This is a genomic window from Streptomyces abikoensis (assembly GCF_014648775.1).
Taxonomy (GTDB): Bacteria; Actinomycetota; Actinomycetes; order Streptomycetales; family Streptomycetaceae; genus Streptomyces; species Streptomyces abikoensis.
Window position 1 is genome coordinate 401,519 of sequence record NZ_BMRT01000003.1, and the last position, 56,937, is coordinate 458,455.

General features: G+C 72.1%; 50 protein-coding genes and 1 tRNA gene (2 of these 51 only partly in view). 25 read left to right on the forward strand and 26 right to left on the reverse strand.

Features of this window, described 5'->3' with window-relative positions:
• Nucleotides 1-769, reverse strand: the 5' portion of a protein-coding gene (gene nrtL / locus IE096_RS12070; RefSeq protein ID WP_189451424.1) for an ArgS-related anticodon-binding protein NrtL. 56 nt of this gene lie to the left of the window's left edge; the window shows 769 of its 825 coding nt (coding positions 1-769); its start codon is at nt 767-769; its stop codon lies off the left edge, out of view.
• Nucleotides 770-813: 44 nt separating this feature from the next.
• Nucleotides 814-1,296, reverse strand: coding sequence for a response regulator (locus IE096_RS12075; RefSeq protein WP_189451766.1), 483 nt, complete (start codon nt 1,294-1,296; stop codon nt 814-816).
• A 128-nt stretch (nt 1,297-1,424) separates the two neighbouring features.
• Here IE096_RS12075 and IE096_RS12080 point away from each other — a divergent pair.
• The 3 genes from IE096_RS12080 (at nt 1,425) to IE096_RS12090 (ending at nt 2,183) form a co-directional block, all read left to right on the forward strand.
• A tRNA-Arg gene (locus tag IE096_RS12080) sits at nt 1,425-1,496 on the forward strand.
• Nucleotides 1,497-1,578: 82 nt separating this feature from the next.
• Nucleotides 1,579-1,926, forward strand: a complete 348-nt coding sequence (locus tag IE096_RS12085; RefSeq protein ID WP_229820118.1) for a DUF6247 family protein — start codon at nt 1,579-1,581, stop codon at nt 1,924-1,926.
• Entirely contained in the window at nt 1,923-2,183 is a 261-nt protein-coding gene (locus IE096_RS12090) for a hypothetical protein (protein WP_189451425.1), read from the forward strand. The genes IE096_RS12085 and IE096_RS12090 overlap by 4 nt, the downstream gene beginning before the upstream one ends.
• Nucleotides 2,184-2,229: 46 nt before the next feature.
• Here the strand turns inward: IE096_RS12090 and IE096_RS12095 are convergent, their stop codons facing one another.
• Together IE096_RS12095 and IE096_RS12100 are read right to left on the reverse strand one after the other, a co-directional pair.
• Complete coding sequence (locus IE096_RS12095) at nt 2,230-3,087, reverse strand: polysaccharide deacetylase family protein (protein WP_229820119.1); 858 nt, start codon at nt 3,085-3,087, stop codon at nt 2,230-2,232.
• 150 nt (nt 3,088-3,237) lie between these two features.
• Entirely contained in the window at nt 3,238-4,359 is a 1,122-nt protein-coding gene (locus IE096_RS12100; protein WP_373298090.1) for a ferritin-like domain-containing protein, read from the reverse strand.
• 211 nt (nt 4,360-4,570) lie between these two features.
• Here IE096_RS12100 and IE096_RS12105 point away from each other — a divergent pair, with 211 nt between their 5' ends.
• From IE096_RS12105 to IE096_RS12125, 5 genes are all read left to right on the forward strand, one after another.
• Entirely contained in the window at nt 4,571-5,509 is a 939-nt protein-coding gene (locus IE096_RS12105) for an AurF N-oxygenase family protein (protein WP_189451427.1), read from the forward strand.
• Nucleotides 5,510-5,712: 203 nt separating this feature from the next.
• Nucleotides 5,713-6,435, forward strand: a complete 723-nt coding sequence (locus IE096_RS12110; protein WP_189451428.1) for a TetR/AcrR family transcriptional regulator — start codon at nt 5,713-5,715, stop codon at nt 6,433-6,435.
• A 58-nt stretch (nt 6,436-6,493) separates the two neighbouring features.
• Entirely contained in the window at nt 6,494-7,249 is a 756-nt protein-coding gene (locus tag IE096_RS12115) for an AAA family ATPase (protein WP_189451429.1), read from the forward strand.
• Nucleotides 7,250-7,296: 47 nt separating this feature from the next.
• Nucleotides 7,297-7,566 carry a DUF8847 domain-containing protein gene (locus IE096_RS12120; RefSeq protein WP_189451430.1) on the forward strand — a complete coding sequence of 90 codons (270 nt, stop codon included), beginning with the start codon at nt 7,297-7,299 and terminating at the stop codon, nt 7,564-7,566.
• 154 nt (nt 7,567-7,720) lie between these two features.
• Entirely contained in the window at nt 7,721-8,842 is a 1,122-nt protein-coding gene (locus tag IE096_RS12125) for a C40 family peptidase (RefSeq protein ID WP_229820120.1), read from the forward strand.
• Here IE096_RS12125 and IE096_RS12130 read toward each other — a convergent pair.
• The 5 genes from IE096_RS12130 to IE096_RS12150 all read right to left on the reverse strand — a co-directional run bounded on the left by IE096_RS12130 (nt 8,800) and on the right by IE096_RS12150 (nt 14,521).
• Complete coding sequence (locus IE096_RS12130; protein ID WP_189451432.1) at nt 8,800-10,065, reverse strand: styrene monooxygenase/indole monooxygenase family protein; 1,266 nt, start codon at nt 10,063-10,065, stop codon at nt 8,800-8,802. The two genes, IE096_RS12125 and IE096_RS12130, sit on opposite strands and share 43 nt — an antisense overlap.
• On the reverse strand, nt 10,047-10,751 hold the full coding sequence (locus tag IE096_RS12135) for a GTP-binding protein (RefSeq protein ID WP_189451433.1): 705 nt from the start codon (nt 10,749-10,751) through the stop codon (nt 10,047-10,049). Before IE096_RS12135 ends, IE096_RS12130 begins: the two co-directional genes overlap by 19 nt.
• A complete protein-coding gene (locus tag IE096_RS12140) occupies nt 10,732-11,166 on the reverse strand; it encodes a DUF742 domain-containing protein (RefSeq protein WP_189451434.1) in 435 nt (144 codons plus the stop codon). Before IE096_RS12140 ends, IE096_RS12135 begins: the two co-directional genes overlap by 20 nt.
• Nucleotides 11,163-11,591: a roadblock/LC7 domain-containing protein gene (locus IE096_RS12145; RefSeq protein ID WP_373298114.1), complete on the reverse strand. Its 429-nt coding sequence runs from the start codon at nt 11,589-11,591 to the stop codon at nt 11,163-11,165. Before IE096_RS12145 ends, IE096_RS12140 begins: the two co-directional genes overlap by 4 nt.
• Before the next feature lie 86 nt (nt 11,592-11,677).
• Nucleotides 11,678-14,521 (reverse strand): sensor histidine kinase, encoded by a 2,844-nt coding sequence (locus IE096_RS12150; RefSeq protein ID WP_189451436.1) that lies wholly within the window; start codon nt 14,519-14,521, stop codon nt 11,678-11,680.
• 155 nt (nt 14,522-14,676) lie between these two features.
• On the opposite strand from IE096_RS12150, the gene IE096_RS12155 reads away from it, so the two are divergent.
• The gene (locus tag IE096_RS12155; protein ID WP_189451437.1) at nt 14,677-15,450 is read left to right on the forward strand and encodes a protein phosphatase 2C domain-containing protein; all 774 of its coding nucleotides are present in this window, start codon (nt 14,677-14,679) and stop codon (nt 15,448-15,450) included.
• 218 nt (nt 15,451-15,668) lie between these two features.
• On the opposite strand, the gene IE096_RS12160 is transcribed toward IE096_RS12155, so the two are convergent.
• Nucleotides 15,669-16,193: a MarR family winged helix-turn-helix transcriptional regulator gene (locus IE096_RS12160; protein ID WP_189451438.1), complete on the reverse strand. Its 525-nt coding sequence runs from the start codon at nt 16,191-16,193 to the stop codon at nt 15,669-15,671.
• A 223-nt stretch (nt 16,194-16,416) separates the two neighbouring features.
• On the opposite strand from IE096_RS12160, the gene IE096_RS12165 reads away from it, so the two are divergent.
• Entirely contained in the window at nt 16,417-17,295 is an 879-nt protein-coding gene (locus tag IE096_RS12165; protein WP_189451439.1) for a lysozyme, read from the forward strand.
• A gap of 131 nt (nt 17,296-17,426) precedes the next feature.
• Here the strand turns inward: IE096_RS12165 and IE096_RS12170 are convergent, their stop codons facing one another.
• Nucleotides 17,427-20,243 carry a M4 family metallopeptidase gene (locus IE096_RS12170; protein ID WP_444544781.1) on the reverse strand — a complete coding sequence of 939 codons (2,817 nt, stop codon included), beginning with the start codon at nt 20,241-20,243 and terminating at the stop codon, nt 17,427-17,429.
• A gap of 395 nt (nt 20,244-20,638) precedes the next feature.
• Between IE096_RS12170 and IE096_RS32150 the strand changes: the two genes are divergently transcribed.
• Nucleotides 20,639-20,899 (forward strand): DUF6255 family natural product biosynthesis protein, encoded by a 261-nt coding sequence (locus IE096_RS32150; protein ID WP_373298091.1) that lies wholly within the window; start codon nt 20,639-20,641, stop codon nt 20,897-20,899.
• 101 nt (nt 20,900-21,000) lie between these two features.
• Here IE096_RS32150 and IE096_RS12175 read toward each other — a convergent pair whose 3' ends face one another.
• Entirely contained in the window at nt 21,001-21,903 is a 903-nt protein-coding gene (locus tag IE096_RS12175) for an MBL fold metallo-hydrolase (RefSeq protein WP_189451441.1), read from the reverse strand.
• Between the two features lie 79 nt (nt 21,904-21,982).
• Here IE096_RS12175 and IE096_RS12180 point away from each other — a divergent pair, with 79 nt between their 5' ends.
• Nucleotides 21,983-22,411, forward strand: coding sequence for a MarR family winged helix-turn-helix transcriptional regulator (locus IE096_RS12180; RefSeq protein WP_189451442.1), 429 nt, complete (start codon nt 21,983-21,985; stop codon nt 22,409-22,411).
• 47 nt (nt 22,412-22,458) lie between these two features.
• On the opposite strand, the gene lon is transcribed toward IE096_RS12180, so the two are convergent.
• Both lon and IE096_RS12190 read right to left on the reverse strand, forming a co-directional pair.
• Entirely contained in the window at nt 22,459-24,870 is a 2,412-nt protein-coding gene (gene lon, locus IE096_RS12185; RefSeq protein WP_189451443.1) for an endopeptidase La, read from the reverse strand.
• Nucleotides 24,871-25,014: 144 nt separating this feature from the next.
• Entirely contained in the window at nt 25,015-25,833 is an 819-nt protein-coding gene (locus IE096_RS12190) for a rhomboid-like protein (protein WP_189451444.1), read from the reverse strand.
• A gap of 175 nt (nt 25,834-26,008) precedes the next feature.
• Here IE096_RS12190 and IE096_RS12195 point away from each other — a divergent pair, with 175 nt between their 5' ends.
• From IE096_RS12195 to IE096_RS12215, 5 genes are all read left to right on the forward strand, one after another.
• Complete coding sequence (locus tag IE096_RS12195; protein ID WP_189451445.1) at nt 26,009-26,689, forward strand: spermidine synthase family protein; 681 nt, start codon at nt 26,009-26,011, stop codon at nt 26,687-26,689.
• 90 nt (nt 26,690-26,779) lie between these two features.
• Entirely contained in the window at nt 26,780-27,517 is a 738-nt protein-coding gene (locus tag IE096_RS12200; RefSeq protein WP_126916018.1) for a response regulator transcription factor, read from the forward strand.
• 49 nt (nt 27,518-27,566) lie between these two features.
• Complete coding sequence (locus tag IE096_RS12205) at nt 27,567-28,667, forward strand: sensor histidine kinase (protein WP_189451446.1); 1,101 nt, start codon at nt 27,567-27,569, stop codon at nt 28,665-28,667.
• 242 nt (nt 28,668-28,909) lie between these two features.
• Nucleotides 28,910-32,752 carry a multifunctional oxoglutarate decarboxylase/oxoglutarate dehydrogenase thiamine pyrophosphate-binding subunit/dihydrolipoyllysine-residue succinyltransferase subunit gene (locus IE096_RS12210; protein WP_189451447.1) on the forward strand — a complete coding sequence of 1,281 codons (3,843 nt, stop codon included), beginning with the start codon at nt 28,910-28,912 and terminating at the stop codon, nt 32,750-32,752.
• Between the two features lie 166 nt (nt 32,753-32,918).
• Nucleotides 32,919-33,098, forward strand: coding sequence for a DUF6104 family protein (locus IE096_RS12215; protein WP_126916014.1), 180 nt, complete (start codon nt 32,919-32,921; stop codon nt 33,096-33,098).
• A gap of 53 nt (nt 33,099-33,151) precedes the next feature.
• Here the strand turns inward: IE096_RS12215 and IE096_RS12220 are convergent, their stop codons facing one another.
• The gene (locus IE096_RS12220; RefSeq protein ID WP_189451448.1) at nt 33,152-33,973 is read right to left on the reverse strand and encodes a hypothetical protein; all 822 of its coding nucleotides are present in this window, start codon (nt 33,971-33,973) and stop codon (nt 33,152-33,154) included.
• A gap of 135 nt (nt 33,974-34,108) precedes the next feature.
• On the opposite strand from IE096_RS12220, the gene IE096_RS12225 reads away from it, so the two are divergent.
• Together IE096_RS12225 and IE096_RS12230 are read left to right on the forward strand one after the other, a co-directional pair.
• Entirely contained in the window at nt 34,109-34,963 is an 855-nt protein-coding gene (locus IE096_RS12225) for a DUF4097 family beta strand repeat-containing protein (protein ID WP_189451449.1), read from the forward strand.
• Nucleotides 34,963-35,961 (forward strand): PadR family transcriptional regulator, encoded by a 999-nt coding sequence (locus IE096_RS12230; RefSeq protein WP_189451450.1) that lies wholly within the window; start codon nt 34,963-34,965, stop codon nt 35,959-35,961. Before IE096_RS12225 ends, IE096_RS12230 begins: the two co-directional genes overlap by 1 nt.
• A 128-nt stretch (nt 35,962-36,089) precedes the next feature.
• On the opposite strand, the gene IE096_RS12235 is transcribed toward IE096_RS12230, so the two are convergent.
• The 4 genes from IE096_RS12235 to IE096_RS12250 all read right to left on the reverse strand — a co-directional run bounded on the left by IE096_RS12235 (nt 36,090) and on the right by IE096_RS12250 (nt 44,218).
• Nucleotides 36,090-38,732, reverse strand: coding sequence for an ABC transporter substrate-binding protein (locus IE096_RS12235; protein WP_229820122.1), 2,643 nt, complete (start codon nt 38,730-38,732; stop codon nt 36,090-36,092).
• 271 nt (nt 38,733-39,003) lie between these two features.
• On the reverse strand, nt 39,004-41,664 hold the full coding sequence (locus tag IE096_RS12240; protein ID WP_189451452.1) for a type 1 periplasmic-binding domain-containing protein: 2,661 nt from the start codon (nt 41,662-41,664) through the stop codon (nt 39,004-39,006).
• 135 nt (nt 41,665-41,799) lie between these two features.
• Entirely contained in the window at nt 41,800-43,248 is a 1,449-nt protein-coding gene (locus IE096_RS12245; protein WP_189451453.1) for a cellulase family glycosylhydrolase, read from the reverse strand.
• A 7-nt stretch (nt 43,249-43,255) separates the two neighbouring features.
• A complete protein-coding gene (locus IE096_RS12250) occupies nt 43,256-44,218 on the reverse strand; it encodes a zinc-binding dehydrogenase (protein WP_189451454.1) in 963 nt (320 codons plus the stop codon).
• A gap of 178 nt (nt 44,219-44,396) precedes the next feature.
• Here IE096_RS12250 and IE096_RS12255 point away from each other — a divergent pair, with 178 nt between their 5' ends.
• Entirely contained in the window at nt 44,397-45,740 is a 1,344-nt protein-coding gene (locus IE096_RS12255; RefSeq protein WP_189451455.1) for a TolB-like translocation protein, read from the forward strand.
• A gap of 70 nt (nt 45,741-45,810) precedes the next feature.
• Here the strand turns inward: IE096_RS12255 and IE096_RS12260 are convergent, their stop codons facing one another.
• Entirely contained in the window at nt 45,811-47,025 is a 1,215-nt protein-coding gene (locus tag IE096_RS12260; RefSeq protein ID WP_189451456.1) for an NAD(P)-dependent malic enzyme, read from the reverse strand.
• Nucleotides 47,026-47,614: 589 nt separating this feature from the next.
• On the opposite strand from IE096_RS12260, the gene IE096_RS12265 reads away from it, so the two are divergent.
• From IE096_RS12265 to IE096_RS12280, 4 genes are all read left to right on the forward strand, one after another.
• Entirely contained in the window at nt 47,615-48,583 is a 969-nt protein-coding gene (locus IE096_RS12265) for an ABC transporter substrate-binding protein (protein WP_189451457.1), read from the forward strand.
• 374 nt (nt 48,584-48,957) lie between these two features.
• The gene (locus IE096_RS12270) at nt 48,958-49,842 is read left to right on the forward strand and encodes an amino acid ABC transporter permease (RefSeq protein ID WP_189451769.1); all 885 of its coding nucleotides are present in this window, start codon (nt 48,958-48,960) and stop codon (nt 49,840-49,842) included.
• A complete protein-coding gene (locus IE096_RS12275) occupies nt 49,839-50,600 on the forward strand; it encodes an amino acid ABC transporter ATP-binding protein (RefSeq protein ID WP_189451458.1) in 762 nt (253 codons plus the stop codon). The genes IE096_RS12270 and IE096_RS12275 overlap by 4 nt, the downstream gene beginning before the upstream one ends.
• Nucleotides 50,601-50,769: 169 nt before the next feature.
• Nucleotides 50,770-51,411 (forward strand): CGNR zinc finger domain-containing protein, encoded by a 642-nt coding sequence (locus IE096_RS12280; protein WP_189451459.1) that lies wholly within the window; start codon nt 50,770-50,772, stop codon nt 51,409-51,411.
• Here IE096_RS12280 and sodX read toward each other — a convergent pair.
• Entirely contained in the window at nt 51,303-51,767 is a 465-nt protein-coding gene (sodX, locus tag IE096_RS12285) for a nickel-type superoxide dismutase maturation protease (protein WP_189451460.1), read from the reverse strand. The two genes, IE096_RS12280 and sodX, sit on opposite strands and share 109 nt — an antisense overlap.
• Nucleotides 51,768-51,910: 143 nt before the next feature.
• Here sodX and sodN point away from each other — a divergent pair, with 143 nt between their 5' ends.
• The gene (sodN, locus tag IE096_RS12290) at nt 51,911-52,306 is read left to right on the forward strand and encodes a superoxide dismutase, Ni (protein ID WP_126916000.1); all 396 of its coding nucleotides are present in this window, start codon (nt 51,911-51,913) and stop codon (nt 52,304-52,306) included.
• Between the two features lie 71 nt (nt 52,307-52,377).
• Here sodN and IE096_RS12295 read toward each other — a convergent pair whose 3' ends face one another.
• The 5 genes in view from IE096_RS12295 to IE096_RS12315 are tightly spaced (at most 28 nt apart) and all read right to left on the reverse strand, a layout consistent with a single transcriptional unit that may run on beyond the window.
• Nucleotides 52,378-53,142 carry a TylF/MycF family methyltransferase gene (locus tag IE096_RS12295; RefSeq protein ID WP_229820123.1) on the reverse strand — a complete coding sequence of 255 codons (765 nt, stop codon included), beginning with the start codon at nt 53,140-53,142 and terminating at the stop codon, nt 52,378-52,380.
• Between the two features lie 26 nt (nt 53,143-53,168).
• Nucleotides 53,169-54,326, reverse strand: a complete 1,158-nt coding sequence (locus IE096_RS12300; RefSeq protein WP_189451462.1) for a class I SAM-dependent methyltransferase — start codon at nt 54,324-54,326, stop codon at nt 53,169-53,171.
• Between the two features lie 28 nt (nt 54,327-54,354).
• Nucleotides 54,355-55,473 (reverse strand): nucleotide disphospho-sugar-binding domain-containing protein, encoded by a 1,119-nt coding sequence (locus IE096_RS12305; RefSeq protein WP_189451463.1) that lies wholly within the window; start codon nt 55,471-55,473, stop codon nt 54,355-54,357.
• Between the two features lies 1 nt (nt 55,474).
• Nucleotides 55,475-56,596, reverse strand: a complete 1,122-nt coding sequence (locus IE096_RS12310; RefSeq protein WP_189451464.1) for a class I SAM-dependent methyltransferase — start codon at nt 56,594-56,596, stop codon at nt 55,475-55,477.
• A 20-nt stretch (nt 56,597-56,616) separates the two neighbouring features.
• A protein-coding gene (locus IE096_RS12315; RefSeq protein ID WP_189451465.1) for a class I SAM-dependent methyltransferase crosses the window boundary here: on the reverse strand, nt 56,617-56,937 show its end. 516 nt of this gene lie beyond the right edge of the window; only the last 321 of its 837 coding nucleotides appear in the window; its start codon lies beyond the right edge, outside the window — the gene reads right to left on this strand; it ends in the stop codon at nt 56,617-56,619.

Sequence of the window (56,937 nt, forward strand, 5' to 3'; positions counted from 1 at the left end):
TGCCCGTGGCCTCGGCGAGGGCCAGGCGGGCGCGGTGAACGGCCAAGGGTTTCTCGTCGCCGCGAGGCAGGACGGCACAGCCGGTCTGCCATCTCAGGAAGGCGTCGGCGGTCCGCTCCAGGTGCCGGGCGAGCCGCTCGGGGGCGCGGGCTGCGCTGACGCGCGCGTGGTCGGCGAGGGCGCCGAGGAGGGGGCCGGCCGCACTGCTGTCGACGGCCCCGGGAAGCGAGTCGAACCCGAGGTCACGGGCGTTCCGGGAGAGCGCCCGCGCCCGGGCGTGGGCGTACCGGACGCGGAACAGCGGATTGCTGTCCTTCTGCACGAGCAGCAGGGACCGGTCGAGGCCGGGCGGGGAGACCGCGCTCCACCGAGCGGCGTCACCACCGAGCCGAGCGACGTCTTCCACCGAAGGCGACAGCGGCAACGATTCCTGCTCATACTCCGCCGCGAACACCTCCCGGACGATCTCCTCACCCGAGGCGCCGTCTCCGTCGAGGGTGATGTTGAGGAAGCCGGGCCCGGCGATGTCGACGCGAGCGATGCCGGGCCGGGCGGCAAGCCGGCGCCGCAACACCTCAGCGATCTCCAGGGCGGGTCGGTCGCCGCCCTTGGCGAGCTGCAGGGCCACATTGGTGGCGTAGTCACCACAGCCGGGACGGGGGGGCACCCGCACGCTGACCCGCTCCGGCACGGGCACGCGCAGCTCGTCGTCCTCGACGGCGCGGCGCACGGTGTGCAACACGGTGCGGGACAGATCGGCGGGGGTCACAGGGCAAGCCTAGGGGAGAAGGTGCCGCGGTCCGCGAACCGGTTTCACCCTGCGGGACGCACGACGGACTCGGCGCCCCCCGGCGCCCCCTCCGCCTCCACCTCCGGCCACCCCACCAGCCTCCGCACGAGCCGCACCATCTCGGCCGGCTCGAACGGCTTGGCCAGGAACGCGTCCGCCCCGGCGGACCAGCCGCTCTCGATCTCATAGGGGGTGCAGGCGCTGATGATCGCGATCGGAATGTCCCGCGTCCGCGCGTCGGCCCGCAGCCGGGCGGCCGTGTTGAGCCCGTCGAGCCGGGGCATCACGACATCCAGGGTCACCGCATCGGGCCGCACCCGGTGCACGATCTCCAGACACTCGGCACCATCGGCCGCGGTCACGACCTCAAAGCCCTCCAGCTCGAGGTTGACCCTGATCAACTGCCGGATGACCTTGTTGTCGTCCACAACAAGGACCCGGCCGGACAAGCCAGGCACAACCCGAGAGTAGGCGCGCCCCCGCCCCCGCGTCCGGGTTTTCCCCACTTCCACCCCTCCCGAGCGACCACCCGGCCTCCTCCCGCCGCCCTTTTCGATCAAGGTTGCAGGACACCCTCCAGAAGCTGGTAGTGTTCTACCCGTCGCCGCGAGCGAAACCGCGAACCGGCCGACACGCCCCCGTAGCTCAGGGGATAGAGCAACGGCCTCCGGAGCCGTGTGCGCAGGTTCGAATCCTGCCGGGGGCACTTCGCTTGAAGTGCCGAGGGGCCTCGCGAATGACAGATATGTCAATCGCGAGGCCTTTTCTCATACGTCCCGGAGGACGCGGTGAGCACACAGCACGACGGCCCGCATGAGCCGCTCATCCCCATGCCCGCCCTCACGCCCGACGCCTTGCGGGCCGCCGTGGCCAGGATCGCACCCAGCAGGCTCCCCGCGCTCACCCAGCATCTTTTCGAAGCGACCACCAACGCCCAGCAGTCACAGAGCCTGGCTCCGCTGCGCGCCTTCGTCCACTCCTGGGCCGTGTTCGTCGCGATCCAGCGACACCCGGAGCGCGCGGACCGCCTCCGCGAACTGGAACGCATCGTGGACGCGGGCGAGCAAGACCCCGCAGAGGCGATTGCCGAGATTCATCAGATCCAGGAGGCGGCGCGCGCGGAGGCCGGCCTGTGAGCGACTGGACATGGGAGTACAACCCCAGCGAAGAGCATGTGGCTCGCGGGTTCCCACCTGGTGTACTGGCGGAGGTGGAGCGACTGGCCGTCGAACTCGCGGCGCTCGGCCCCGATGCGGCGACGGTCGGCAGGCCGATCGACCGGGAGGGCGGGCTCCGGGAGTTCGACATCCTGAACGGGCGCGGCTTCATCAGCTTTCTGGCGGTGCCGCGCCACCAGTGCGTCTACGTCTGCAACATCACCTGGTACGGCTGAGCGCCGCCATCGGAGAGGGCAAGGACCACGACTCCGATGGCGGCGCTCACACCTTAGGGAACCCGAATCCGTAGCCCTCGTCCTTCAGCCAGTCGATGCAGCGGGCCAGGGCCTCGACGCTCTGGGTGCGGTCTCCGCCGCCGTCGTGGAAGAGGATGATGGGGCCGTTGGGGAGTTCGCGTTTGATGTTTTCCATGATGCGGTCGACGCCCGGGCGTTGCCAGTCCCGGGTGTCGACGTCCCAGCCGAGGGGGCGCATGCCGTTGTCGGCGGCCAGGTGGCGGCTGTAGGGGGTGAAGGCCCCGCCGGGGGCGCGGTAGTAGCGGATCGTTCCGGCAGGGCCTCCGCCGGCCGCTTCCTCGATCATCTTCTTGGCGTCGAGGATCTGCTGCTTCTGGTAGTCCTCCGAGCGCTTGTCCATGGCGGTGTTGTGGTCGACGGAGTGGTCGCAGAGGCGGTGGCCTTCGGCGACGACCTGTTTGACGAGGTCCGGGCGGGCCTTGGCCTGGGGGCCGATCATGCAGAAGGTGGCCTTGATGCCGGACTTCTTCAGCAGTTCCAGGACCTTCGGGGTCCACCTGGGGTCGGGGCCGTCGTCGATGGTGAGGGCCACGGTCTTCCCGCCGGTCTCCGTCTCGTGGACGATCTCCGGGGAGACCGGGCCGGTCGGGGCGGCGGAGGTGGGTGTGCCGGGTGCGCCCGGTGCGCTGGGAGTCGGCGGGGACGGGGTGCCGCCCTTGCCGTCCGGGACCGGTGTCGGGCCCTGGGCGATCGTTTCCTCACCCCGGGAGTTTCCCGAACCCTCGGTGGCCACGGCCACGGTGCCCGATATCACCCCCGCGATGGCGATCATCCCTCCCGCCGCGATCACCAAATGCCGCCTATGGGCCGTCAATCGCGTCATGACTTCCCCCACCCCCTCGCGCACTGACCAATGTCCTGCCCGCGTAGGACGGCGATGTACCGCAAAGCGTTCCGCGACACGGCATCGCTCACAGAATTCAGACAGGACAGCCACGTCTCCTCTGTAAAGTTCCCGGTTGCCCCACCACTGTTACGCTTCCGCGATCGTCCGGGAGACCTCCTCCGTACGGGCCGCCTCCTCCGCCGCGAAGCGGTGGGCGTCGAGTTGTTCGGCGATCTCCTCGTCCTGGGCCATGAGTTGATCGAGGCTGGCGTCGCCCATCTCGAAGACCCCCATGTCGGCATAGGCGCGCTGGAGCCTCTCGCCCCACAGGCCGATGTCCTTCACACACGGCACAATGCGGCTGAAGAGCAACTTCCGGAAGATCTGGAGGAATTCGGAGCGCTCGCTCAGCTCCGCCGCGTCCCCCGCGGGTACGCCGAAGTCCGCGAGGACCTCCTCGCCGCGCAGCCGGTCGCGCATCAGGTAGCAGCCCTCGATGACGAATTCCTCGCGGTCCCGCAATTCGGCGTCGGAAAGCTGTTTGTAGTACTCGCGCAGTGCCATGCGACCGAAGGCCACATGGCGGGCCTCGTCCTGCATGACGTAGGCGAGGATCTGTTTCGGCAGTGGTTTCTCGGTCGAATCGCGCAGCATTCCGAAGGCCGCGAGGGCGAGCCCCTCGATCAGGACCTGCATCCCGAGCGAGGGCATGTCCCAGCGGGAGTCCCGCAGGGTGTCCTCCAGCAGTGAGCGGAGGCTGGGGTTGACCGGATAGACCATGCCGATCTTCTCGTGGAGGAACCGGCTGTAGATCTCCACGTGCCGGGCCTCGTCCATCGCCTGGGTGGCGGCGTAGAACTTCGCGTCCAGGTCGGGGACGGCCTCCACGATGCGGGTCGCGCACACGAGCGCCCCCTGTTCGCCGTGGAGGAACTGGCTGAAGTTCCAGGAGGCGTAATGGCGGCGCAGATCACGCCTGTTGTGCTCGCTCATCTTGTCCCAGTAGGGCGTGCCGAAGACGACGAGGTTCTCGTCGGGCACGCCGAGCGGGTCGTAGGGGTCCACCTCCAGGTCCCAGTCGACGCGCTTGGCGCCGTCCCACTGCTTGTCCTTGCCCTTCTGGTAGAGGGCCAGGAGCCGTTCGCGGCCCTCGTCGTAGTCCCAGCTGAAGCGTGCCGCCCCGGCCGCGGGGACCTCCCACACGGGCGGGCCGGGGTCGTGGCGGTAGAGGTCGCGCGTCATCGTGGACGCCTCCTGTCCCTCGCTCATCAGCGCTCTCGGGCAGGTCACATGACTGTTCATATGACGGTGACGACTGGCTCTTCTGCAGGCTCACACGGGGTTACCGCAGGGTCAATGAGTCGTTCGAGGGATCGGCGGGAACGATCCCTTGACGGGCTTGCTGACAAGTAGTCTCATAAGGGCGTACCGCCGGTAGTCCGACAGTCCGAAGACTCAGAGACCCGAGGTGGCTTCCGTCATGGCGACCGTCCCCGATACCAGTGGTGTCCCCGGCGCCCGCGACGCGCTCGGCCCGCTCAAGGACCGTGAGCGGGTCGCCCAGCGGCTGCTCGAGTCCTCCGCCCGGCACTCCTTCGACCCCGACACCGACCTCGACTGGGCCGCGCCCCTGGAGCCCGGCAAGTGGTACTGCCCGCCGGAGCTGGTCTCCCTCTACGGCACTCCGCTGTGGCGGCGGATGCCGGAGGAGCAGCGGATGGACCTCTCCCGGCACGAGATAGCCTCGCTCGCCTCCCTCGGCATCTGGTTCGAGATCATCCTGATGCAGCTGCTGGTCCGGCACATCTACGACAAGCCCGTGACCAGCTCCCACGTCAACTACGCGCTGACCGAGATCGCCGACGAGTGCCGGCACTCGAGAATGTTCGCCCGGATGATCGACAAGGTCGGCGCCCCGACCTACCCCGTCGCCCGCCGCCACCACAACCTCGCCCGGATCCTGAAGACCGTCTCCACCACGCCGGGCTCCTTCGCCTGCACCCTGCTGGGTGAGGAGATCCTCGACCACATGCAGCGGCTGACCTTCCCCGACGAGCGCGTCCAGACGCTCGTCCGCGGCGTCACCCGCATCCACGTCGTGGAGGAGGCGCGCCACGTGCGCTACGCGCGGGAGGAACTGCGGCGGCAGATGGCCTCGTGCCCGCGCTGGGAGGCGGAGCTGACGCGGGTGAGCACGGGCGAGGCGGCCCGCGTCTTCACGGCCGCGTTCATCAACCCGCAGGTCTACACGAACGTGGGGCTGGACCGCCGCGAGGCCGTCGCCCAGGTCCGCGCCAGCGGCCACCGCCGCGAGGTGATGCGGGCCGGCGCCGGGCGCCTCACGGACTTCCTGGACGAGATCGGTCTACTGCGCGGTGCGGGACGGCGGTTGTGGCGCAGCTCCGGGCTGCTGGCCTGAGCCCCCGGCCAACCATTGGCCACCGACCGCGCCGACCGACATACGCCTCACGGCCACGCGGCGGAGCCGCACATCGAAACAGCCTGGACGAGATCGGTCTACTGCGCGGCGCGGGACGGCGGTTGTGGCGCAGCTCCGGGCTGCTGGCCTGAGCGGTCCTCGCCACCGGACCGCCCCGGGTCCGGACCGTTACGCTGCGATCCATGACCGGCAGCGGAACCACCTCCTACCGCAGGCTCGGCGTCGCCGAGCGCCGAGCCCAGCTGATCGCCACCGCCCTCCGTCTGTTCGCCCACCGCGTGCCCGAGGACGTCTCGCTGGACGACGTCGCGGCCGCCGCCAAGGTCTCCCGCCCGCTGGTCTACCGCTACTTCCCCGGCGGCAAGCAGCAGTTGTACGAGGCGGCCCTGCGCAGCGCGGCGGACGAGCTCGAAGTGTGCTTCGCCGAGCCCGAGACCGGTCCGCTCACGGGCCGGCTCGCCGCGGTCCTCGACCGCTACCTCGCCTTCGTCGACGAGCACGACGCGGGCTTCGCCGCCCTGCTCCAGGGCGGCAGCGTCGCGGAGACCTCGCGGACGGGCGCCATCGTGGACGAGGTGCGCCGGGCCGCCGTCGCGCAGATCCTCAAGCACCTGTCCGTGGCCGAGCCGGGGGTGCGGCTGCGCACCATGGTGCGGACGTGGATCACGGCCGTGGAGGCCGCCTCGCTGATCTGGCTGGACGAGGGGAAGCAGCCCCCGCTGGGCGAGCTGCGCGACTGGCTGGTCGACCACTTCGTGGCCCTGCTCCTGACGACGGGCGCGGGTGATCCCCAGGTCGCCGCGGTGGCCCGCGCGGCGCTGGCCCGGGAGCCGGCCGACGGGCCGGTGGGCGACCTCGCCCGCCGGGTGCTCCCCCTGCTGGAGGACGCGGGCCACCTGCTCTGACCTGCGCCGACGACCGGGATCCGGGCCGTTGTCAGACCCCGCCCCTACGCTCGTACGCATGCTCGTGAACCGCGCTTACGTACCGCCCGAGCTCGTCGGTGACGACGAGGCGGACGCCTGGCCCTGGTCGGTGCCCTGTGTGAAGGAGCTGCTGGCCGACGGGATCGTCTTCGACGCGCCCGTCACCTTCCTCGTCGGGGAGAACGGCTCCGGGAAGTCGACGGTCGTCGAGGCGATAGCCGAGGGCTTCGGACTGGACGCGCGCGGGGGCCGGGCCGGGCGGAAGTACGGCAACGACCGCCCGAAGACGGTCCTCGGCGAGCGCGTCCGCCTCGACCTCACCTCGCGCGGCGCCCGCATGGTGAGCGGCCCGCGTACGCGGAAGAAGGGGTACTTCCTCCGGGCCGAGACGGCCTTCGGCCTGATGGAGACCGTCTGGGGGCTGCCCGGCTACTGGGAGGAGAACACCTCCGAGATGAGCCACGGCGAGGGTTTCCTCACGGTCTTCGAGGCGATGTTCCGGCAGCCGGGCCTGTATGTGATGGACGAGCCGGAGGCCGCGCTGTCCTTCGCGTCCTGTCTGCGGCTGGTCTCCCTGATGCACCGGCTGGGGCAGTCGGGTGCCCAGGTGGTCTGCGCCACCCACTCGCCGATCCTGGCCTCGACCCCCGGCGCCCGGATCCTGGAGGTGGGCGAGCACGGCATCCAGCCCGTGGAGTGGCGGGATCTGCTGCTGGTCGACCACTGGGGACGCTATCTGAGCGACCCGGAGGCCTACCTCCGGCACCTCATACCGGCCGACGAACGCGGCTGACCACGGCCGACGAGCGCGGCTGACGGGGCCTGACGGAGACTGGGGGCGTGAGAAGCGAGAAGACGCCCTTCGAGGGCGGGCCGCTGGACGGCCGTGTGCTGGACGTCCTGCTCGGGCTGAACGGGCTGCCGCCCAAGAAGTACGAGGTGCCGGTCCCGGCCGAGGAGCCCGGCGCGGCCCCCACCGTGTACGTCTACCGGCGGGAGCCGGCGGCGGTGACGCGGCGCCTCGGGCTGCCCAAGGGCTGGAAGTACGTCCACGACCCGGAGGGGAAGCCGGGCACGGAGCTGAAGTGGCCCTGGTCCCGGACGGGCTGATCCAGGCGCTCCACGTCAACGTACGGGTGACCCCGATGACGCCCATTGGGGGGTTTCGTCCACGTCTTTCCTACTAGTCATACCGTGCATGGCAGGATCACTTCCGGGCGTGATCACACCCGTCCCCGGACACGCCCGTCCCGGAGGTGAGCCTGTGTCAGGACGGTTCGTCCGTGTCGTCCGCGCGTCGGCGCTGGCCGTGAGCACCGTGCTCGCCGTGGCCGCCGCCCCCGCGCCGACGGCGGTCGCGGCCCCCGCCGAACCGCCCGGACAGCCGGTCAGCGCCCTGCTCACCCGGCTCCGGGCGCTCTACCGGCAGGCCGAGGAGGCCACGGAGGCCTACGACGCCACCGACGAGGCGCTGAAGAAGCAGCGCGCGCGGACCGACCGGCTCAACGAGGCGCTCGCCGACGCCCGGATCGCGCTCACCGCCGGCCGTGCCGAGGCGGGCCGCATCGCCCGCGAGCAGTACCGGGGCAGCCGGGGCCTCTCCCCCTATGTGCAGTTCCTGCTCAGCGACAGCCCCCGGCAGGCCATGGACCGCGGCCACGAGATCAGACGCGCCGCCGACCACCGGGCCAATGCCGTGGAACGGCTCACGGACGGCGAGCGGCGCGCCGCCACCCTCGCCCGCGAGGCCCGCGAGGCGCTCGACAAGCAGCTGACCCTGGCCGCCGAGCGGAAGCGGCAGCGCGACGCGGTCCAGGAGCGGCTCGGCGAGGTCGAGCGGCTGCTCGCCTCGCTCGACGGCGAGCAGCTGGCCGCGCTCCGCCGGGCGGAGGCCGACGGCGTCGGCGACGCCCAGCGCAGACTGCTCGCCTCCGGGGTGCTCAACGGCTCCCCCGGCGGCGCCCAAGCGCCGTCCGAGGAGGGCATCAAGGCCCTCGACTACGCCTTCCAGCAGGTCGGCAAGCCCTATGTGTGGGGCGCGGAGGGTCCGGACGCCTTCGACTGCTCCGGGCTCACCTCCCAGGCCTGGGCCCACGCCGGGGACGTCATCCCCCGCACCAGCCAGGAGCAGTGGAAGACGCTGCCCAAGGTGCCGCTGAACGAGCTGCGCCCCGGCGACCTCGTCCTCTACTTCGAGGGCGCCACGCACGTCGCCCTCTACGTCGGCCACGGCCAGGTGGTCCAGGCGCCGCGCCCCGGCGACGTCGTCAAGATCTCCCCCATCGCCGCGAACCCGCTGCTGGGGGCCGTGCGCCCGGACGCCGGCGAACCGCCCGTGGTGGACTACGTCCCGCCCGCCGCCGGCACCTTCGCCTCCGACATATAGGCCCCGGCCGAGGCCGCGTCGTAGAAGTAGTCGTCGAAGTCCGAGGGGTCGTCGAAGCCGTTGGCGATGCGGTCGGCGACCGGCTGGCTCCCCGCCGCCGCGTCGATCAGGGCGCGGATGTGCGGGGAGCGCGGGCCGAGCATGGTGTTGGTCCAGCGGGTGACGTGCCGTGCCGAGGCCCAGTACCGCTCGAAGGCCGTCCGCATCCAGTCCGCGTCGAACGGCTCGTCACCGCGCTCCACGATCGAGGCGAGGTACGAGGCGGCGCACTTCGCGGCCGAATTGGCGCCCTGCACGGTGAGCGGGTCGTTGACGACGACCGCGTCGCCGACGCCCAGCACCAGCCCGCCGGACGGCAGCCGGCCGACCGGGTCGCGAACGGCCGGGACGTACCGGCCGGCCAACGTGGCGCCCGGATCGGTGAGTTCCACGGCGGTGGCCCGCCCGTACTCCCAGGGCACGAACCACTCCAGCAGCTCCAGCGTCCGCGTCAGGTGCTCCCCCGGGCCCTCGACGTCCTGGAAGACGTCGACGGGCCCGCCCGGCAGGCCCTCCCAGAAGAGGATGTCGGCCCGCCCGGAGGTGGTGAGCGTCGGGATGACCCACAGCTCACCGACACCCGGGACGATGGTGCAGCGCGCCGCGTCGTACTCCGGGTGCTCGGCGCGCGGGCCCAGGCCGTGGACGTAGGAGAGCGCGAGCGCGCGCTGCGGTGTGGTGTACGGGGAGCGCGCCGGGTCGCGGCGGAAGAGCGAGACCAGCTCCCCCTTGCCCGCCGCGACCAGCACCAGATCGTGCCGGGCGGCGAGGAAGTCCAGGTCGGAGACGGCCGCCGCGTGGACGACGAGCCGGCCGCCGCGCTCGGCGAAGGCGTCCAGCCAGCCGGCCATCTTCACCCGCTGGTCGACGGACTGGGCGTAGCCGTCCAGCCGGCCGATCCAGTCGACGGGCCGCTGGACGCCGGGCACGCCGGGGACCGTCCCGGCGACCGAGAAGCCCAGGCCCAGGGCGCGCGGGGCCAGGCCCTCCCAGAAGTTGAGGCCCAGCTCGCGCTCGTAGCGCAGCGCCGTGCGGAACATCATCTGGGTGGACATGACCCGGCCGGAGCGGATCTCGTCCGGTGTGCGGTTCGACATGACGGTCACGTCGTACCCCTTGGCCTGCAGTCCCAGGGCCAGCTGGAGCCCGGACTGGCCGGCTCCGACTATGAGGATCCGTCGCAACGCCCGCCTCGGCTCGGCTCGGGTGCGGCGCTCGGCGCGGCACGGTGAACGGCCCGGGAGACGGCTCCCGGGGTGGTCTCCAGGGCCCGGCCCACCAGGGTCAGCAGCGTCTCCACGACGGTGATCCGGTGCCGGGCGTCCATGGTGATCACGGGGACGTCCGGCTCCAGGGACAGGGCCTCGCGCACCGCCTCGGGCGAGTGGCGCGCGGTGCCCTCGAAGTGGTTGACGGCGACGACGTAGGGCAGCCGGCAGCTCTCGAAGTAGTCGAGCGCCGGGAAGCAGTCGGCCAGCCGCCGGGTGTCGACGAGCACGACCGCGCCGATGGCGCCGCGCACCACGTCGTCCCACATGAACCAGAAGCGCTGCTGGCCGGGGGTGCCGAACAGGTACAGCACGAGGTCCGTGTCGAGGGTGATGCGGCCGAAGTCCATGGCGACGGTGGTCGTCGCCTTGGCGGGGACGGCGGTGTGGTCGTCCACTTCCTCCCCGGCGGTCGTCATGACCGCTTCCGTGCGCAGCGGGGTGATCTCGGAGACGGAGCCGACGAAGGTGGTCTTCCCGACCCCGAAGCCCCCCGCGATCACGATCTTCGTGGCGGCGGGGGCGCGGGACAGGTCGGTCTGCCAGCCGGGGCCCGGTCCCGGGTCGCGGGGGGCCGTCGCGTCAGAGTCTGCGTAGTCCACTCAGCACCCTTTCGAGCAGCGCGCGGTCGGGTCGTCCGGTGAGGTGACCGGTGCCGTAGACGCGGATCCTTCCCTGGTCGGCCAGGTCGCCGAGGAGGACGCGGACCACGCCCAGCGGCATCCTCAGCAGCGCGGAGACCTCGGCGACCGAGCGCAGCCGCCGGCACAGCCCCAGGACGGCGCGCACTTCCGGCAGCAGCCAGGAGGCGAGCGCTCCACCGGGCGCGGCCGCCACGGCACCGGGGTCGCCCCGGCCCTCGTCGGCGTCGGCCAGGGCGGCGACGAAGGTCTCCATGAGCAGCACATGGCCGCAGCGGCCGCGCCCGCCGGTGAGCGAGTACGGGCGTACGCGCGCGGTGGGCCGCTCCGGTACGGGCCCGGCGGGGGCGCGCAGCGCGGGTGCGGCGGTGCTCATCCGGCGGCCTCCACCGACTGCCGCAGCTCCCTGCGGAGTTCGGGGGTCAGGACGTGTCCGGCCCGGCCCACGAAGAGGGCCATGTGGTAGGCGACCACGCCCATGTCGCAGTCGGGCGCGGTGTGGACGCCCAGCAGCGAGCCGTCGCTGATGGTCATGACGAACAACCCGCCCCCGGCCATCGCGACCATCGTCTGTTTGACGGGCCCGCCGTCCATCAGCGCCGCCGCGCCCGAGGTCAGGCTGCCGAGCCCGGCGACGATGGTGGCGAGGTCGGCGGTGGAGCCGCGCGGCCCCTCGGCCGCCCCGCGCGCGCCCGGGTGGTCGGGGGCGGAGGAGAGCAGCAGCAGTCCGTCGGAGGAGACCACCGCGACGGAGCGCACGCCCGGTACCTCCTCCACCAGATCGGTGAGCAGCCAGTGCAGGCTCCGGGCCTCCTCGCTGAGTCCGTAGGCGGTGACGCCCGTGGTGCGGGTGGGGGTTACGGGCGTCGCCCCCTGGGAAAATGCAGTCAACCGCGTGCCTCCTCGACAGTGCCGCCCTCGTCCGGCGCCCCCGCTCGGTTCCGATCAGTACCACGATCACGCGCGCCGTGATCACCACCCGTCAACCCCGTCATATGCGTCAACTCCGCCTCCACGTCCCGCCGTCCGTCGCGCGCGCCCTGCTGGAAGCCGGCGAGCTTGCGGCGCAGCGCCTCCGCGTCGACGCCGTGGCGGACGCTGAGGGGTACGGGCTTGCGGGCGACGACCCGGGGGGTGCGCTTGGGCAGGCCGTTGCCGGTCATGCCGGGTACGTCCGTGGCGCCGTAGCCCACCGGGGGCGGTGCCATCGCCGGGCCGGCCGGTGCGGCGCCGGCCGCGGTCGAGGGACCCGCGGAACCGTGGGCGGGCTGCTGCCACCGGGGCTCCGGAATCGGCGCGGGGGAAACCGGCGCGGGGGCCGGGGCCGTCGGCGGGGCCTGGGTGGCGGGCGGGGGCGTGGCGCTCCGGGAGTGCCGTCCGGCCGAGTGCGGGGCCGTCGAATGCGGGGCGGCCGCGTGCGGGGCGGCCGAGTGCGGCGGCGCCGCGTGGGACGCGGCCGGATACGGCGCGGCCGGGCGCGGTTCGTCCGGTGGGGGCGTGGGCCTGCGCACGGTGGTGAGCTGGATGGTGTGCTCGTCCTGCTGGGCCCAGGGGCCCGAGCGCCGGGGCCCGGGCACCGCGGGCGACGGCCCCTGGGGGTGGGACCGGCCGTGCAGCGTATGGGAGTTGACCTCGGCGACCACGCCGGGCAGGTCGGTGTGGGGCATCGTCCGTACGGCGCCCGGGAGCCGGTTCCCGGCGGGGTCGGTCGCGGCCGGGGGCTCGGTGGGCAGCAGATGGCCGGGCAGGACGACGACGGCGGTGATGCCGCCGGGCCGCTGTTCGCGCAGCTTGACGCGGACGCCGTGCCGGGCGGCGAGCCGGGCGACGACGTACAGGCCGAGGCCCATGACGGGGTCGCCGCGCTCCCCGAATCCGGTGCCGCGCGGGTCCGGATCGGCTTCGGCGAGGAGGGAGTTGAGCTCGTCGAGCCGCTCGGGGGGCATGCCGATGCCCTCGTCCTGGATGGAGAGCATGACCTCGCCGTTCTCCAGCAGCCAGCCGGAGACCTGGACCTGGACGTCCGGGGGCGAGAACGTCGTGGCGTTCTCCAGCAGTTCGGCGACGAGGTGGCTGACGTCGTCGGCGGCGAACCCGGCGAGCTGGGCGCGGGCGGGCAGGGAGTGGATCCGGACGCGCTCGTACCGCTCGATCTCGCTGACGGCCGCCCGCAGGATGTCCAGCAGGGGCACGGGGCCGGAGTGGGTGCTGTGGTGGTCGGCACCGGCGAGGGTCAGGAGGTTCTCGTTGTGGCGGCGCATCCGGGTGGCGAGGTGGTCGAGCTTGAAGAGCACCTCCAGCCGGTCCGGGTCGGCCTCGTGGGCCTCCATGGACTCGATGACGGTCAGCTGCCGCTCGACCAGGCCGAGGGTGCGGCGGGAGAGGCTGACGAAGGTGGCGTGGACCCGGCCGGAGAGCCCGCTCATCCGGTCGTCGATCTCCTGGCAGCGGGCGCGCAGCGCGTCGCGCTCGTCGGCGAGGTCCTGGCGGGCCACGTCGAGGCGGTTGCGCTCGCCCTCCAGCAGGGCGACGCGCTCGCGCAGCCGGACGATCGTGCCGTGCAGGACGTTGACGGAGCGGGCTACCTCGGCGAACTCGTCGTCGCGGCCCCGGAAGGCGACCGGCTGCCGGTCCACCGGGTCCGCGCAGACGCGGCGCGCCCCGAGGCGGAGCGCGGCGAGCGGGCGGGTCACCGAGCGGGCGGACTGCGTGCCGGTGCCGAGGATCAGCAGGAAGCCCAGCGCGGCGAGCGCGGCGCGCACCTCCAGCGCGGTGGTGTCGTGCTCCCGCAGCCCGGCGAGGCGGGCCATCTCCTCGGTGCCGAGGCCGGATTCCAGATCCCGCATCTGGTCGACGCGGGCGGTCAGCTGTCCGCGTACCGTGCCGGGCCGCTCGGGCTCGGCGGCGACGGCCTGGGGCCGGGCGGCCAGCCGGCCCAGCCGGGCCTCGGCGGCGGCGGTCTGGGGGCCGCTGACGGTACGGGCGTACTCGGCGCGCAGCGAGGCGGGGGCCAGCTGGTGGAAGTCGGCGAGCGCGGCCTCCTCCCGCAGACGCCGCTGCTGGGCGGCGGCCAGGAGCGGCGCCTGACCGCCGCCGCGCGCCGCCAGGGCGGCGAGGAACAGGCCGCGGGTGGCGGCTGCCTCCTGGACGGCCCGGCCGAGCGCGGGCAGCGCGACGGCCTCGCCGGGCTGGGCGCGGGCGGGGAGCCGCTGGACGAGCCCGGTCTCCACGGCGTGGAGGGCCTGGACGGTGGCCGTGTACGCGGTGAAGACGGCGAGGGCGTCGTCGGGCCCGGCCAGGGCGTGGCGGCGCAACTCGGGCAGGGCGGCGAGGCGGTGCCGCAGGGAGTCGGGCGCGCTCGCGCGGAACTCCTCGATCTGCCGGTCCACCCCGGCCCGTTGCTCCTCGGACGCCGCGCCCGCCCCGCCCGAGTCGGCGCGGCCCCCGGCCACGTACTCGGTCATGGCGTCGCGCTCGTCGGCGAGGGCGTGGGCGAGGGCGACGGCGCCGCTCGCGGTGGTGGCCTGCCCGGCGAGCCGGCGGGAGTCGGTGAGGTCGCGTATGGCGTCGGCGATGCCGAAGGCGCCAGCGCCGAGGGCGCCGAGCGAGACGACGGCGACGGAGGCGACGAGCCTGTTGCGTACGCGGGCGGTGCGCTCCGGCACTCCTGTGGTCTGCTGCTGTTCGCGCGTGCCGCCGCGAAGCCGCTTCTTGCGCACCGGTGCTCGCATTCTGTTCTGGTCTTCCGCTCCACCCGCTGGTGGCCCCTGCCGGGTGTCACCCACCGCTTCCCCCCGGCAAGTGCCCCACCACATCAACCGCCGAGCACGCCGGAAGGATGCGCGTCAACGGGCAAGGAAATTCGGGCATCCGGCACACTGGTCGCATGCGCATCGAACTCTCCACCCGGTCGGGGAATCCGGGCCGCCCGAACGAGGATTTCGTGTCCGTCGCGCTGCCCGCCGGCGGGCGCGGCGGGGCGCTGGTGCTGCTGGACGGGGTGACGCCGCCGCCGGCCGGGAAGTCGGGGTGCGCGCACGGGGTTCCGTGGTTCACGGCACGACTGGGCGGGGCGCTGCTGGAACTGGCTTCGTCACGGCGTGAGATGACGCTCGCGGATTGCCTGTCGGCCGCCATCTCCCGTACGGCCGAGGCCCATCGGGACCGCTGCGACCTGACGCACCGGCTGACTCCGCAGGCGACGGTGGTGGTGGCGCGCTGGGACGCGGAGGTGGTGGAGCACCTGGTGCTGTCCGATTCGGCGCTGCTGATCGAGGGCGTGGACGGCACGGTGTCGGCCGTCCTGGACGACCGCATCGCCCGGCTGGCCGCCGCCGGGCGGGTGACGGACGCGCAGCGCAACGCCGAGGGCGGTTTCTTCACGGCCGCCGCCGATCCGGCGGTGAGCGCCCGCGCGGTCACGGGTACGACGGCGCGTGGGGACGTCCGCGCGCTGGCGGCGCTCACGGACGGCGCGGCGCGCTGGGTGGAGGTCTTCCGGCAGGGGCGCTGGGCGGACTGTTTCGCGCTCCTGGCGAAGGAGGGCCCGCAGGCGCTGATCGACCGCGTCCGGGAGGCGGAGCTCGCCGACCCGCACGGCCACGCGTTCCGCCGAGGCAAACCCCACGACGACGCGGCGGCGCTCTACGCGGAGCTGTGACGCGTGCCGCGCGCCGACGGGGAGCCGGGGCGCAGCCCCGGGAAACGGTGAGAGGGCGGGTCCGGGGCACCCCCGATCCGCCGCGACGGCGATCGGCTGTCACGGCGGAGTCCGGCGGTGCCTGACGGCGCGTACCGCCGGTTCGGCACCGCCGAGCGCGTCGTCGGGGGCCGGGCACCGTCGCGGCGGGACGGGTTACCCCGACCGGCCGTCAGGCGCTACGCCTCGGCGCGCTCGTTCAGCTGGTGGAGCAGGCGGGCCAGCTCGGCGACCTCCAGGCGGTTCCAGTCCGCGAACTTGCGGATGTACTGCGCACGACGGGCGTCCCGCACACGGGTGAATCGTTCCCGCCCCTCCCCCGTGATGCGGATCAGCGCGGCGCGGCCGTCGGCGGGGTCCGGGTCGCGGGCGATGAGGCCGAGGTCGCCGAGGGCGCGCAGCTGACGGCTCATGGTGGCCTTGCCGACGCCGAAGTACGCGGCGAGCTCCGTGGCGCGCTGCGGGCCGCCCTCCTCCAGCCGCACGAGCAGCCCGTACGCGGCGGGCTCCAGGTCGGGGTGGACCTCGCGGGCCATCTCGCCGGACGACGCGCGGGCGCGTCGCAGGAAGACCGCGAGCTCACGCTCCAGGGCGAGGAAGGCGGGGTCGACGGCGGGACCGCACGGGTCCGCGCCGGCGTCGGCGCCCCTACCGGGGACCGCCTCCTCCGGGAGCGGGGCACTGGTCTCGGGGGTCTCCTGCACGTGAGGCCCTTTCCTGCTTTCAGCCGCTGAGAATTCATTTCGGCCGCGTCGTGTCGCCGCAGCTCCGTCAGTATTTCGCAGGATTAGTCCAAGGGCAGCACCCCGGGTCCCCATCACGGTGTGCGACACCGCCTCTCGCCCCATTAATGACATGGTCATACCAATTTGATAGCCGTTGAACTCTCCCCCACTCTCCCGCCACCCTGGCTTTCGGAGGCACCACATGCCCGCACATCACTCAGGGCCGGGCCGCCCGGTCGCCCACAGACCCGCGGCCCGCCCAGCCCCCTTGGCCCCCCTCGTCCCCCTGATCTCACTCCTCTCCCTGCTCCTCACTCTCCTCGCCCTGCCCGGTACCGCCGCCGCGGCCACGGGCGGCTCCCGGCAGCGCCCCTTCCACCCCGAGCGCGACTGGATGGGCTCGACCGTCCCCGCCCACGAGGGCAGACCCCCGGCCGGCGGCGGCGAGGCGCTCGCCTCGGTCGAGGGTGTGGACGTCAGCAGCCACAACGGCAACGTTCCCTGGTCGACGCTCTGGAACAAGGGCGCGCGCTTCGCCTACGTCAAGGCCACCGAAGGCACCAGCTACCGCAATCCGTCCTTCTCCCAGCAGTACAACGGCGCCTACGACGTCGGCATGATCCGCGGCGGGTACCACTTCGCCCTGCCGTCCAACTCCGGCGGCGCCGACCAGGCCGACTACTTCGTCGACCACGGCGGCGGCTGGTCGGACGACGGCAGGACGCTGCCGGGCGTGCTCGACATGGAGTACAACCCCTACGGCAGCACCTGCTACGGCATGAGCGCCGACGCGCTGCTCGACTGGATCGCCGACTTCCTCGCCGTCTACCGCCACCGCACCGGGCGCGACGCGGTCATCTACACCACCACCGCCTGGTGGAAGAAATGCACCGGCAACTACGGCCGCTTCGGCTCGGACCACCCGCTGTGGGTGCCGCGCTACGGCTCCTCGACCGGGGAGCTCCCGAACGGCTGGGACTTCCACACCTTCTGGCAGTACACCGAGACCGGCTCGACCGTCGGCGACCACAACCTCTTCAACGGCTCGTACAGCAGGCTCAAGGCGCTGGCCTACGGCTGACGCGCCCGCGCGTGTGCCCTGCGCGTGGGTCCCGAAAAGCACAGGGACCGGGCCCCGGCGCGGTCGGCGCCGGGGCCCGGTCGTATCGGTGCTTGCAGACGTACAGCGGTGCTTACGGGCGCACGGCGGCGCTAGCCGCAGTTGCCCGCCGGGCGGGTGCGGGTGACCAGGTCGGTGTAGCCGGTGGTGCCGTCGATCCACACCACCTGCTTGCCGCCGGCCGCCGCCGCGGAGAGCTGCTCACCGCGGTTGCAGGAGACGCGGGCGCGGTCGGTGCCGTTCGCCCCGCCGAACTGCCACAGCTTCGACATCGTCTCGTTGTGGTACTTGGGGTCGGGCAGCGACGCCGTCACGGTCAGCGCGTCCTCGGAGGCGGTGAGAGCGGACGCGAAGAGGGCGCCCTCGCCCTTCTCCTTGCTGAGGTCCACGGTCCCGGTGCCGTCGAGGTTCGACCGGCGCACGGCCACCTGGCCGTCGTCGACGACCTCGTCCGCCAGCCAGAAGACGTACTTACTGTTGATCGCGGTCTCGCCGACGCTCTCGGGCCGGCCGAGCTGGTTCATCAGCTTCCGCTCGCCGCTCTTGAGGTCCAGCACCTCGACGCCCATGCGGTAGTCGTCGCCGTCGGCGTAGGCCTTGGCGTAGGCGAGCCGGCCGCCGGAGAGCGAGGGGGACGCCGAACCGGTGTCGGCCTTGCCGCCGTCGGCCCAGGTCGGCTCCTTGTCACCCGTACGGAGGAAGCCCACGTGCCGGGCGCCGAAGGCGTTCATCTTCTCGAAGGCCACGACCCCGCCCTCGACCCGGACGTCCTGGACGTTGTCGGAGGTGCTGTACAGCTTCTTCGTCGGCCCGCCCGCGAGCGGCCGCGCCAGCACGTCCACCCCTGCCGGGCCGTACGCCGCCCACGCCACGGTCTTGCCGTCGGTCGCCGGGTTGACGTGGAAACGCCCGTCATTGGGGCTGATCAGCTTGGCCGTGCCCGAGCCGTCCGTGCGGCCGGCCCACACCGAGAAGGCCTCGGTGCCGTCGTCGTTCGACTTGGACGTGGCCCACCAGCCGCCGCCCGCGCCGACCTTGGTGCTGTAGACGTTGAGCCTGCCCAGCAGCTGGTCGGAGTCGACACCCATGGCCTCCTCCCAGTTCGGGACGATGCCGTGGGCGTTGAAGGAGCGCTTGACGACGCCCAGGTCCTTGTCGGAGACCTTGAGCGCCTTGGCGGCGGCGATCACCGCGTCGCGGCCCTCGGTGAACCCGTCGAGCGGGGTCATGTACTCGGTGAGCGCCTTGTAGGCGATCTTGTCGGCGAGGGTGCGGCCCAGGTCCTCGCGGATGTCCCAGAGGGCGCCCGAGAAGATGGTGGAGTTGAGGTGCACGCCGCCGTTGTCGGTGGCGAAGGAGACGCCCAGGAAGTTCTTGGACGTCGTCGCCCCGTCGTTGAGGTCGCGGAAGGCGCACTGGCGCGGGGTCTTGGTCCGGCAGAGGTTGCCGCCCATCAGGCCCGCGTCCGGGTCGTCCATGGCCATGCCGGCCGCGTCGACGGCGATGGCGTTGCCGAAGTAGTCGGCGATGGCCTCGTTCAGGGCGCCGGACTGGCCCGCGTAGACGAGGTTGGCGCTGTTCTCGACGACGCCGTGCGTCATCTCGTGGCCGACCACGTCGAGGTCGGCGGAGAGCGTCTTGAACTCCTCGTCGCCCCCGCCGTACACCATCTTGGAGCCGTCCCAGAAGGCGTTGACGAACGGCATCCCGAAGTTCGTCACACCGACGAGGGAGTTGATCGCCATGCCCCGGCCGTCGAGGCTGTCCCGGCCGTGGACCTTCTTGTAGTAGTCGTAGACCTTGCCCGCGGCCCAGTGGGCGTCGACCGCGCCCGCGTCGGTGGCGTCCTTGCCGAACTGCGGGGTCTTCGAGCCGAACTCCTTGACCCCGTCGGGCCAGCGGCCGTTCACCTCGGAGACGTCCTTGCCGCGCGCGTCCCAGGTGGAGATCACGTTCTTGCTGGTGTCCCACATGCGGGAGTGGTCGTTCATGACGAACTCGCCGCGGGCCGTGTCGAAGAACAGGCCGAGCTCGACGGTGGTGCCGTCGTACTTCACGCCGGAACCGGCGACGCCGGGGTGCTTGGCCGGCCCGCCGGGGGCCTTGGCCTCGCCGTCGCCCGCCTTCGCTTCCCCTGCGCTCGCGGTTGCGGCCTTCGGCGCTCCGAAGGTCTTGATCCCGCTGTACTGGAGGACCGGGTAGCCGGACTTGGCGTCGACGTACACCTCGTGCAGCACGGGCTGCCCGGTGGCGGGGTCGGCGCCCCGGACGGTGACGTGGTGGGTCAGCACGCCGGCGCCCTTGGGCAGGACGACGAGGCCGCGCGCGGTGCCCTTGAGCGACGGCTTCGCCTTCGTGCCGAGCCGCTTGCCACCGACCTGCGCGAGTGTGGCGCCGACCGCGCGCTGGACAGCGAGTTCCTCACTCACCGAGGGCGTGGTGCCGGTGGTGAGCGCTGTGAAGTACTTGCCGGAGGTACCGGTGACGACGCGCTTGCCGTCCTTCTTCTCCATCCGGACGACGTACTGGCCGCCGAGGACGTCGACGCCCCTGTGCTTCTGCTGAAGCCGGACGGTCTCGGCGGCGCCGTTCGTGACGGCCTGGACGGGCTTCAGATCCCGGACCGGGTCGGCGATGCGGTAGCGGCTCTTCTTGTCGGCGAGGTGCCCACGGGCCGCGTCGGCCGCGCTCCCGCTCGCCTTCACGCCCTCACGGATGCCGTCGACCAGGGAAGGAGTGGAGGTTCCCTTCCCCGGAATGACATCCGCCGGATCGCCGCCGGCCGGCGCGGCGAACGCCTGCGCGGGCAGGGCGGACACGACAAGGGCGGCAGCGCCCACCAGCGCCGCCGCCCCTGCTATGCCGCTCTTCGCGACCTGTCTTCCTGAACGTGCTCTGGACTTACGCAAGGTTCCCCCTCCGTACGTACGGAACGCCGGAACATCTGTGGTCGGGGCATATGCAACAGGCGGGGAGGGGGCTGATCAATGGTTCGCGCGTTGAGGGGGGTTACTTTCGGCCTAGGTGGGTTGGGTGGGGCGGGGAGGGAACCGAGGGGGGCCTATCCGCCTCCGGGGTCGGGGCCGGGCGTTGACGCCCCGGCGCTCTGCGACAGCGGAAATCTCAACGGCGGCGGCACCAGAACTGTGATTCGCGCTGCCAAAAAGAGCGGTCGGCGGCATCACCTCATCGAACGAGTGACTCGAACGCCGATCCGCACCGTCAAGTCACCGGGGGCCATAGGCTTTTCGCGAGGAAATGCGGCGGATCACCTGGGCGTGAATGTGATGACGGAGGGATGTCGATGAGGGCCTTCGGACGGCTCGTGAACCACTGCACGCACGACGGAAGCTGGGCTTCCGCCAGCGGGGAGCAGCGTTGTACGGCCTGCGGGATGAGGCGTTTCACGAACTACGGGGGTGTACGACCGCCGGGACTTCCGGAAGCGGTGACACCCTCCAGGAAGCGACGGCCCGACGCGGACCGCTCAGCCGCGATAGCCATCACGATCCGTTTCCAGTCGCGCAGGCGATTCCGCGAAATGGCGCTGCGCGCCGTTTCCTGAGAGCTCGGTCCCGCGCGAATTCGTCGGTGGCGAGCGCGAGAAGAGCCGCCCGCGTGGTCCCCCACCCCCGTCGGGGGACCACCGGCGGCGGGTCTTGCGTCTTACGCGTCGACCGGCTCCCACGTCGCCGGGCGACCGGCACCGTCCCGGCGGGCTCGCCCGAAGGGGACGTCCGCGAAGTGGATGCCGAAGCCGATCGTGTCGGGTGCGGACAGTTCCTCGGCCAGGCGGCGGCGGTAGGCCGCCGACCGCTCGGCGTCGTGGTCGACGACGGCGGACCATTCCGGGTGGGCGACCTGGACCGGCGTGTGCATGGCGTCGCCGAAGGCGATCAGACGGCGGCCGTCGCCGCCGGAGACGACGTACGAGGCGTGGCCCGCCGTGTGGCCCTGCGAGAGGGCGACGCGGACGCCCGGGAAGATCTCCTCGCCGTCGGTGACGGTGCGGATCCGGGGCTCCAGGATCGCGGTCATCTCCTGGGAGATGCCGTGTCCCTCCAGGAGGTGGCGGTGCTTCCACTCCTCCTCGCTCACGAGGTGGTCGGCGTGGGCGAACGGGAGCCGGTCGGTGCCCGGGGCCGGCTGCCAGAGCCAGCCGATGTGGTCGACGTGCATATGGGTGACGGCGACCGCTTCTATGTCAGCCGGGGACCGGCCGATGCGGGCGAGGCTGTCGAGCAGGGTGCCGCCGGAGATCGCCCCGATGGGGCCGTCCTCCCCGGCCGGGAAGGACTGGGGGCCGAAGCCCGCGTCGATCAGCAGGGCACGCTCGCCGTGCTCCACCAGGAGACCACCCAGGCTCGCCACGAGATAACCGGAGTCGTCCAGATACGCGGAGTGGGCGGCCCACTCCTCCTCCGTACTGGTCGGCAGCCAGCCGCGCGACGAGAGCTGGGCCACGCCGTCCGGGACGTACGTGACCTTGGTGTCGCCGAGCTGGATGCTGCGGATCCCCGACGGGCGACGAAGGCGATCGCCCTGGCTGTGCTGGGAGTTGGTCGTCATGCCTCCACAATAAGCTTCCAGCTTGAATGATTCAAGCTGGAAAGATGTCTGCTTGATGCAGTTGACTTAAGATGGCTCCATGAGCAGCCCAGAACCGCAGACCCTCGCCGAGCGACAGCTCTGCGGACTGGTGAACGGCCTCGCCCGCCAGATCTCCGACCACGTCCGTGTGGCCGCGACCGGACTCGGCCTCACCGCGCCGCAGGCCACGGCCCTCCGTGAGCTCAGCGGCCCGATGACGATGCGGGAGCTCGCCGACCGCATGAGCTGCGAGCCGTCCAACGCGACGTTCGTCATCGACAAGCTGGAGTGCCTGGGGCTCCTGGAGCGCCACCCCCACCCCACGGACCGCCGCGCCAAGCAGCTGATCCTGACGGCCGAGGGCACGGCGCTGCGTGAGCGCCTCATCGCCGCCCTCTCCGAGGACTCCCCCCTGAGCGCCCTCACCCGCGACGAGAAGGCCACCCTCCACGCCCTCCTCGACCGGGCCGTCAGCCGCCACCCCTGACATACGACGAAGGCCCCCACTGGGTGGGGGCCTTCGTCGTCACATTCTCACGCCGCCGCCAGCGGCACCTGCTCACCCGGGACCGTCGCCGGCGTCAGCGCCAGCTCCAGCACCCTCCGGACGTCCGACACCGGGTGGACCTCCAGCTTCTCCAGCACCTCGGCCGGCACATCGTCCAGATCCGGCTCGTTCCGCTTGGGGATGATCACCGTGGTGATGCCCGCCCGGTGCGCGGCGAGCAGCTTCTGCTTCACCCCGCCGATGGGCAGCACCCGCCCGGTCAGCGACACCTCGCCCGTCATCGCCACGTCCGGGCGGACCTGGCGGCCGGAGAGGAGCGAGGCCAGAGCCGTCGTCATCGTGATGCCCGCGCTCGGGCCGTCCTTCGGGACCGCGCCCGCCGGGACGTGGAGGTGGACGCCGCGCTCCTTGAAGTCGCCGACCGGCAGCTCCAGCTCGGCGCCATGGGAGCGGAGGAAGGACAGGGCGATCTGGGCCGACTCCTTCATGACGTCCCCGAGCTGGCCGGTGAGCGTCAGGCCCGCGCCGCCGGTCTCCGGGTCGGCCAGGGACGCCTCCACGAACAACACGTCGCCGCCCGCGCCGGTGACCGCGAGGCCCGTGGCCACACCCGGGACGGCCGTCCGCCGCTCGGCCGGGTCCTGGGCGGACTCGGGCGTGTGGTGCGGGCGCCCGATCAGCGGGCGGAGCTCCTCCGTGCCGATGGTGAAGGGCAGCTCCTGTTCTCCCAGTTCGTGCTTGGCCGCGACCTTGCGGAGCAGCCGGGCGATGGCGCGCTCCAGGTTCCGTACGCCCGCTTCGCGGGTGTACTCGCCGGCGAGCTTGCGCAGGGCGTCGTCCTCCAGCACGACCTCGTCGGCCTCCAGGCCGGCGCGCTCCAGCTGGCGGCGGAGGAGGTGGTCGCGGGCGATGACGACCTTCTCGTCCTCGGTGTAGCCGTCGAGGCGGACGAGCTCCATACGGTCGAGGAGGGCCTCGGGGATGGCTTCCAGGACGTTGGCGGTGGCCAGGAAGACGACGTCGGAGAGGTCGAGTTCGACCTCCAGGTAGTGGTCGCGGAAGGTGTGGTTCTGGGCGGGGTCGAGGACCTCCAGGAGGGCCGCGGCCGGGTCGCCGCGGAAGTCGGAGCCGACCTTGTCGATCTCGTCGAGGAGGACGACCGGGTTCATCGAGCCGGCCTCCTTGACGGCCCGGACGATCCGGCCGGGCAGCGCGCCCACGTACGTCCGCCGGTGGCCGCGGATCTCGGCCTCGTCGCGGACGCCGCCGAGGGCGACGCGGACGAACTTCCGGCCCATGGCGCGGGCGACGGACTCGCCCAGCGAGGTCTTGCCCACGCCGGGCGGGCCGACGAGCGCGAGCACCGCGCCCCCGCGCCGCCCGCCGACCACGCCCAGCCCCCGGTCGGCGCGCCGCTTGCGCACCGCCAGGTACTCGGTGATCCGTTCCTTGACGTCCTCCAGGCCCGCGTGGTCCGCGTCGAGTACGGCCTTCGCGCCGGGGATGTCGTAGGCGTCCTCGGTGCGCTCGTTCCACGGCAGCTCCAGGACCGTGTCGAGCCAGGTGCGGATCCAGCCGCTCTCGGGGCTCTGGTCGGAGGCGCGCTCCAGCTTGCCGACCTCCTTGAGGGCCGCTTCGCGGACGTGTCCGGGCAGGTCGGCGGCCTCGACGCGGGCGCGGTAGTCCTCGGACTCGTTCTCCGGGTCGCCGTTGAGCTCGGCGAGCTCCTTGCGGACGGCCTCCAGCTGGCGGCGGAGGAGGAATTCGCGCTGCTGCTTGTCGACGCCTTCCTGGACGTCCTTGGCGATGGACTCGGCCACCTCCTGCTCGGCGAGGTGGTCGCCGAGCCACTTCACGGCGAGCTTCAGCCGGGCCACCGGGTCGCTGGTCTCCAGCAGCTCGACGCGCTGGGCGACGGTGAGGAAGGGCGAGTAGCCGGAGTTGTCGGCGAGCAGGCCGGGGTCCTCGATCTGCTGGACGCGGTCCACGACCTGCCAGGCGCCGCGCTTGCGCAGCCAGCTGGTGGCGAGGGCCTTGTACTCCTTCATCAGCTCCGAGACCGAGCCGGGCAGTGGGTCGGGGGTGAGCTCCTCCATCGAGGTGCCCTCGACCCACAGGGCGGCGCCGGGGCCGGTCGTGCCCGCGCCGATGCGCACGCGGCGGTCGCCGCGGATGAGCGCGCCGGGGTCGCCGTCCGACAGCCGGCCCACCTGCTCGACCGTGCCCAGCGTGCCGACGCCCGCGTACGTGCCGTCCACGCGTGGGACGAGCAGGACGCGTGGCTTGCCGCCGGAGCCCTTCGCCGCGGCCTGGGCGGCCTCGACGGCGGCCCGGACCTCCGTGTCCGACAGGTCGAGCGGGACCACCATGCCGGGCAGCACGACCTCGTCGTCGAGCGGCAGCACGGGCAGGGTGAGCGGTGCGGACATCGAAGCCATGATCTCCCCTTCGGCAGGCAAGTTGAGCTATGCCGACTCAATGCCCGGGACAGGGGTGATTGTTCCCAGGGGTTTGTTCGCTGTGAGCGATCGGTGACAGGTGGTGCGGGGGTAGCCCGTCGGGGTGAATTCGGTTCCGGCCGCTCAGCGGCCGCGAAGGGCGGTGTCCGCCGCGGCGCGGGGCTCGTCGCCCTCCACGCGCTGGCGCCGGGGCGCGGGGACCGCCGCCCGCGCGGGCGGTACGGCGTCCGCCTCCGCCTCCGTCAGCTCGCGTGCCCGGGCCGGCCCCGGCAGCCCGTCGCGGATCAGCGACCGGCAGGCGACGCCCGTGAGCAGCGCGATGGGGTGCCCCGCGCTGGCCAGCGGATCGATGAGCTCGATCAGGTCCTGGGCGCACATCGCGCCCGCCACGCCCAGCATGGCCCAGCGCGCCGGGCGCGACACCAGCCCGGAGAGCGCGCCGATGCAGGCCATGAGGCCGAAGCTGATGCCGTAGTCGAGCCGGTGCAGCGAGGATTCGGGCAGCTGCCCGGCCGCGACGGCGCCGGCCACCGGGAGTTCCGTGGCGAGGGTGGCCAGGACGTGGCCGACGAGGAAGACCCCGGCCGTCCGGGCGCCGCCCACGCGCCGTTCCAGCGCGGTGAGGACGAGCGCGAAGGCCACCCCGTACGCCGAGTAGAGCCCGCCGGCCACCCACAGGGCGCTGGCGACCAGGACGACCAGCGGCTGGTCGGCCAGGTGGGCGGCGTCCGTGCTGGAGTCGCGGAGCAGCTGGTCGACGGTGGCCTGGTCGCCGAAGTCGGCGTAGACGGCCGTGCCCAGCAGGATCAGGCCGTAGCAGAAGGTGAAGGGCGTGCCGGTGGGGGTGGGCAGCAGCCGGCCGAGGCGGCGGAGCGCGATGCGGAGGCGGCCGGGGGCGGCGGCCGTCGCGTGGGCGTTCCGATCGGCGTCAACCGCTGTCACTCGGTCGGCCCCTTTCCGCGCGTTCCTCCGGGCTTGCTTGAACATTAAGGTCCACGGTCGGGCGCCGGATCAACCTCTGGTCGTGACTCCCATCACCTTTGTCAACCTCTTGACGCTTACTGGCGTCGGCCGATTCGTCGACAGTCACCGAACGGTCAACAGGAGGCAGTAAGCAATGCGCCGCTACGACTCGCCCGCCACCGTCATCGACCGCCGCGAGGGCCCCTATGGAGAGGTCGTGCTCAGACGGCGGAGCGAGCACTTCGAGATCATCGCCAACGGCTGTTTCCTGATGGACACCTCGGACGGGCGCTCCGAACGGCTGCTCGTCGACGCGGCCCTGGCCGCCCTCCCCGCCGGGCGAAAGGATCCGGCCGTCCTGATCGGTGGCCTCGGTGTGGGCTTCTCGCTCGCCCGGGCGGCGGAGGAGCCGCGCTGGGGGCGGATCGCCGTCGTCGAACGGGAGGCGGCCGTCGTGGACTGGCACCGCGAGGGCCCGCTGGGCGCGTACTCGGCGGCGGCGCTCGCCGACCCCCGCACCGAGATCGTCCACGCCGACCTCGTGGCGTACCTCCGGGCGCCGGGCCCCGGTTTCGACGCGCTCTGCCTGGACATCGACAACGGCCCCGACTGGACCGTCACGGAGGACAACGGCAGCCTCTACTCCCCCACCGGACTCGCCGCGTGCCGGGACCGGCTGACGCCCGGCGGGGTGCTCGCGGTGTGGTCCGCGCAGCCCTCGGCGGCGTTCGAACAGGCCCTCCGTAATGCCGGGTTCGCCGGGGTAACGACGGAAGAGATCACCGTTGCCCGAGGCGTCCCGGACGTCGTTCACCTCGGCATCCGCGCCGCGTAGCCGAGTCCCGCCGGGTGCCCGTACCCTGCCTTCCACAGGTGCAGGACCCGTAGTCACATCGCTACGGGAACACGCTTAGGGGCGGGGCGCATGGAGCACACACACATCGGCCCGAGCGGCGTCGTGGCCTCCACCGGGGCACAGCGTCGGGTACTGATCGTCGAGGACGACCGGACGATCACCGATGCCATCGCGGCCCGTTTGCGGGCCGAGGGATTTCAGGTACGCACCGCGGGCGACGGGCCCGCCGCCGTCGACACCGCCGAGGCATGGCAGCCGGACCTGCTGGTGCTGGACGTGATGCTGCCCGGTTTCGACGGCCTCGAGGTCTGCCGCCGGGTGCAGGCGCAGCGGCCGGTTCCCGTCCTCATGCTGACCGCGCGCGACGACGAGACCGACATGCTGGTCGGTCTCGGCGTCGGGGCGGACGACTACATGACCAAGCCGTTCTCGATGCGCGAGCTCGCCGCCCGGGTGCACGTCCTGCTGCGCCGGGTGGAGCGGGCCACGCTGGCCGCGCACACCCCGCGCAGCGGCATCCTGCGCCTGGGCGAGCTGGAGATCGACCACGCGCAGCGCCGGGTGCGGGTGCGCGGCGGGGACGTCCATCTGACGCCGACAGAGTTCGACCTGCTCGTCTGCCTGGCCAACACCCCGCGCGCGGTCCTCTCCCGCGAGCAGTTGCTCGCGGAGGTGTGGGACTGGGCGGACGCCTCCGGCACCCGGACGGTGGACAGCCACATCAAGGCGCTGCGCCGCAAGATCGGGGCGGAGCGGATCCGTACGGTCCACGGGGTGGGCTACGCGCTGGAGACCCCGGCGGCATGACGGCACCTGTGGGGCGGGGCGGGCGGCATGACTCGTTACGGTGATCCCGGTGCCCGGTGACGGCCGGCCGCCGCAGGGGCTCTGGAGCAGGCTCTGGGAGGCGCTGCGCCCCCTGGACCCCTACCGGTCGGTGAAGGCGGCGCTGGGCGCGCTGGTGATCGGCTCGGTGGTGATCACGACGTTCCTGGTGTTCGTCGCCATCCACTCGGCGACCGAGCTCCGGGTGATCACCGTCTTCTCGATCATCGCTTCCCTGCTGATCACCCAGTTCGTGGCGCACGGCCTGACCGCGCCGCTGGACGAGATGACCGCGGTCACCCGGTCGATGGCACGGGGCGACTACACCCGTCGGGTGCGGGCCGGGCGGCGGGACGAGTTCGGGGACCTGGCCGAGGCCTTCAACCGGATGGCGGCCGATCTGGAGGCGGTGGACACCCACCGCAAGGAGCTGGTCGCCAACGTCTCGCACGAGCTGCGCACCCCCATCGCGGGGCTGCGGGCCGTGCTGGAGAACGTCGTGGACGGGGTCTCGGCCCCCGACCCGGAGACGATGCGCACCGCGCTGCGGCAGACCGAGCGGCTGGGCCGGCTGGTGGAGCAGTTGCTGGACCTGTCCCGGCTGGACAACGGGGTGGTGCCGCTGCACGCCCGGCGCTTCGAGGTGTGGCCGTATCTGGCGGGGGTCCTCAAGGAGGCGAGCATGGCCTGCGGCAGCGGCTCCTCGCCGCGCGCCCGCAAGGACGTCCATCTGCACCTGGACGTCTCGCCCCCGGAGCTCACGGCCCACGCGGACGCCGAACGGCTGCACCAGGTGGTCGCCAATCTGGTGGACAACGCCGTCAAGCACTCTCCCCCGCACGGCCGTGTCACCGTGCGGGCCCGCCGGGGCGAGGGGGCCCAGTCGCTGGCCCTGGAGGTGGTGGACGAGGGGCCGGGCATTCCCGAGGCCGAGCGGCACCGCGTCTTCGAGCGTTTCAACCGGGGCTCGGGCGCCTCGCAGGGCCCGGGCGCGGACGGCGGGACGGGGCTGGGCCTGGCCATCGCCCGCTGGGCGGTGGACCTCCACGGCGGGAGCATCGGGGTGGCCGAGTCCCCGCGTGGGTGCCGCATCAAGGTCACGCTTCCGGGAGGTCCTCGCGAGCCGAGTTGACGTAGGGTCGGTGGTGGGAGCACACATCCGACCCGGTGTGGGGCAGGATTCGGCGAACCCAGGAGAGCCCGGGGTCAAGCGGAACCTTCGGGCTTTCCCAGCTCTTCGTGCCCTGAAACCAGAGGTCGAGTGTGACTTAGGCGACGATCTGGCCCGGGTGGCCTGCATTAGGGGTCCCGACAGGCGTAGCCTTTATTCCCGCTGTCCACCACCTTAGGAAGCGGAAGAGGGCGGTTGCCGCCGTGTCGCCACAGTCCCCCAACACCTCGAGCGTCTCGACCGACCAAGCGGGGCAGGGCAAGAGCCCTGCCGACGTGTTCGGTCCCAATGAGTGGCTCGTCGACGAGATCTACCAGCAGTACCTCCAGGACCCGAACTCGGTCGACCGAGCCTGGTGGGACTTCTTCGCCGACTACAAGCCGGGCACTGCCCCGGCTCCGCCGGGGCAGGCTGTGACCGGGGGCGCTTCGGCCGCTCCGGCCGCCGCGCAGGCCCCGGCCGCCGCGCCGCAGGCGCCGGCCGCTCCGGCCGCCGCCCCGCAGGCCGCCCCGGCGGCGCAGGCCCCGGCCGCTCCGGCCGCGGCTCCCGCCGCCGCGAAGCCCGCCGCCGCGAAGCCCGCCGCCGCGCAGGCCGCTCCCGCGGCGCCGGCCAAGCCCGCCGCGGCGAAGCCCGCCGCCGCCAAGCCGGCCGCCGCCAAGGCCGCCGAGCCGGGCGCGGGCCCCGAGTTCGTGACGCTGCGCGGTCCGTCCGCCGCGGTCGCCAAGAACATGAACGCCTCCCTGGAGCTGCCGACGGCCACGTCCGTCCGCGCCGTCCCGGTGAAGCTGCTGTTCGACCAGCGCATCGTCATCAACAACCACCTGCAGCGCGCCCGCGGTGGCAAGGTCTCCTTCACGCACCTCATCGGCTACGCCATGGTGCAGGCGCTGAAGCTGATGCCGTCGATGAACTACTCCTTCACGGAGAAGGACGGCAAGCCCACCCTCGTCAAGCCCGAGCACGTCAACCTCGGTCTGGCCATCGACCTGGTCAAGCCGAACGGTGACCGCCAGCTCGTCGTCGCGGCCATCAAGAAGGCCGAGACCCTGAACTTCTTCGAGTTCTGGCAGGCCTACGAGGACATCGTCAAGCGCGCCCGCGTCGGCAAGCTGACGATGGAGGACTTCACCGGAGTCACCGCGTCGCTGACCAACCCCGGCGGCATCGGCACGGTCCACTCCGTGCCGCGTCTGATGCCCGGCCAGGGCCTCATCATCGGCGTGGGCGCCATGGACTACCCCGCCGAGTTCCAGGGCACCTCGCAGGACGCCCTGAACAAGATGGGCATCTCCAAGGTCATGACCCTGACCTCGACGTACGACCACCGGGTCATCCAGGGCGCCGCCTCCGGCGAGTTCCTGCGGATCATGCACCAGCTGCTCCTCGGCGAGAACGACTTCTACGACGAGATCTTCGAGGCGCTGCGCATCCCCTACGAGCCGGTCCGCTGGCTCAAGGACATCGACGCCTCGCACGACGACGACGTCACGAAGGCCGCCCGCGTCTTCGAGCTGATCCACTCCTACCGGGTCCGCGGCCACGTCATGGCCGACACCGACCCGCTGGAGTACCGCCAGCGCAAGCACCCCGACCTCGACATCACCGAGCACGGCCTCACCCTGTGGGACCTGGAGCGCGAGTTCGCGGTCGGCGGCTTCGCCGGCAAGTCGATGATGAAGCTGCGCGACATCCTGGGCGTGCTGCGCGACTCGTACTGCCGCACCACCGGCATCGAGTACATGCACATCCAGGACCCGAAGCAGCGCCGCTGGATCCAGGAGCGCGTCGAGCGTCCGCACCACAAGCCGGAGCGCGAGGAGCAGCTGCGCATCCTGCGCCGCCTGAACGCGGCCGAGGCGTTCGAGACGTTCCTGCAGACGAAGTACGTCGGCCAGAAGCGCTTCTCGCTGGAGGGCGGCGAGTCCGTCATCCCGCTGCTGGACGCGGTGCTGGACGCGGCCGCCGAGGCCCGCCTGGACGAGGCCGTCATCGGCATGGCCCACCGCGGCCGCCTGAACGTCCTCGCCAACATCGTCGGCAAGTCCTACGCGCAGATCTTCCGCGAGTTCGAGGGCAACCTCGACCCGAAGTCGATGCACGGTTCCGGCGACGTGAAGTACCACCTGGGTGCCCAGGGCGTCTTCACCGGCCTGGACGGCGAGCAGATCAACGTCTCGCTGGCCGCCAACCCGTCCCACCTGGAGACGGTCGACCCGGTCGTCGAGGGCATCGCCCGCGCCAAGCAGGACATCATCGGCAAGGCCGGCACGGACTTCACCGTCCTGCCGATCCAGCTGCACGGCGACGCGGCCTTCGCGGGCCAGGGCGTCGTGGCCGAGACCCTGAACATGTCGCAGCTGCGCGGCTACCGCACCGGCGGCACCGTGCACATCGTCATCAACAACCAGGTCGGCTTCACCGCGCCGCCGGAGTCCTCGCGCTCGTCGATGTACTGCACCGACGTCGCCCGGATGATCGAGGCGCCGATCTTCCATGTGAACGGTGACGACCCGGAGGCCGTGGTCCGCGTCGCGCGGCTCGCCTTCGAGTTCCGCCAGGCGTTCAACAAGGACGTCGTCATCGACCTGATCTGCTACCGCCGTCGCGGCCACAACGAGTCCGACAACCCGGGCTTCACCCAGCCGCTGATGTACGACCTGATCGACAAGAAGCGCTCGGTGCGCAAGCTCTACACCGAGTCGCTGATCGGCCGTGGCGACATCACCCTGGAAGAGGCCGAGCAGGCCCTCCAGGACTACCAGGGCCAGCTGGAGAAGGTGTTCGTCGAGGTCCGCGAGGCCGACACGACCCCGGCTCCCGCCGAGGTCCCGGCGGCGCCGCTGGACGGCTTCCCGGTCGCGGTGGACACCGCGGTCTCCCAGGAGGTCGTCAAGCGCATCGCCGAGTCGCAGGTCACCCTCCCCGAGGGCGTCACGGTGCACCCGCGTCTGCTGCCGCAGCTGCAGCGCCGCGCGGCCAGCGTCGAGGACGGCACCATCGACTGGGGCATGGGCGAGACCCTGGCCTTCGGCTCCCTGCTGATGGAGGGCACCCCGGTCCGGCTCGCCGGCCAGGACTCCCGCCGCGGCACCTTCGGCCAGCGCCACGCGGTGCTGGTGGACCGGGAGACCGGCGAGGACTACACCCCGCTGCTCTACCTCTCCGAGGACCAGGCCCGCTTCAACGTCTACGACTCGCTGCTCAGCGAGTACGCGGCGATGGGCTTCGAGTACGGCTACTCGCTGGCCCGCCCGGACGCGCTGGTGCTGTGGGAGGCGCAGTTCGGCGACTTCGTCAACGGCGCCCAGTCGGTGGTGGACGAGTTCATCTCCTCCTCCGAGCAGAAGTGGAACCAGACCTCTGGTGTCACCCTGCTGCTGCCGCACGGCTACGAGGGCCAGGGCCCGGACCACTCCTCGGCCCGTGTCGAGCGGTTCCTCCAGCTCTGCGCGCAGAACAACATGACGGTCGCCATGCCGACGCTGCCGTCGAACTACTTCCACCTGCTGCGCTGGCAGGTCCACAACCCGCACCACAAGCCGCTCATCGTCTTCACCCCGAAGTCGATGCTGCGCCTGAAGGCCGCGGCGTCGAAGGTGGAGGAGTTCACCACCGGTCGCTTCCGTCCCGTCATCGGCGACGACAGCGTCCAGCCCGAGGCCGTCCGCAAGGTCGTCTTCTGCTCCGGCAAGGTCTACTACGACCTGGACGCCGAGCGGCAGAAGCGCGGCGTCACGGACACCGCCATCATCCGTCTCGAGCGTCTCTACCCGCTGCCGGGTGAGGAGCTCCAGGCCGAGATCGCCAAGTTCAAGAACGCCGAGAGCTACATCTGGGCGCAGGAGGAGCCGGCGAACCAGGGTGCGTGGCCGTTCATCGCGCTCAACCTGATCGACCACCTGGACCTGGCCGTCGGCGCCGACGTCCCGGCCCGCGAGCGACTGCGCCGGATCTCCCGTTCGCACTCCTCGTCCCCGGCGGTCGGCTCGGCCAAGCGCCACCAGGCCGAGCAGGCGGCGCTGATCGCCGAGGTCTTCGACGCCTGAGTGATCGCCGCCTAGCGGTTGCGAAGTAGCACCACGAAAAGGTGGGCTCCCCCTCGTTGGGGGAGCCCACCTTTTCGCTGTCAGCTCGTCCTACTGGTGGGGGACGGGGACGTCCCGCCTATCCTGGGCGGGACCGATTGGCTCATCCCCTCTGACGGAGATCACGTTGTACTTCACCGACCGCGGCATCGAGGAGCTGGAGAACCGGCGGGGCGAGGAGGAGGTCTCCCTCGGCTGGGTGGCCGAGCAGCTCCGCACGTTCGTCGACCTCAACCCCGACTTCGAGGTCCCGGTCGAGCGCCTGGCGACGTGGCTAGCGCGACTGGACGACGAGGACGACGAGTAGGACCCGCGGCCGTCGGACGGGCCGGGTTCGTCAGCCCGGCCCGTCCGGCGTTCTCAGCGCTCGCGCGAGCGCCACACGTCGTACGCCAGCGTGAGCGCGCCGTCCGCGACGAGGACCGCGCCCGCGGTCTTCAGCCCCCGGCGGCCGCCGCGCCGCCCGAGCGCCCAGAGCGACACCCCCGCCAGGACCTCCGCCGCGCCGAGCGCCCGCGCCCGCGGCCCCCGTACCCACCGCCCCAGCGGCCCCCGCTCCGACGCGTCGAGGCCGTCGCGCACCATCGTGCGCCAGCCGGGCCACTCGACGGGCTCCGCCTCCGGCGCCGCGTCCGCCGCCGCGCGCAGTGCGGCCGCGCCCGTGCCCGGGGTCAGGCCGGGCGGCAGGTGGAGGCCGGCCCGGGCCAGGACGGCGACGAGCCCGAGCACCCGCGCGGCCGCGTCGGCGTCCGAGTCCGGCAGGGTGAGCCGGTCGAACGCCTCCGCGTCGAGCACCGGGTCCAGGCCCAGCCGGGCCCGCAGCGCCGTCATGGCGCTCTCCTCCCCGAGCGGGGAGCCGTCCGCCAGCCAGGTGTAGCCGACCGTGCGGCGGAAGCCCGCCGCGACGACGAAGCCGGCTCCTTCCGCGTCCCACCACAGGCCCACGGCCGGCCAGGGTTCGGCGACGGTCAGGGCGTGCGCCCACTCGGCCGTCAGGGCGGCCGGGCTCGCGCCCTCCGCGTGCCAGGCGTCCTCCCCCGGCACCAGCACGGTCCACTCCTCACCCGCCGGGGCGAGGAGCAGCGGCTCGCGCAGGAGCTGGGCGGACGGACGGACGCGGTCGGGCTCGGCCCGGCAGAGCAGCAGAACTCCCGCTGCCGGGCTGTGATCAGTAGCGGACATGCGTCAACGCTATGCCACTCGGAAGACCCTTGACTTCCCGGGGCCACGATATATCGTGTTCTGCAGGAGACGCGATATGTTGCGTCGCGGCGGTGCCGCGTGCGCAGCACTACGCCCGTACGGAGGAGGCCCGGAATGCCGGACCGGTCGCAGTGGTCACTGGCCGCACCCCAGAAGCTCACCTTCGAGGAACCCGTCACGGCGCTCGCGGTGCGCGTCGTGGGCGGCACCGTCAATGTCGTGGGCACCGACAGCGGCCCCGCCGGGCTGGAGCTGTCCGAGATCGAGGGAGCCCCGCTCGTCGTCAGCCTCCGGAAGGGCGTCCTCACGGTCGCCTATGACGACCTGCCCTGGAAGAACATCCTCAAGTGGTTCGACCGCGACGAGTGGAAGCGCTCCGTCACGATCACGCTGACCGTGCCCACGGCCACCCGGGTCGAGACCGGCGTGGTCGGCGCGAGCGCCGTCGTCTCCGGCATCACGGGCCCCACGGAGGTCCGCGGCGTCACGGGGGACGTCACCCTCGTCGGCGTACGGGGCGACGTCCGCGCGGAGTCCGTCTCCGGGCGGCTGGAGGCCCAGGCCCTCGCCGGCGACCTGCGCTTCAACTCCGTCTCCGGCGACCTGACCCTGATCGAGGGCACGGGCGGCCGGGTCAAGGCGGAGACCGTCAACGGCGACATGACCATCGACCTCGCCGGCACCGCCCGCACCCCCGACCTCGCGCTGACCACCGTCTCCGGCGAGGTCGCCATCCGGCTGCCGCAGCCGGTCGACGCCGACGTCGAGGCCAACACCACCAGTGGCCCGGTCTCCTGCGCCTTCGAGAACCTGCGGGTCGGCGGGCAGTGGGGCGCCAAGCGGATCACCGGCACGCTGGGCTCGGGCGGCGGCAAACTCAAGATCACCACCGTCTCCGGCGCGGTCGCGCTGCTGCGCCGGCCGCCGTCCCCCGATGACGACGCCCCCGCGTCGGGAAAGGTCCTCTGATGCCCCCCGTCTTCGGCCACGGCCGGCTCCGCCTGTATCTGCTGCGCCTCCTCGACGAGGCCCCGCGCCACGGCTACGAGGTCATCCGCCTGCTGGAGGAACGCTTCCAGGGGCTCTACGCCCCCTCCGCCGGCACCGTCTACCCCCGCCTCGCCAAGCTGGAGGCGGAGGGCCTGGTCACCCACACCACCGAGGGCGGCCGCAAGGTCTACTCGATCACCGACGCCGGCCGCGCCGAACTCGCCGACCGCCGGGGGGAACTGGCCGACCTGGAGCTGGAGATCCGCGAGTCCGTCGCCGCGCTGGCCGCCGACATCCGCGAGGACGTGCGCGGCGCCGCCGGCGATCTGCGCCGCGAGATGCGCGAGGAGGCGCTGAAGGCCCGTACGGAGCCGGGCGCCGCCGGCTCCGGAGGGGATTACTTCGCCGGGGCGAAGGAGGAGTTCCGCAAGGCCAAGGAGGAGTGGAAGGAGCAGGCCCGCCGGGCGAAGGAGGAGAGCCGCCGCGCCCGCCAGGACGCCCAGACGGCCCGCCGCCAGGCCCGGCAGGCGCAGGAGCAGACGCGCCAGGAGGTGCGGCGCATCGCCGAGCGCGTCCAGGAACAGGTCCGTGAGCACGCCCGGCACGGCGACTGGCCCGCGGGCATCGCCGAAGGCGTCGGCGCGCTGGCCAAGGATCTCGGCGTACTGGCGGGGCAGATGCGCGCCGGACGGGCGCCGGGGCAGTCCGCCGACGAGCCGGTGATCGTCGTGGAGCGGGCGGAGGACGAGCCGCTGCGCGCCTCGTACCCGCTGCCGGAGTGGGCGGTCGCCGACGACGCCCTCTCCAAGGAACCGGCCCGCGACCTCGACCGGCTGCTGGACCGCTTCCGCGACGAGGTGCGGGATGCGGCGCGCGATCATGGGGTGACGCCGGATCAGCTCCGCGAGGCGCGGGCCCGCTTGGCGGATGCCGCCGCGCGGATCGGGGGGCTGCTGAAGGCGCCGCAGGCGCCGTAGGGGCGCGGGGAACTGCGCGACCAGCCACAGGCGGCCCGCAGCCGCCCTCGGTGCCCAGGAGCATCCTGCAACTGCGGGCCGCCTTGGGCTGAGCGCGCAGTTCCCCGCGCCCCTTGCGGGGCGTCCCGCTACGAGGCGTCCCCCGCGTCCCGGGGGCACTCAAAGGCGTCCCCCGGACCCCACGCCGTCTTCTCGTCGCCGCTGTCGCGGACCCCGCACTCCAGCGCCACCTCGGGGCCCTGGCGGGTGTCGTGGAGGATCAGCAGCCGCTTGTCCCGGGGCACCTTCCGGCCCTGGTCGTAGACCAGGGTCCCGGTGGCGCCGCGCACCCCGTCGCCGCCCCCGGCCCCCGACGCCAGCACGGTCTGCACCGTGTCGCGCGAGAAGGAGCCGGTGCCGGAGGTCTGGCGGGCGGTGTTCACGGCGGTGGCCAGCAGCCGCAGCGCGTCCCAGGCGACGGGGGCACGGCCGTCGTTGCTCCACAGGTCGTCCTTGCCGTACGCGTCGAGGTACTGGGTGCGGAAGGCCCGGCCCACCTCGTTGGGCCAGTAGCTCTTGGGCACGGCGTGTGCCGCGTAGTAGAGCCGTACGCCCGAGTGGCGGCTGCTGGGCTGCTGGGCGTCCACGACGGCGCTGGTCAGGTCGTTGCCCCCGAGGGCCGTCACATGTCCCCGGCAGGAGGTGCCGTTGTCGAACTCGTCGAGGAACGCGGAGAATTCCGTGCCCCGGCCCGCCCAGTACACCACCGTGCGGGGCTCGGCCTTGATCCGCCGGCAGACGGAGGCCGCCATGTCCGCCAGGGTGCGGGCCCGTTCGGTCCGGTCGTCCTGCGTCGGGTCGAAGGGGGTCTCGGAGTCCGCCGAGTAGAGGATCGTGCGGGTGTTCTTGAACTCCTGGACGAAGCGGCGGCGCAGATTGTCGCTGTAGCGGTCGGTCGGGTCGGCCACGACCACCGCCTCCCGGGCGGGGGCGCACACCCCGGGCGAGGTCTCCACGATGTTGCCGCGCCGGGCGAAGTCGGCGGCGACGCGCGCCTCGCGCCGGTTGTCCGGCGCGACCTGCCGGTACATGTGGTGCTGCTGCATCTGCTCCGCCGTCGTCACCGTGCCGATCACGGGGAGGCCGGCGGCGCCGAGGGTGTCCCGGGCCTTCAGGGTGGCCGTCCGGCTCTGTCCCAGCCCGACCACGCCCATGATCTGCTGGCTGCCGCCGCTCTTCCGCTCCTCCTCGGCCTCCTTGGCGATCCGTTCGGCCGCCTCGGGCGCCTTCGCGAACTGCTGGCCGCCGTCCTCGACCCGTACCCGCAGCCACACCTTGCGGGCCCCGTCCCGGGACGCCTCGCGGTTGAGCGCCTCCTGGGCGAGGGCGATGCCGCGCAGTTCGGGGATGGAGCCGCTGTACATGCCCTCCTTCCAGGTCTCGGCGACGGCGGGCACCCCGAGATAGACGACGGTGCGGACGGCGGTGTTGGGGCGTTTCGCCGCCGCGTCGGCCTCCGCGTTCTGTGTCCTGATGGAGGCCAGCGCCTGCTCGTACAGCTCCTTCGGGGAGATCTCGGGGACCTTGCCCGGGGCGGCCGACTCCGGCATGGCCACGCTCGCGCCGACGCACTCGGTGCTGGTCTCCGCGCCGATCCGGGCCACCGCGAACTGCGCGACGAGCGACAGCGCCGCGACCGCCGCCACCGTCATCACGGCGGCCTCGACGCGCGGCGCGCCGTCGGAGTAGACCTTGCGGGGCTGGATCTCCGGGTAGCCGCGCAGCCTGCTCTCGGCCTCCTCGTCGGGGCGGCCGTCGTAGGGGCCCACCCCCACGGTCACGGTGCGGCCCCGGCCCCGGCCCTGGCTGCGGGTCCAGGAATCGATGGTGGTCGTGGCCGCCGCGAGGGTCTGGGCGGTGTCCCGGCCGTCCCGGCCGACGGCCAGCAGCGCCACCGCCGTGCTGCCCGTCCGCTCGACCGCCTCGGGGAACCCCCGGATCACGCTCTCGGTGACCGAGCCCGGCGCCCCCGCCCGGGGCAGGACGAGGACGAACCGGCTCCGGCGCCGCCGGACCCACGGTGACAGCACCCGCCCGCGCTGGACGGCGTCCTCCAGATCGCTGAGCAGCGCGCACAGCAACGCGTCGGTCCGGCCGCGGGCGACGGCGTCGTGGTGGGCGAAGAAGTCGCCGCGCCCGGCGGATATCCCCGCCCAGCTGCGGAACCAGCCGTTCTTGCCCATCATCCGGCGCTGCTGCCGCCGCCCGTACAGCCAGCGCGGCAGCACGCCGAAGAGCGGCCGGCGCGCCCAGTGCCACAGCCAGCCCGGGATACTCGCGGGCGCCTGGTCGTCGCCGCTGATCGCGTAGAGGGCCTTGAGGAAGAGCGAGGTCTTGCACCGTTCCGCGTAGCACTGATCGCGGAAGTCCCTCGCCCGCACCGACGGTTGGGTCTCCCGGGTGCGGGCGTCGGCCAGGGCGCGCACGAGGTCGTAGCGCCGCAGCCGCAGCCGGCCGAAGCCGGGGGGCCGGTTCTCATGCAGGGCGATCTCGATCTGCTCGAAGACGTCGTGGGTGCGCGAGGTGGAGCCGACGCGCCGCGTCGTCTCCTGGACGCGGGCGAACGGGACGAGCGCGCGCCCCCGGACGCGCAGCCGCTGGCACTCGCCGTCGGCGATCCGCTCCGCCTCGACGCCGCCCGGCGGCGACACGAGGAGCACCCTGGCGGAGGGTCCGCGCCGGCCCGGTGGCACCAGGACGAACTCCTCGAAGGCCGTGACGAAGTCCCCCACGGACGGCAATGGTGGTACAGGCGTGGACACGCTTCACCCCCCGAACGGCCCGGAGCCGGGCCGGCAAGCCCCTTCCACGACAGGCGGTCACGGCAAGGGACACGGGGATACGCCCCCGTGAGCCCATCATCCTCAGCACTCCCGGGGTGCGCCACCCACTCCGGCGCACTTCGTCGCACGCCCCGGCGTAAACGTCACGGCGCGAGCGTCACGGCACGCCCTCACCGCGCGGCCCTCACCGCGCGACCGCCACGCCGCGACCGTCACCGCGTCAGGCTCCGTCCGGGTCCTGTTCGTCCCGGGGGCAGTCGAACGTCCCGCCCGGCCCCCAGGTCCTCTGCTCCGTCCCGCTGTCGCGGTACCCGCACTCCAGCGACACCTCGGGGCCGTCGCGGGTGTCGTGGAGGATCAACAGCCGCTTGTCCACGGGCACCTTCCCGCCGTTGGCGAAGGCCAGCGCCCCCGTGGCGCCCTGGATGCCGGACGGTCCGCCGACCCCCTTCACGAGGTCCGACTCGACCATGCCCCGGGTGAGGAGGGAGGAATGCGAGTCCTGGTAGGCGGTGTTGACGGCCTTCGACAGCACCTGCAGCGCGTCCCAGGCGAGCGGGGCCCGGCCGTCGTCGCTCCACCGGTCGTCGTCGCCGTAGGAATCGCGGTACGCCTGCCGGAAGCGCTCGCCCATGGCGTTGGCGGGATAGCCGTTCGGCAGGACGTGCGCGGCGTAGTAGAGCCGCACCTTGGGGTGGCGCTTGCTCGGCTGCTGGTCGTCGAGGACGACGCCGGTCAGGTCGTCGCCGCCGAGCACCGTCAGCCCGTCGTTGCACGACGTGCCCCCGTCGAACTCGTCGAGGAACGCGGCGAATTCGTTCTGCCGCGCGGCCCAGTAGAGCACCGTGCGCGGGTCCTCCTTGATCCGCGCGCACACCGTCCGGGCCATGTCCGACAGGGAACGCGCCCACTCCGTGCGGTCGTTCGGGGGATCACGCCGATCGGACGGTTTGCCGGGGTTGGGTGTGTACCAGATGGTGCGGGCGTCGGGGAACGCCGCGACGAACCGTCTGCTCAGGTTGTCGCTGTAGGTGTCCTCCGGGTCGGCCACGACCACCGCCCGGCGGGCCGGGGCGCAGCGGCCGGGCGCGGTCTCCACGAGGTTGCCGTAACGGGCGAAGGCCGCCGCGATCCGGGCCTCGCGCCGGTTGTCGGGGGCCACCTGCCGGTAGAGGTCGCTGCGCTGCATCGCCTCGGCCGTCGCCACGGTGCCGACCATCGGCACGTTGGCGGCCGCGAGGACGTCACGGGCCTTGAGGGTGTCCGGGCGGCTCTGGGCCAGCCCGACCACGCCCATGATCTGCTGGGCGCCGGACGGTTCGGCCCGGATCTCCCGCGCCAGCCGCTCGGCCACCTCGGGCGCCTTGGAGAAGCGCATCCCCGCGTCCTCGACCCTGACCTTCAGCCAGACCTTGTCGTTCACCCTGGCCGCCTCGCCGTTGAGCTCCCCCTGGGCCAGGGCGATGCCGCGCAGTTCGGGGATGGCGCCGCTGTAGATGCCGTCCTTCCAGGTGTCGGCGAGGGCGGGCACCCCCAGGTAGACCACGGTGCGGACCATCGCGTGGTTCACCCGGGCGGCCACGTCGGCGAGGTCGTTCTGGTTCTTGATCGTGTCGAGGGCCTCCTGGTACACCACCTTGGGGCTCCGGCCGGTGGTCTTGCCCGGCGGGGCCGACTTCGCCTCGGGGACGGTGGCGCCGAGGCACCGGGTGTTCGCCGGCCGGGGGAACAAGAGCACGACGCCGTAGGCGAGGAGCGACAGCACCAGGACGCCCGCCAGCGCGAGTCCCAGGGCCTCCCAGCGCGGCGCGGCGGCGGAGGGCGCCCCGCCGTCGAGGCAGATCTCCGGGCGGCTGTCGAAGAAGCTGTCGGCCTCCTCGTCGGTCCCGGCGCCGTGGGGCGGTACGGCCACGTGGACGGACCGGCCCCGGCCCCTGCTCTGGCCGGGCGTCCAGGAGTCGATGGTGCTGGTGGCCGTCGCGAAGGACTGGGGCGCCTCCCTCCCGTCCTGATAGCCCACGGCCAGCAGGGCCACGGCCGTGCTCCCGGTCAGCTCGACGGCCCTCGGGAAGCCCTCGACCACGCTCTCGGTGAGCGAACCGGCCGCGCCCGCCTTGGGGAGGACCAGGACGAAGCGGGTGCGGCGCCGCCGGACCCACGGCGAGAGGCGGCGGCGCCCCACCGCGTCCTCCAGATCGCCGAGCAGCGCGCACAGCAGCGCGTCGGCCTTGCGGCCGGTCACCTTCTCGTGCTGCCCGAAGAAGTCGCCGCGCCCGGCGGGGAGCCCCGCCCAGTCCCGGAACCAGCCGCCTTCGCCCATCATGCGGCGCCGCTGCCGCCGCCCGTACAGCCAGCGCGGCAGCACCTCGAACAGCGGCCGCAGGGGCTGCCACACCCAGGACGGCATGCCGGGGACGTCGGCGAGGCTGATGGCGCGCAGGGCCCTGAGGACGACCGAGCTCTTGCGCCGCTCCTCGAAGCACTTGTCGCGCAGGTCCCGGGCGCGTACGTCCGGATCCCGCTCCCCGGAGCGGGCCTCGGCGAAGGCCCGCACGAGGTGGTAGCGCGGCAGCCGCAGCCGCCCGAACCCCTCGGGCAGGTTGCCCAGCAGGCCCTGCTCGATCTGCTCGAAGACGTCCGGGCCCTGGGTCCCTGTCCCGGATAACTCCAGGACCCGGGCGTACGGGACGAGCGCGCGCCCTTGCACCCGCAGCCGTCCGCACTCCCCCGTGGCGATCCGCGCCGCCACCCCCGGATCGCCCTGCGGCATGAGCACGATCCTGGCGGAGGGTCCCCGCCGCTTCGGCGGCGCCACGACGAACCTTTCGAACGCCGCGATGAAGTCGCCCACGGACGGCAGCGATGGAATCGGCGAGGACATGGCTTCACCCCCGGCGGCCCGGAAACCGGACCGGCACGTTCATTCACAACGTCGCGCGACCGCGCGGTGAACAGCAGGGCGAGCGCCCCGGAGTGCATCATCCTCAGCGCTCCCGAACAGCGCCACCACTCCTCGTCACCTCACAGCGTGTCCCGCCGTGGCCATGACCGTGACCGGGCCCGCCGCCCTTCCCGTCGCGTACAGGAACACCGTGCCGCGCCGGCCCGGCCGCACGGTTCCGCCGCTGGTCCGGGCCGGTCCGGTGACGGTGACGCGCCAGCCCCGGGGGTCGGGCGGCAGGGAGAGCTCGCTGGTTCCTCCGGGCGAGGGCAGATAGGTGAGCCGGTAGGAGCGCGCGCCGGGCTCGTACGCCTCGGCGCGGGGCGTACCGGCCACAGCAGGGGCGTACGGGCGGGCCGTGCGCTCCTTGTTGGGGCGGAAGCGCCCTTGCCGGTCCATGGCGCAGTACGTCTCCCCGTAGCACCACTGCCAGCTCGCCCACCCGGACGCGTAGCGCCCGATGGAGGCGATGGCGTCCTCGTAGAACCGGCCCATGTTCGGCAGCGAGCTGTCGAGCGGGCCCCACTCCCCCACCACCACGGGCACGCGCTGCTCGCGCGGGTAGTGGACGACGGCCGCCTCGTAGGCCTCCAGCCAGCCGGACGCGGGATCGTAGTCCCGGCCCAGCTCCATCGCGGCGTTGTAGAAGTGCGGCGCGTAGACGATCTTCGGGTCGGCCACCCGGCCCAGGCCGGTGGGCTTGCCCTCGCCCGCCGCCGGGGTGGGCTCGATGAAGATCCAGTGCTTCCCGTCCACCTCGCGGATCGCCCGCGCGAGGCGCCGGTACATGGGGGTGACCTGGGTGGCCTCGATGCGGCGGGCGGCCGTGAACAGGTCCTCGCCGGGGCGCATCCGGCCCATGGGCTCGTTGATCAGGTCATAGCCCAGGACGGCGGGGTGGCCGGCGAGGCGGCCGGCCAGGACCCGCCACATCCGCTCCTGGGCGAGGCGCAGGTCGGCGTCCTCGTAGAGGTGCTCGAAGGCGGCCTGGACGGCCGGTTCGAAGTACTCGGCGAACCAGTCGTCGGGGTGCTGCCGGTAGGGCAGCCCGTCGGTGCGGGTGGCCCACGCCGGGATGCCCCGGTGGCCGCCGAAGGCCGGTCCGTAGACGTCCTGGTGGGCGTCGATCAGCACCCGGACCCGGTACTTCGCCGCCCAGGCCAGGACGCGTTCGATCTTCCGCAGATACGTTTCGCTGTATGCGCCGCGCCGGGGTTCCAGGTCGTCCCAGAAGACCGCCAGCCGCGCGAAGTCGAACCCCTTCCCCGCCATGTCGCGCAGCGAGCGCTCGGTGATGTCCTCCAGGGCGCGTTCGCCCCGGTGCTCCTTGTCCGCGAGGTTCCAGCCCCGCAGGGTGAGCGCCCGGCCGTGCTCGTCGGTCAGCGGGGGAATGCCGGGGCCGGGGCCGGGGCGAGCGTGAGCCTCGGCGGCTCCGGCAGCTCCGGCGGCTCCGGGCGTGAGAAGGGTCAGGAGACAGGTGATCGCGGCAAGGAACGCCGCCGTGCGCGAGCGTCTCTTCGGCATCCGCCGTTCATACCGTCAGCACGACCTTCCCGAACAGATCGCCGCTGTTCATCTTTTCGAAGCCTTCACGCGCCCGGTCCAGGGGCAGCACCGTGTCGATCACCGGCCGGACGCCCGTGGCCGCGCAGAAGGCCAGCAGGTCCGCCAGCTCCTCCTTGGTGCCCATCGTCACGCCCGCGACGTGGAGTTCATGGAAGAAGATCCGTGTCAGCTCGGCCGCCGGGGGACGGTCGCCGCTGGTCGCGCCGGAGATCACCAGAGTGCCGCCGGGCCTGAGCGACTTGACCGAGTGCGACCAGGTGGCCGCGCCCACCGTCTCGACGACCACGTCCACGCGGTGCGGCAGCCGCGCCCCCGGCTCGTACGCCGCCTCGGCGCCCAGCTCCACGGCGCGCTCGCGCTTGGCCGCGTCGCGGCTGGTCGCGAAGACCCGCAGCCCGGCCGCCGCGCCCAGCACGATCGCCGCCGTGGCCACCCCGCCGCCGGCGCCCTGCACCAGCACGCTCTGCCCGGGGCGCGCGCACGCCTTGGTGAACAGCATCCGGTAGGCGGTCAGCCAGGCCGTGGGCAGACAGGTGGCCTCCTCGAAGGACAGCTCCTTCGGCTTGGGCAGCACGTTCCAGGAGGGCACGGCGACGCGCTCGGCGAAGGTGCCCTGATAGCGCTCGGTGAGGATCGAGCGCGGCTCGTCGGGCCCCACGCCGTGGCCGGTCTCGCCGATGACGGAGTGGAGGACGACCTCGTTGCCCTGCTCGTCGACGCCCGCCGCGTCACAGCCGAGGATCATCGGCAGCGCGTCCTCGCCGATCCCCACGCCGCGCAGCGTCCACAGGTCGTGGTGGTTGAGCGAGGCGGCCTTGACGTTGACGATCGTCCAGCCGGGGCGTGCCACGGGCTCGGGGCGCTCCCCCAGCTCAAGGCCGTTCAGCGGCTGGTCGCGGTCGATGCGTGCGGCGTAGGCGGCGAACATGAGCCGAACCTAGTGGCGGGGCGCGGCTGAGGAAACCACATGGCGCTGTGACACGCGCCGCGTCGTGACCGGGTGCGCGGTGTCTTGACCGGGGGCCGACCGGACTGTTGGCTTCCTCCGCGCACTCCACGCGCATACGCGCGTATCCGCGAGGCGCGACCACGCGAGGGGGAACACCATGCGACGTTCCGGACGCGCCACCGTCACGGCCGCGTTACTCGTCGGCTGCACCGCCGTCCTGCCCCTGACCGGCGCCGATACGGCGGGCGCCGCATCGCCGGGCGCCCACGCCCGCGTCGAGCGGGTGAACACCGCCTCCGACGGCGCCCAGGCGAACGCCGAGAGCATCGGCGCGAAGATCAGCGCGGACGGCCGTTTCGTCACCTTCGAGACCGGCGCCACGAACCTCGTGCCCGGCGCCACCGAGTCGATGCGCCGCGTCTATGTGAAGGACCTGCGCACCGGCCGCACCGAGCCGGCCAGTGTCGCCTCCGACGGTACCCCCGCCGACAGGTCGTCGTGGACGACCTCGATCAGCGGTGACGGCAGGTACGTCGCCTTCGACTCCGAGGCCAAGAACCTGGCCCCGCACCGCAATCCGGGCGACTACTACGACGTGTTCGTCCACGACCGGGTCACGGGCCGCACCGAGGTGCTCGTCGAGAACAAGGGCACGAAGCCCGCGCACAGTTCGGCCCCGTCCATCAGCGCCGACGGCCGCTACGTCGCCTTCTCCTCCGACCGGGACGACCTGGTGCCCGGTGACACCAACGGCCGCACGGACGTGTTCGTCCGCGACCGCCTGCGCGGCATCACGAAACGGGTGAGCGTCACGAGCGACGGCGCCCAGGCCGACGGCTTCTCCGTCTCCCCCGAGATCAGCGCGGACGGCGGCAAGGTCGCCTTCCTGAGCATGTCCGACCTGGTCACGCCGCCCGGCGGGGAGAAGGCGCTGCAACGGCCGCGCGCCCGGGGCCTGTACGTCCACGACCTGCGCACCGGCCGCGTCCAGCGCGGCGCCCCGTCCCGCGACGGCGGGGGCGTGGCGGTCGACGGCGACTTCGCGCTGAGCCCCGACGGCCGGTACTCGCTCTTCTCCTCCGCCTCCGACGCCGTGGTGGAGAACGACACCAACGGCAAGGCCGACGTCTTCGCCACGGACCTGCTCACCGGCGTCACCCGGCGCGTCAGCGTCGCGGCCGACGGCTCGCAGGCCGACGACAGCGCGTACCGGGGCGGGGTCATGAGCGCCGACAACCGGCACGTGTACTTCATGTCCCTGGCCGCCAACCTCGTGCCCGGTGACACCAACGGCGTCGAGGACGTCTTCGCCAAGGACCTCGTGACCGGCGCGGTCGAACGGGTCAGCGTCGCCGCCGACGGCTCCCAGGCCAACGGGTGGTCCAGCGGCCCGAGCGTCGACCTGGCCGGGCGCACGCTCGTCTTCGGCAGCGCCGCGGACAACCTCGTGCCCGGCGACACCAACAAGGTGTACGACGCCTTCGTCCGCCGGCTCCGGTGACGCGCCCATGACGAAGGGCCGGCCCGGACCCCACGGTCCGGACCGGCCCTCCCCGTCAAGGCTCGGGGCGTCAGCGCCGCGCGACGCCGTCCGCCCGCGCCGCCGCGGCCACGGCGGCGGTGACCGCCGGGGCGACCCGCTCGTCGAACGGCGAGGGAATCACCTTGTCCGCGCTCAGCTCGTCCGCCACCACGGCGGCCAGCGCCTCGGCCGCCGCGATCTTCATGCCCTCCGTGATCCGCGACGCCCGCACCTGGAGGGCACCCGCGAAGATGCCGGGGAAGGCGAGGACGTTGTTGATCTGGTTGGGGAAGTCGCTGCGCCCGGTGGCGACGACGGCCGCGTACTTGTGGGCGACGTCCGGGTGGATCTCCGGGTTGGGGTTGGCCATCGCGAAGATCAGGCAGTTCTCGGCCATCTTCGCGACCGCCGGCTCCGGCACCGTGCCGCCGGAGACGCCGATGAAGACGTCCGCACCGTCCAGCGCCACCTCCAACGGGCCCGTCAGACCGGCCTTGTTGGTGAAGCCCGCCAGCTCGCGCTTGACGTCCGTCAGGTCGGTGCGGTCGCCGGAGACGATGCCCTTGCGGTCGCACACGGCCACGTCGCCGATGCCCGCCTCCACCAGGATCCGGGCGATGGCCACACCGGCCGCGCCCGCGCCCGAGATCACCGCGCGCAGCTCGCCGAGCGTACGGCCCGTCAGCCGCGCGGCGTTGCGCAGCGCTGCCAGGGTGACGACGGCGGTGCCGTGCTGGTCGTCGTGGAAGACGGGGATGTCCACGCGCTCCTGGAGCCGGCGCTCGATCTCGAAGCAGCGCGGCGCGGAGATGTCCTCCAGGTTGATGCCGCCGAAGGAGGGCGCCATGCGGGCGACGGTGTCGATGAGTTCGTCGACGTCACGGCAGTCGAGGGCGATCGGGACCGCGTCCACGCCGCCGAACTGCTTGAAGAGGATGGCCTTGCCCTCCATCACGGGCAGGGACGCCTCGGGGCCGATGTCCCCCAGGCCGAGCACCGCGCTGCCGTCCGTCACGACCGCGACGACCTGGGACTTCCAGGTGTAGTCGTACACCAGCTCCGGCTGTTCGGCGATGGCGCTGCACACCTTGGCGACCCCCGGCGTGTAGGCGAGGGACAGGTCGTCCTTCCCCCGGAGGGGAACGGTCGCCTGAACCGCCATCTTGCCGCCACGGTGCAGCGCGAAGGCCGGATCGAAGAACTCTGCGCGAGTCCCTTCGTCCGTGCCGTTGTCGCTGCGAGGATTCACGATCTCCGCTGCCACTTTTCTTGACCCCTTTGTCGTAAGTGCAGATCGAGGGTAACCGCCTCTGGGTGTGGGAGGCGGGTCGGGCACATGTCCGAACCATGTCCGGACCCCGGACGGCGGATGACTTCCGTGCGACGGGGCGGTACGGACAAAGCGGGCGCGCCGCACATGCGCGCCCTGAGCCCCGGGTGAGGGGTGTAACTGGTCTTTCTACCGGAAGACCAGTACGGCCGACGAGTGAGTTCCGGGCCCCGGTGGCGTGAACCCGACACGCGATCACGGCGGAAACGTGTCAACTGGTCCTGGACGCGCCAAGGTGTCCACGAAGTGAGACGCAGCGGGCGTGACCTGCGTCTCGCGCCAGGAAGCCGATCAGAACAGACACAGCAGCCCAAGGGGTGCGAACCACCCGGTAACGAATGGGGATCACCCGTTATCCGATTTTGACATGGCTGGCCCCCCGAATGGGGCAGTCCGGATGGCAAGATGCGCAGACCGCACGAGGTCGCCTCGCACGAGGAAGTGTGCTGCGACTTCTTCCGTGGTTTCGCGTGATTGCCGAATTACCTGTCGTATACCCCCTCAACCGCAGGAGGAACGAGCAATGACCGCAAGCACCACCCCTCGCCCGGCTGCCGCCTGGAGTCGTTTGGCCGCCGTCGGCGCGATCGCGGTCGCCGGCACCCTGCTGCTGACCGGTTGCGGCGACCAGAGGAACAAGACCGGCAACGAGTCGGGCCAGTCGGCCGCCCAGGGCGCCTCGGCCCCGCTCTTCGCCAAGCTCCCGAAGAGCATCCAGGACGCCAAGGTGATCAAGGTCGGCTCCGATATCGCCTATCCGCCGGTCGAGTTCAAGAAGGACGGCAAGACGGTCGGTATCGACCCCGACATCGCCGCCGCCCTGGGCAAGCAGCTCGGGGTCAAGGTCGAGTTCAACAACGGCACCTTCGACGCCCTGCTGACCGGACTGCGATCCAAGCGTTACGACATCGCGATGTCCGCGATGACGGACACCAAGGACCGGCAGGAGGGCAACGACTCCAAGACCCACAAGAAGGTGGGCGAAGGCGTCGATTTCGTCGACTACTTCAACGCCGGTGTCTCGCTCTACACGAAGAAGGGCGAAACCAAGGGAATCAGCGGCTGGAGCGACCTCTGCGGCAAGAAGATCGCGGTCCAGCGCGGCACCGTCTCCGAGGACCTCGCCAAGGCCCAGTCGGAGAAGTGCGAGAAGGACGACAAGGACAAGATCGCCATGGAGGCGTTCGACAACGACCTCGAGGCCCAGACCCGTCTGAAGGCCGGTGGCGTCGACGCCGTCTCCAGCGACTTCCCGGTCGCGGCCTATGCGGTGAAGACCGCCGACAGCGGCAACGCCTTCGAGATCGTCGGCGACCAGGTGGAGGCCGCGCCGTACGGCATCGCCGTCTCCAAGGGAAACACCCAGCTGCGCGACGCCCTCAAGGAAGCGCTCGACGCGATCATCAAGAACGGCGAGTACGAGAAGGTCATCAAGACCTGGGGCGTCGATGCGGGCGCCATCAAGGAAGCGAAGATCAACGGCGGTTCCTGACCTTCGTTTGTCCTGGCTGTCCCCCCTCCTCGTACGGCAAACGCTGAAAGGCATCCCCCGTGACCGCTTCCCCCGACAAGCCCGACAAGACGCCTGCGGCTGACCAACCCGACAAGGCGCCTTCGCCCGACAAGGCCGACAAGGCCGACAAGGCAGCGGAACCCTCCGAGGCCGAGCAGTCGGAGAAGAAGACTCCGGCTGACAAGACGAGCAAGCCGGAGCAGAAGGCCCCGGCCGACCCGCCCGCCGACGACCCGGCACCGGCCGACCCGCCCGCCGACGACCCGGCACCGGTCGACCCGCCCGCCGACCCGCCCGCCGACCCGCCCGTCGGCAAGGCCGCCGCGACCGCGAGCCCGGGCGAGCCCGAGACCATCAAGGCCATCCCGGTCCGCCACTACGGCCGGTGGATCTCCGCCGTCATCGTGCTGGCCCTCCTCGGCCTGATCGTCAACGCCTTCGCCACGGCGAACGTCCACTACAGCGCGATCCCGGACTACATCTTCGACTCCTCCGTCGTCTCGGGCCTCGGCAAGACCGTCCTGATCTCGCTGCTCGCGATGCTGCTGGGCCTGGTCCTCGGCATCGTCCTGGCCGTGATGCGGCTGTCGAAGAACCCGGTGACCTCATCGGTCTCCTGGCTCTACATCTGGTTCTTCCGGGGCACCCCGGTCTACGTCCAGCTGCTGCTGTGGTTCAACCTGGCGCTGATCTTCCCCTACATCAACCTCGGCCCGATCTACCGGGACGAGATGAGCGACTTCATGACCCCCTTCATGGCCGCGCTGCTCGGCCTGGGGCTCAACGAGGCCGCCTATATGTCCGAGATCGTCCGCGCCGGCATCCAGTCGGTCGACGAGGGCCAGACCGAGGCCGCCCACGCGCTCGGCATGAGCCAGGGCAGGACGCTGCGCCGGATCGTGCTGCCGCAGGCCATGCGCGTGATCGTGCCGCCGACGGGCAACGAGTTCATCAACATGCTCAAGACCTCGTCGCTGGCCGCGGCGGCGGCCCAGTACCTGGAGCTGCTGCGCTCCACCTCCGACATCGGGCAGACGACCGGTGCGACAGTGGAGATGCTGTTCCTCGCCGCCACCTGGTACCTCATCCTGACCAGCGTCTTCAGCGTCGGCCAGTTCTATCTCGAGCGGCGTTTCGCCCGTGGCGCGCTGCGCACCCTGCCGCTCACCCCGTGGCAGAAGGTCAGGGCCAACCTGGCGGCCTTCGGCAACCGTTCCAAGGGAGGCGTCAGCGCATGAACGCGATGGTGAAGGCGCAGGGCGTCCACAAGTCCTACGGCGCCGTGCAGGTCCTCAAGGGCATCGACCTGGAGGTCGCCCCGCGCGAGGTGTTCTGCCTCATCGGCCCCTCCGGTTCGGGCAAGTCGACCTTCCTGCGGTGCATCAACCACCTGGAGAAGATCAACGCCGGCCGGCTCTACGTCGACGGCCAGCTCGTCGGCTACCGCCAGAAGGGCGACAAGCTCTACGAGCTCAAGGACAGCGAGGTCGCCCAGAACCGCCGGGACATCGGCATGGTGTTCCAGCGCTTCAACCTCTTCCCGCACATGACGGCGCTGGCCAACATCATGGAGGCGCCGGTCCAGGTCAAGGGCGAGACGAAGGCCGTGGCCCGGGAGCGCGCCCTGAAGCTCCTCGACCGCGTCGGCCTCGCCGACAAGGCCGGCAACTACCCCTCCCAGCTCTCCGGCGGCCAGCAGCAGCGCGTGGCCATCGCCCGGGCGCTGGCGATGGAGCCGAAGCTGATGCTCTTCGACGAGCCGACGTCGGCGCTGGACCCGGAGCTGGTCGGTGACGTCCTCGACGTCATGCGGGGCCTGGCCGAGGACGGCATGACGATGATCGTGGTCACCCATGAGATGGGCTTCGCCCGGGAGGTCGGCGACTCGGTCGTCTTCATGGACCAGGGCGTCGTGGTGGAGTCGGGCCACCCGAGGGACGTGCTGACCAATCCCCAGCACGACCGGACGAAGTCGTTCCTGTCGAAGGTGCTGTAGTCCGCCGGGACGCGGTGGCCGCCGGCGGGTGCGGCGAGGGGCGGTACGGCCTGACGGCCGTGCCGCCCCTCGGCACGAGCGCCATGCCGTCCTTGTAATACCCTCGAAGCAGAATCGGCCATTACTGGCCGACGACAGCGACCTCGGCCCGGCTGCGTAAGGACTACAAGTGGAACTGGCCTCTTACTCGGACTTCGCCGTGCGGCTGGTCAACACCGAGCAGCCCACGCGCGGCACCGACACCCTCACCACCCTCGACGCGGCCCGCGAGCTCTTCGGTACCGCGTCGCAGGCGGCCCGCCGGCTCGTCGACGGCGACCTGACCCGGATGCGCGCGGCCCGGGCCCGGCTGCGCGCCGTCTTCGAGGCCGCGTCGGAGGGCGACGAGGTCCGGGCGGTGGACCTGCTCAACGCGCTGCTGATGGAGTTCCCCGTCAGTCCCCAGATCTCGGGCCACGAGTACCGGGACGAGGACGGCCGCCCCAAGTGGCACATGCACATCGCCGACCACGCCGCCAACGCGGGCGCCGTCTACACCGCCACCGCGAGCATGGGCCTGGCCGTCCACCTCACCGAGTACGGCGTCGACCGCCTCGGCATCTGCCAGGCCGCGCCCTGCCGCAACGCCTACCTCGACACCTCGACCAACCGCTCCCGGCGCTACTGCTCCGACCGCTGCGCCACCCGGGCGAACGTCGCCGCCTACCGCGCCCGCAAGCGCCTGGAGAACGTCCGCCCCGCCGTCCCGGCCGAGCGCAGCGGCCGCACGGCCTCGGTCGCCCAGGACAGCAGCGCCCCCGCCGACCGCTGACCGGCCCCGGGCGGCGGCCGCAGCCGCAGCCACGCCCGGGCCACCACGAACTCCTCCGGCACCGCGCCGAACTCCCGGCTGTCGTTCTCCACCAGCGGGTTGTCGCCCATCACCCACCAGCCGCCGTCGCGCCGCTCCACCGCGCGTTTGACGATCAGCAGGTCCTGGCGGAACGGGTGGCGCAGCACCACCACGTCCCCCGGCCGCACCGGGGCCCCGTACCGCACGATCAGCTGATCGCCGGGGTTGAGCGTGGGCACCATCGAGGGGTTGTACACCTCGGCCAGCCCGACGCGCAGCAGCCCGTGGCGCTCCCGCTCCTGCTCGTGGCCGCGCTCGTCCAGCTGGTCCTGCATCACGGCAACCTCCGCGTCCGTCGTTCCGCCAGTACCGGACTGACACTGGACTTTTGTCCTAAGCCCCCCGGGGCCCCCGAGAAAAGCCTTCCCGCACCGAGTAATCTCGCACCTGAGAAGACGATCACGAGGAAGGACAGCACATGCTCTCCCGCCTGTTCGCCCCCAAGGTGAAGGTCAGCGCCCACTGCGACCTCCCCTGCGGTGTGTACGACCCGGCCCAGGCCCGCATCGAGGCCGAGTCGGTCAAGGCCGTCCAGGAGAAGTACCAGGCCAACGAGGACGCGGCGTTCCGCGCCCGCGCGATCCTCATCAAGGAGCAGCGCGCCGAGCTGGCCAAGCACCACGTCTCGGTGCTCTGGAGCGACTATTTCAAGGCCCCGCACTTCGAGAAGTACCCCCAGCTGCACCAGCTGGTCAACGACACGCTGAAGGCCCTGAGCGCCGCGAAGGCGTCCACGGACCCGAAGACGGGTGAGAAGGCGCTGGAGCTCATCGCCGAGATCGACCGCATCTTCTGGGAGACGAAGAAGGCCTGACGCCTTCTTCCGCCGGGATGACCGACGGGGCCGCACCCCTTCAAGGGTGCGGCCCCGTCCTCGTCGGCCCGTCAGCCGGAGTGGGTGTACGTGCTGCGCCAGTACACGCCGGTCCCGTCGATCTCGTGGATGGGGTCGGTGATGCCGAGCCGTTCCCGGTACGCGTGCACCGCGTCGCTGCACGCGGGGATGGCGTAGTCGTCGATGATGACGAAGCCGCCGGGCGCCAGCCTGGGGAACAGGTTCTCCAGGGCGTCCATGGTGGACTCGTACAGGTCGCCGTCGAGCCTGATCACCGCCAGCGGGCCGGGCGGTGCGGTGGGCAGGGTGTCCTTGAACCAGCCGGGCAGGAAGCGCACCTGGTCGTCGAGGAGCCCGTAGCGCTCGAAGTTGGACCGCACCTGGTCCAGCGACACCGCGAGAACGCCGTTGGCCTGGTGCAGTCGCATCTCGCGGTCGACCGGGTGGGCGTCCGGCGCGACCTCGGGCATGCCCTGGAAGGAGTCGGCGACCCACACCCGCCGGGTGGCGTCCCCGTGGGCCCGCAGGACGGCGCGCATGAAGATCGAGGAGCCGCCGCGCCAGACGCCGGTCTCGATCAGGTCGCCGGGTATGCCGTCGGCGAGGGCGGTCTCGACGCAGTACTGGAGGTTGTCCAGCCGCTTGAGGCCCACCATCGTGTGCGCGACGCTCGGCCAGTCGCGGCCGAGCTGCCGGGCGTCGACGTCGGGCTCGCCCTCGTACTCGAAGGTCTGGATGGCCTCGTCCTGATAGATGACGTTGGTCAGGATCTTCTTCATCAGGTCGAGGTAGAGACCCCGGGCGTCTTCGGTCACGAGCTCTTCTCCTACTTGCCGGTCGGTCATACGTAGTCGATCTCACGCGGGGCGAAGAACGGGATCCGTCCCTCGATGTTGCTGCCCTTCTCCAGGAGGGCGAGATTGCGGTAGACGTGAATGCCCACCACGTGATCGGCGGCCGGCCCCGGCGTGACGGGTTCGGTGGCCGTCCACTCCTCGTGGTGGAGGTCGTCGATCAGGTTCTTGAGCAGCCCGATCGAGGTGTTCCCGGTCGCCTCGGCCGTCGCCGCGCCGCCGTATCCCGGGCAGTAGGCCGTCCAGAGGTCCTCGATGACGTAGAAACCGCCGTTGCGGACGGCCGGGAAGAGCTCGCGGAAGGCGGTCTGCTGGTGCTGGGCGACGTGGCTGCCGTCGTCGATCACGATGTCGAAGGGGCCGTGCTCCGCCGCGAGGCGCCGCAGGAACTCGGGGTCGTCCTGGCTGCCCTGGAAGGTGCGGATGCGGTCCTCGTCCAGTCCGTGCTTGGGGAAGATGTCGACGCCGAAGATCTGGCCCTGGGGGAAGTAGGACCGCCACATCTTCAGCGAGCCGCCGCCCTCGGACGGGTCCTGGTAGCCGCCGATGCCCAGTTCGAGCACCCGGACCGGCTGGTGCCGGAGCCGCTCGAAGTGGTGCTCGTAGAGGGGCGTGAACCAGTGCCAGAGGCCCCATTTGTCGGAGGCGTACTTGGCCGACAGCCGGCTCAGGTCGCTGACCCGCGGCGAGGCCGCCTGCACGATCGTGTCGACGGCGCGCATGTACGACTCGAAGATGCGGAAGGGTTCCGCCTCGTCGGCGTGGCCCATGAACCATTCGTCGTCGCGTTCGACGCGGAAGCGGCCGGCGGCCGGGCCGGGCGGCGGCCCGTAGACGCCGCGGACCAGGTCCGCGAGCTCGAAGGTCAGCCGGGCCGCCGGGGCCGGGCCCGCGTCGAGGCGGACGTCCTCGCCCTGCCGCAGCACGAGGACGTGCTCGGACCGCTCGCCCCGGTGCTCGACGGCGAGGCCCACCCGGGCCTCGTCGCTGTTGACGCACGGGCCGCAGCGGGCGAGCAGTTCGCGCACCACGATCCCCGCGGCCGTTTCGAGGCCGACGGTGTCCAGTACCGCGAGCAGGTCGCCCTGTTGCAGACCGGCGGCCCCGCGCAGCGCGGTGAGGCCGGACTCGGGTGTCGTCGTCATGGTTCTCCCTACGTTGTCGGTCGGCCGGTCAGGTCGCGGAGCCGGCCTGCTCGCTCAGCCGCGCGGCCAGGGCCGCGGGTGAGGGCAGTGCCCGGATCTCGGCGGCGACCTCACGTGCGGCGCGCCGGGGCTCTTCTTCGTGGAGCAGGAACGCGAGCGCGTCCGAGGTCGGCGCGGTGGTGTGGATGCCCACTCCCCGGGCTTCGACCGCGCGGGCGTTGATGTGGTTGTCGGCGAGCGCGGGTACGACGAGCTGGGGCACCCCCGCCCACAGTGCGGCCATGGTGGTGCCCGATCCGCCGTGGTGGACGACGACGGAGCAGGACGGCAGCAGCGAGGAGAGGGGTGTCCACGGCAGGACGCGGACGCCGGGCGGGAGCGGCCCCAGGGCGGAGAGGTCCGCTCCGTCCGCCGCCAGCAGGAATTCGGCGTCCACGCGTGCGGCCGCCGCGGGCAGCCACTCCAGGGCGGCCAGGCCGTGCGACCGCAGCACCTGGGTGCCCATGGTCACCAGCACCCGCGGCCGGTCCGGCGGTGCGAGCAGCGGGCCGGGCACGACCGCCCCGCCGTTGTAGGGCACGGCGCGGATCGCCGTGCCTTCCGTCTCCGGTGTCATGCTGGGCACCGCGACGTCGGCGAAGACCGCGGCGGGCGGCGCGCCGACGGCGCCGAAACGCTCGTCGAGCACCTTCCGCACGGCGTCCTGCACCCCGTGGCTCCGGGCGAACCCGAAGCCGTGCTCCAGCACGGGTACGCCGAGTTCGGAGGCGATCCGGGGCCCGGCGCCCTGGCCGTGGGTCGTCACCACGAGGTCGGGCCGCCATTGCCGTGCGACGCCACGCACCGGCTCCACCAGGCGGCCGGCGATGTGGCCGAACATGGGGGCGAGGTCGGCCATCGACGTCATCGGCCGCTCGCGCAGACCGGTGAAGAACCCCGGGTCGAGGGCCTGGTAGTCGTCGAACAGCGAGGTCATGGTCTCGCCCGGCAGCACGTCGACCACCGGCAGCCCGGCCTCCGCGACGCGCGTGGCGTCCCCCGCCGTGGTGACCAGCACCTCGTGCCCGAGGGCACGCAGCGCCCACAGCAGCGGTACGGACGGGTAGAGATGCCCCAGGGCCGGGGTGGCCACCGTCAGTACCCGCATGTCAGCCCGCCTCACGGAGCCGGCTGATGCCTCCGTGCCCGCTGTTGGCGCGCTTCTCGACGAACGCGAGGTTGTGGTAGAAGTGCAGGCCGCCCACCTCGTGGTCCGTGGGCCGGGGCGGCCGTCCGGCCTTCGCCGGGTACTCCGCGTGGTTGAGGCCGTCCACGAGGCGCTTGAGGAACCCCATGCTGGTGTCCGCGTCCTCGGCGTAGGAGCCCGAGAAGCTCGGCCAGTACGAGGTCTGCAGGTCCTCCACCACATAGAGCCCGCCCGGGCGGAGCCGGGGGAACAGCGTGGAGAACGCCGTGACGACGTGGGCGCTGACGTGACTGCCGTCGTCGATGACGATGTCGATCGGCCCGATCCGGTCGGCGAGGGCCGCGAGCGACGCCGGGTCGGACTGGTCGGCCACGGAGGTGGTGACGCGGGGTTCGGCGTGGGAGCTCTTGTCCGTGATGTCCACACCGTGGATCAGGCCGCGCCGGAAGTAGCGCTTCCACATCCGTAGGGAGCCGCCGCCGGCCTCGGGGTCGTCGTACCCGCCCACCCCGATCTCGACGACGGTGACGGGACGGTCCCGGTACCGCGCGAAGTGGTGCTCGTAGTGCGGCGTGTACTCGTGGATGCCCCACTTGTCGGAACCGTGCCGCAGGGCCAGCTCGGCCAGCCCCGGGGCGCCCCGCCCGTCCAGCGCGGCGAGCAGCCGCTCCACCACGGGGAAGGCGGGCGGCGGCGCGAAGTAGACCTTCGGGTCGTCGTGGTCGCGCCAGCGCACCCGGCGCGTCGCGGAGTCCTGGCAGCCCGGCGGGCCGAAGAGCGAGCGGGCCACCTCCGTGACGTCCTGGCTCAGCACGACCTCGGGGTCGGCGAGCTCGCCGGGGCGCGCCCCGGCCCCCCGGCGTCCGACGGACAGCACGTAGGGGAGGGGGCGGGCGCCGTCGAGCACGAGTTGTACCTCGGTGACGTCCTCGGGCAGTGTGCCGGTCTCGACGCGGCCGGTGAGCTCGGCGACCAGGAAGGCGGCGGCCTCCTCGGCGCCGATCCGTTCGATCGTCTCCCGGACGCGCTCGGCGTCGCCGCCGGCGCTGTCGATCAATGACCGTGCGATGTCCGCAGAGTCCATGGTGTTCCTTCTCCTGACGGTCAGAACCGGTAGCGCAACAGCCGGTAGGCGTAGCGCAGCGGCCGCACCGACCGCATGACGCGGACGATGAAGCGGTCCTGCACGGGCAGCCGGTCGGCGTACGGCGAGTCGCACATCGACCATTCGTCGAGCGCCCGCAGGCCGGGCACCGACCGTTCGAGGTCGCGGGGGTCGGCGACCGCCCACCCGAACGACGCCCCGGTCTGCCTGACCAGCCGCGCGTACTTCGCGATGTGCCGGGTCCACGGCAGCACCGCGTCGAACATGATCACTCCGCCGGAGAGGTGGCCGGTGAGGTTCCGCAGCATCGCCAGGCCGTC

Excerpts from the sequence above, each read along its gene's own strand:
- IE096_RS12095 (WP_229820119.1), bottom strand. The coding sequence starts at position 3,087 with ATGACGCGATTGACGGCCCATAGGCGGCATTTGGTGATCGCGGCGGGA.
- IE096_RS12100 (WP_373298090.1), bottom strand. The coding sequence starts at position 4,359 with ATGAGCGAGGGACAGGAGGCGTCCACGATGACGCGCGACCTCTACCGC.
- IE096_RS12105 (WP_189451427.1), top strand. The coding sequence starts at position 4,571 with ATGGCGACCGTCCCCGATACCAGTGGTGTCCCCGGCGCCCGCGACGCG.
- IE096_RS12110 (WP_189451428.1), top strand. The coding sequence starts at position 5,713 with ATGACCGGCAGCGGAACCACCTCCTACCGCAGGCTCGGCGTCGCCGAG.
- IE096_RS12115 (WP_189451429.1), top strand. The coding sequence starts at position 6,494 with ATGCTCGTGAACCGCGCTTACGTACCGCCCGAGCTCGTCGGTGACGAC.
- IE096_RS12140 (WP_189451434.1), bottom strand. The coding sequence starts at position 11,166 with ATGAGCACCGCCGCACCCGCGCTGCGCGCCCCCGCCGGGCCCGTACCG.
- IE096_RS12150 (WP_189451436.1), bottom strand. The coding sequence starts at position 14,521 with ATGCGAGCACCGGTGCGCAAGAAGCGGCTTCGCGGCGGCACGCGCGAA.
- IE096_RS12155 (WP_189451437.1), top strand. The coding sequence starts at position 14,677 with ATGCGCATCGAACTCTCCACCCGGTCGGGGAATCCGGGCCGCCCGAAC.
- IE096_RS12165 (WP_189451439.1), top strand. The coding sequence starts at position 16,417 with ATGCCCGCACATCACTCAGGGCCGGGCCGCCCGGTCGCCCACAGACCC.
- IE096_RS32150 (WP_373298091.1), top strand. The coding sequence starts at position 20,639 with ATGAGGGCCTTCGGACGGCTCGTGAACCACTGCACGCACGACGGAAGC.
- IE096_RS12175 (WP_189451441.1), bottom strand. The coding sequence starts at position 21,903 with ATGACGACCAACTCCCAGCACAGCCAGGGCGATCGCCTTCGTCGCCCG.
- IE096_RS12180 (WP_189451442.1), top strand. The coding sequence starts at position 21,983 with ATGAGCAGCCCAGAACCGCAGACCCTCGCCGAGCGACAGCTCTGCGGA.
- lon (WP_189451443.1), bottom strand. The coding sequence starts at position 24,870 with ATGGCTTCGATGTCCGCACCGCTCACCCTGCCCGTGCTGCCGCTCGAC.
- IE096_RS12195 (WP_189451445.1), top strand. The coding sequence starts at position 26,009 with ATGCGCCGCTACGACTCGCCCGCCACCGTCATCGACCGCCGCGAGGGC.
- IE096_RS12200 (WP_126916018.1), top strand. The coding sequence starts at position 26,780 with ATGGAGCACACACACATCGGCCCGAGCGGCGTCGTGGCCTCCACCGGG.
- IE096_RS12220 (WP_189451448.1), bottom strand. The coding sequence starts at position 33,973 with ATGTCCGCTACTGATCACAGCCCGGCAGCGGGAGTTCTGCTGCTCTGC.
- IE096_RS12225 (WP_189451449.1), top strand. The coding sequence starts at position 34,109 with ATGCCGGACCGGTCGCAGTGGTCACTGGCCGCACCCCAGAAGCTCACC.
- IE096_RS12230 (WP_189451450.1), top strand. The coding sequence starts at position 34,963 with ATGCCCCCCGTCTTCGGCCACGGCCGGCTCCGCCTGTATCTGCTGCGC.
- IE096_RS12240 (WP_189451452.1), bottom strand. The coding sequence starts at position 41,664 with ATGTCCTCGCCGATTCCATCGCTGCCGTCCGTGGGCGACTTCATCGCG.
- IE096_RS12245 (WP_189451453.1), bottom strand. The coding sequence starts at position 43,248 with ATGCCGAAGAGACGCTCGCGCACGGCGGCGTTCCTTGCCGCGATCACC.
- IE096_RS12250 (WP_189451454.1), bottom strand. The coding sequence starts at position 44,218 with ATGTTCGCCGCCTACGCCGCACGCATCGACCGCGACCAGCCGCTGAAC.
- IE096_RS12255 (WP_189451455.1), top strand. The coding sequence starts at position 44,397 with ATGCGACGTTCCGGACGCGCCACCGTCACGGCCGCGTTACTCGTCGGC.
- IE096_RS12265 (WP_189451457.1), top strand. The coding sequence starts at position 47,615 with ATGACCGCAAGCACCACCCCTCGCCCGGCTGCCGCCTGGAGTCGTTTG.
- IE096_RS12275 (WP_189451458.1), top strand. The coding sequence starts at position 49,839 with ATGAACGCGATGGTGAAGGCGCAGGGCGTCCACAAGTCCTACGGCGCC.
- sodX (WP_189451460.1), bottom strand. The coding sequence starts at position 51,767 with ATGCAGGACCAGCTGGACGAGCGCGGCCACGAGCAGGAGCGGGAGCGC.
- sodN (WP_126916000.1), top strand. The coding sequence starts at position 51,911 with ATGCTCTCCCGCCTGTTCGCCCCCAAGGTGAAGGTCAGCGCCCACTGC.
- IE096_RS12300 (WP_189451462.1), bottom strand. The coding sequence starts at position 54,326 with ATGACGACGACACCCGAGTCCGGCCTCACCGCGCTGCGCGGGGCCGCC.
- IE096_RS12305 (WP_189451463.1), bottom strand. The coding sequence starts at position 55,473 with ATGCGGGTACTGACGGTGGCCACCCCGGCCCTGGGGCATCTCTACCCG.
- IE096_RS12310 (WP_189451464.1), bottom strand. The coding sequence starts at position 56,596 with ATGGACTCTGCGGACATCGCACGGTCATTGATCGACAGCGCCGGCGGC.